The organism is Leucobacter viscericola, assembly GCF_011299575.1.
In the GTDB taxonomy this organism is placed as follows: Bacteria; Actinomycetota; Actinomycetes; order Actinomycetales; family Microbacteriaceae; genus Leucobacter; species Leucobacter viscericola.
In genome coordinates this window covers 2,011,465-2,069,135 of record NZ_CP049863.1, presented here as the reverse complement: position 1 = coordinate 2,069,135, position 57,671 = coordinate 2,011,465, and the positions used below count along the sequence as shown (strand labels likewise).

Below are 57,671 nucleotides of genomic sequence, written 5' to 3'. Positions count from 1 at the left end.
TACCAGATTGCGGTGCGAAACGGCGGGGGAGCCCCGGCGACGGGTGCGGTCATCACGGATGTACTCGCGCCCTCAACGACGTTCGTGTCAGTGGGAGGCCCGGGGTGCTCACTCGTGAGCCAGACGGGGGCGAACGTGGTGATCGCGATCGATGGTGAGATCGCGTCCGGCGCAACGGTGACGTGCACTCTGACCGTCACGATCGACAATCCATTGCCCGCTGGGGTCAGAGTGTTCACGAACTCGGCCGCGGTTGCCTACGACGGCGATGACGACGACCTGACGCCGGAGAACAACCGGGCTGAAGACACCGACAGCCTTGATCCTGCGGTCGGGCCAGCCATTGCGGTCACGAAGGACGATGGCATCGATGTGGTGAAGGCCGGCCAGGCTGTTACCTACGACGTTGTGGCGACCAACTCGGGGCCGATCGGCGCGAGCGGTGTCGTCGTTGAAGACACCCTGCCGCCAGATACTGCTTTTGTTGCCTGTCGTGCGGTGCCCAACGTCGATTGCAGCTTTGATCCGCAAACCGGCAAGGTGAGCGCGGTGTTCCCTGTGCTGGAGGGTGCCGGTGGTACGGGGACGCTTGAGATTGATCTTGTCGTCAACAAGCCAATCGATGCGGGCCTGGATGAAATCGTCAACACCGTGACCGTGAGCGACGACGGTGCGAATGGGCCAGATGACCCCGCCGACAACACGGCTACCGATACGGATCAGCTGAATGCAAGCCCCGACCTCGCAATCAGTAAGACCGTAAACGCGAGTGATGTCTCTCCCGGGCAAACCTTCGGGTATCGCCTGCGGGTTGCAAACATCGGAGACCAAAACGCTACCGGTGTCTCAGTTGCAGACACCGTGCCCGCGGGCCTGACTATTGACTGTGCTTCAGTGCAACCCGCGGCAAGCTCGTGTGATCCCGCCACTGGTGAGCTTCTCTGGGAGTCTCCCGCGATCCCCGACCCGTTGAACCGAGGAGACTTTCTTACGTTCGCCTACGAGGTGAAAGTGGATAACCCAACCGTTGCTGGCAGGCATGCGTTCGACAACACGGCCACGGTTGCCGATGATGGCGCCAACGGTGCGGATCCGACCCCTCAGAACAATTCATCGTCGGCTCACGTTGACCTTTTGGTTGGTCCGGGTGGCGCACAGCCCGACCTCTCGATCGTCAAGGACGACTCGGAGACCGACGTCTCGCCGGGGCAGCAACTTGACTACACGCTTACGGTGACCAACTCCGGAAATATCGGGGCGAGTGGCGTGGTGGTCTCTGACACCCTGCCAGAGGGGATGACGTTTGTCAGCTGTGACTCAGAACCCGCCGTAGCGTGCAGCGAGACTAACGGAGTGGTCACCGCGACGTTCCCGGAGCTCGCTGGTGGTGGGGGCGTCGCAACGGTCACGATTACCGTGACCGTTGACGCTGAGCAGGCCGCCGGCGTCGAAACGCTCACAAACGTTGCCAGTGTTGCCGATGACGGTGCGAACGGCCCTGATCCGACCCCGGGCAACAACACTGACGATGACGTGGACAATTTGATCGCTGCGCCTGATCTGTCCGTGGTCAAAGATGATGGCAACCAGGAGCGCCGCCCCGGTGACCAGTATGTGTACACTCTCACCGTAAAGAATGGCGGATCGCAGGGCGCAACCGGAGTGGTTGTCGCTGACCGTCTGCCCAAGGGACTCGAACTCGTTGATTGTTCACCGCAGTGCGCGACTGTCGGAAATCTGCTGACGTGGAAGGTCCCATCGCTCGATGCCGGGCAACAGCTTGGGCTGTTGGTTACGGTTCGGGTTGCGGCAGCGATTCCTGCCGGGGTTGAGTTTGTGCACAACACCGTGGGCGTCACTGACGACCACACGAACGGGAGCGATCCGACACCGGCCAATAACGTGGATAGCGACACCGACACCGTTGTTGCAGCCCCTGAGCTGCAGATAACAAAGACGGATGGCAAGCTGGCCGCTGTTCCCGGCGCGCGCAACACCTACGAGATCACCGTCACCAACATTGGTGATCAGGACGCGAGCGGTGTCTCTGTTGTTGATCAGCTGCCGGACACCCTGACATTCGTTGGGTGTTCAGAGGCGTGCGATAGCACCGCGTTGCCCGCGGTCAGTTGGGGCCTAGACGAATTGGCAGCGGGGGCGACACACACCTTCACCCTGGAAGCAGACGTTGTTGATCCACTTCCCGCCGGTGTTTCTCTCATTACCAATCCCGTGGTCGTTTCGCATGACAGCGCACGTGAGGGTGTTGATGACCCCGCAGACGACATCGACACCGATACAGATATTGTGAACGCGGCCCCTGGAGTGCACCTGACCAAGGACGACGGGCGCGCCCGTGTTGAGGGCGGTGACACCGTCACGTACGACCTGACAGCGGTCAATACCGGAGACCAGGACACGACCGAGGTTACGATCGTGGACACACTCCCCGCTGGTATGAATTTTGTGAGCTGCAGCACCGAGCCCGCGGTTTCTTGTGATGAGGCGGACGGAGTGGTGACGGCCGTGTTCCCCACCCTGAGGGGCAGGGGGCTAGAGCAGGCGCGGATGCAAATCACCGTGAATGTCGCGAACCCGGTGGCGCAGGGAGTAACGGAGTTCAAAAACGTAGCGACGGTTGACGACGCCGATGCGGGCACGGAGCCTAACGACACCGCCACCGATACCGACACCTACGGGGCAGACATCGCCGTGACGAAGGACGATGGTCTTTCCGAAGTGACACCCGGTCAGAAGGTTGACTACGTCGTCAAGGTGAGTAACCGAGGTCCCAGCGTTGTCGATCAAGTCGTTTTGGCCGACGAGGTCCCGGGAGAGCTCACCGATGTGAGCTTTGAACCGTCCTCTGGAACCTACAACCCGAAGACTGGCGTGTGGGACGGCATCAAGCTGGAGGTCGGCGATTCGATCGACATGCATGTGAAAGCGACCGTTGATCCTGCAGCCAGGGGGACACTCGCCAACACCGTGACGGTTGCTCTTCCAGACGGCTTCACAGACCCGTCGCCCGAAAACAACAGGGCAACAGATACTGACAAGTTGGCGCCGAAATCGGCCGTGACAATTGAGAAGTCCGGGCCGGCATTGGCCGCCCCCGATAGCCAGGTGGTCTACGACATCCGTGTTGCGAACGAGGGTCCGTCAGACGCAACGGGAGTTCGAGTAGAAGACACTGTGCCACCAGGGCTGGAGTGGGTCTCGAGCGCGGGCGACGGCTGGACCTGTACCAATGGAGACAACGTGATCTGCGAGTTCGGACCCTCCCTCGCACCCGACGACGCGACCACGCTATCCCTCACGTTTAAGGTTGAGGCGACGAGCGGAACCATCGTGAACGTTGCTGACGTGAGCACGGCCGAGGGCAGCTACGGCCGTGATGATGCCGTGACGAGTGTTGTGCCGCTTGCGATTACCGGTGCGACTGGATCGAAGCTGCTTCTGTTTGCGATCCTGTTGCTGTTGGGAGGCCTGGCGTTTACCCGATACTCGCGGAATCAGTACTCGAGGGGTGTGAGGCCTGCCCGGTAGGGCCGTGAACCGGCTTCGGTGCCACGGTGCCACCGCGAGCTCCGGGGTTGCGGATCCGACTCTCAAAATACGCAGCCAGGTGGCAATGCGCGCCGCCGACATGGCGCGTTTGCGTTGCGCGACATATGCTTCGTAGCAAGTCCAACCGTCCAGAAGAGGGACCCCAACAGCATCCTGATGCACGCTTGCGGGCCACCTTTCTGGGAGGATGGCCGTTGCCTAAGCATTGGTAGCGCGTTCTGCGTATGGAATAGCCCGTTCTCCCCCCCCCAATACAGACGGTCTAAAACCGCGCAGGGCAGGAGAGGGGCTGCCGGGAACCATTTCTGACGGCACCCCGCCCGGCGGCCCCCTCCATTTATCTCGCGGTCGAATCGGCCGCAGGCCCTCTCACGCTACGTCTATCTGCGGCGAGTAACATACTGTGAGTGGGAGAAATTCAAGAACTTTGTTCACTGTTTTACGCTTGGCAAGCCTCTTCGGCGGCTTGAAGTGAATGAGGTAAAGGGGAGCACGTATGGGGTCTGAAGAAGATCCGTTGCGCCGCAAGGTCCGAAGGCGCATTTTTGAGGATCGCGACATCAACCACCTGAGTTTCAATATCAACGACCCTGAAGAGGCTCAGCAGGTGGAGGTAGTCTCCAAGTACCTGTTGACGGCGAACGTTGAAATCGACTGGATGCACTCGGGTGAAGCCCCTCTGCGCGCGAAGGTCGCCCAGCTCAGCAACTTGACGTGCGGTCACATGCAGATCCCTCGTATCGGCCTGCGCTGGAACCGCGACGATGTGTCAATCGACCGTGCCGTGATTGCCGCGTTTCCCCGCGGTCGTGGCCGCGTGTACTTGGAGGGGGAAGACGCTGCTCTTGAGTGCGTCGCTTTTCTGATTTGGCCCGGCACCAAGCCGGTGCTGATTGAATCCAATATGGATGCGAGCGAGATCATCTACGTGAGTTTGCCCGCGAGATGGTTGGCAGGTTTGCCTGTTCCCTTGGAGCCCGTGACTGCGGCCGGTGATGGCGAGGCTGCCGCGCTTGCGCCGCTCTGCGCATTCCTTGCGAGCCTATGTCGGCTCTCGCCGCAGGGTGCCGGTGGTGTTGGGCACATTCGCCAGGCGGTTGAAGAGGTTGTGAAGGCGATGGCCCGCATTATTGTGGGGCCAGATTACGAGGATCACCCCACCCTCTTCCGTCGAGCGATGGAAGTGGTGTTCGAGGATCATTCAGTGCGTGATCTCAACGCTCAGAAGATTGCGGCCACACTCGACGTGTCCGTTCGGAAACTGCAGCGCGCGTTCGAAGAGGAGGGCACAACCTCCGTTGCCGAGATCCGCAAAACGCGGGCGCTCGCAGCACGCGCACTTCGGTCTGAGCAGCCCGCTATGGCATCGGAGGAGATTGCTCGTCAGGCCGGGTTCGGATCAGCCTCCTCAATGTTTCGGGCCGTTCGAGAACAGGCGGATCTGCTGGCCTCCGAGGAGCAGGTCGCGTTTTAGACGCGCGTGCCACCTCGCGGCTCAATGAGCAGCCCCGTGTCTTTGCGGGCCCATTGCTTGCCGGGTGAAACCGCATGATTCCTGCGGCCGATCCTAAAATAACTTCGAAATTCTGAATTTTCTCGTCACATCCTGCCGCCAAGGCCCTTCTTTACATTGAGGCGTCGTTTTTGCGCCAAAGGTATCCGTTGTGTGAGTGCGGAAAGAGGAAGTCATTCAGATGAGCGTTCGAAACAAGAGGCGGAGCTCCCAGGGCTCCGACGACAGTAGGAATCGGAGTGCTTGGAGGCGTCTGAGCGCGCTAACGGTCGTCGTCGCTATGGCTCTCACGGTCGGGCCAACCTCCGCGTCACTTGCTGTTGACGCAACACAGCCAGCCCCGACGCCAAATGCAACGAGTGACGCCGACCCGTCCGGTGATGGCACTGCCGATGACTCCGTCAGCGCGACGAAGCCAAGCGCCGATGCTGACGACTCCGGGGTGAAGTTGAATGCAGCTTCCGCGGGCCTGCCCACCCTCGCAATGCAGGTGCGTATTGCCTCCGATGGAACCCCTACTTGGGACGCAGATAGCAACGCCGGAAACGACTCGGGGCCGAACAACGGCATCGTTCGAGTGAATGACACTGTCACGTATGAGGTGGAGTATGTCGTCGCCGACAATGCTGCAGACAACCTCACCTGGTCCGTGACACTGCCAAAAGGCATGGAACTAACCGTCGTTCCCGGGTACTGCCAGGCGACAGGCTCGTCTCTGGTTCCGGCAGACGCGGGAAGTCCCGCGCTGCCACTGTCGGCGACCTCGATTGATGAGCTGAGCCAGCAGACGCTGACCTGCAACATGGGAAATCGTTCGGTTGCAACAGACAGGGTGCAGTTCACCGCGAAGGTGCTGAACCTCGCACACCAGGGTCAGGCTCTTCAAGTGGTTGCTGCGAACGTAGCGGCTGATGGAATTGATGAGCCGGTCCCCGCAACCTCGCCCCTGCCCTCAGTTAAGGCTTCCTCTCGGCTGAAGTGGGACATCTCGAAGAACAGCATCGTACTGGGCGAAAACAGCGGATACGCGTACGGTCCCATCAATACGCAGTGCCCCTGGGACGACACAATCACTTGTAAGCAAACGATCTACTCCGTGGAGTTGTCTGCGCCAGCTGGTGGCAAGGGCGCGATGCCCGCGGTGGGAGACATCACGTTCACTGACGATCTTTCGCCGAAGGCCATGTATCCAGGTCTCAGCGCCGCATCCCTGGCAGCAATCAATGCGGATCTCGATAAGTATGGCTCGCGCGTGACCTACAACTACAGCGGATACTCGCAGCCGGGAAGCAAGATTGGCGGCTCGCAAGACAGCGGCTTCGCGCGAACGGCAGTAAACTCCGTGCGAGATTCAGGTACGTTGACGGGCGCACAGGCCGGGCCGGGAAAACCGGTCGCTCTGACCATTTCTGGCGCCGACATGAGCCTGCGTAGTTATCCGACAGAGGCGCTTCGGCCTGTTGGTACTGCGATTCCGGGAAATGCCGCCTACGCCGTATCTCTCGGCCTCACTGTCTACACGCCAGTTGCTGTTATTCGTGATTTCGGCACAGTCAATGCGGCAAAAACCTCGTGGACGCTGCCAACGTACAACGCCTACACAAACCTCAGTATTCATGGCTTTGAGCCAGCAACCGACGTGCAGACCTCTGCAAGTCAGCCTGGCCCCGCCGCCTCGAAGTTGCCAGCCGGTGTCACCGGGCCTGTGAACTGGAATGATTACCGCACAACGACTCCGCTTGTCGAGCTCACGGGCAGCTTCAGAAAGCAGTTCTTGGGGCTGCCCGGTGCTCCCGGCAATATGAGCTCGGGGGAATTCTCGCCCACCAACTCCGTATTCGGAGAGGGCCCTCCGGGTGGTGCGACACTCCTGAGCGGCGGAATCACCGTCGCGCCGACCCAGGTCATCACATCACAGATGTTCTTTAAGGGATCGAAACCGGATGCCCCAACCAATGTGAGCGCTATCGGGTGCGACGCCTGGGACAACACAAAGCTCAACCTGCAGGCGACGAACAACCCAGGTGTGTCCGGGTCGGGGAGCGTGGGCATGATGCAGCGGATTCCGTCTGAGGGCCAAGCCGTTTGGGTATCGGGGTACGACAATGTTCCGGGTAGCCTCGTTGCGACCTCGAAGTCAGAGGTGCCAAACGTCACGTTCCAGTATTCGGCCGCACCCGCGGGTGCGACATCCGCCAAGGACTGTGGTGATGCGCAAGGCCCGTGGTACGACTCACCGCAGGCGGTGCCCGGCAACGATCCTGCCATGGCCGCAGAGGGCACCTACACAGGCGTCGCCCGTGTGCGCGCCTTTGTGAACTTGCCGGCGCCGGTTTCGAATAGTTCACTTCTCGGAGACGGCGTCTATCTTGCTGTTTCGATCGGACTCCGAGTGGCCGATAACGGCATGGCTACTGGAACGGTGGTCCCGAACTTCGGCGCGGTGAAGATGATGCTCGGTAAGGACCTGACACCTGCTCAGATGCTTGCCGACCCAACCGCCTGGAACGTCGCGGCCTACGACCCCGCCACACACAGCGGCAACGGCGGAGACCGTCTCATCGTCGCTCACGCACAGGCACGCATTGACAAGAAAGTGCGTAAGGGCGACTCCGGAGCATTCACCTCGACGCCTCCTCAGGTGACTGGTGGCGATATGGTGCAGTATCAACTTTCGCCATCGCTTACTTCTGGTGCGTCCACTCCGGGCATCCTGAAAGATGTGTGGGTCGAGGACTGTCTACCGGCCTCACAGGCATACAGCTCGGCAACGATGGTGCCTGCCGTTGTCTCGCAGGGGGTTACGCCGAGTGATGCCCAGCGTCCCGCGTGTGGTGCGGGCGAGACCTATATTCGCTGGGTGTTTCCGAAGCACGAGGTAAATACAGCAATTGACCCGATCGTCATGTCGGCGGAGGTTTCCCCGACGGCAACCGACGGCGTCTACACAAATACCGTTGTTGTGTGGGCGGAAGACGATGCTTCGACCCTGGCGCAGCGTACTGATCAGGCGCAGATTCAGATCTCGAACATCGCCGGCATCAAGCTCGAGAAGATCGCGTTGACCCCTGTTGTGCAGGTCAATCGACCGGGCCAGGCTACGAACGAGCTCAATAAGTGGGCGGTGCGGCTGACCAATACCCTCCCGGCTTCACAGCAGTCGGGTGTATCTTCACCCGACGTGATCGACGTGTTGCCGAAGCAGGGGTACGCCGGAACCTCCTACAACGGCACCTTCGAGTTCGTTTCTGCAGACGTTACGAAGGGCGGCCCACAAACCCGGATCCTGTACACGGCGGACGCGAACGTCTCAGCAAATCCGGCTGATGCGTCGAATGGTGCCGCGGGAGCAACCACCTGGTGTGATGCACCCGCAAACGGAACCGTAGTTTCGGGTGCGAACAGCTGTCCCGCAAGCGCAGCAGATGTCAAAGCCATCCGTGTTCAGCGCCCTGGTGACTACCTTTCGGGCGATGTGCTCGAGGCCCAGATTGTTATGGTCGGCGTGGGCAACCGCGCTGACGACACCTACGTGAACAGCGCCATGGCGTCCGTCACGGGCCTTGAAAACCCGGTCGGTCCAATTGTTCGCCCTGAGGTCGCGGTCTCGTCGAGGGTCGGCGACTACGTGTGGTGGGACTTCAACCGAAACGGAACACAGGATGACTTCAATGGTGCGCCTGAGCAGCCCGCATCAGGTGTGACGGTTCACCTCGCGGGAACCGATGACCTGGGCAATCAGGTCGCCGTCGACACTCAAACCGATTCCGATGGAACGTACTCCTTTGACGACCTACGCGCGTCGGATGCTGCGGGCTACGTGATCACGTTCACGAAACCGGACGGCAGCGAGTTCACGCTGAAGCACTCCGATGGCGTAGATCCTGCACTCGATTCAGACGCGGATACGCAATCGGGGATCTCGGATCCTGTTGTTCTCGACGCGAACGCTGAAGATCTCACGATCGACGCAGGCCTGCTCCCAGTGGGGGATCTGCAGATTCTGAAATCTCTTACGGGTGCGGGTGTCGACACGATGGCGACGAGTGACACCCTGAAGTTTGAGGTGCTCTGCACCTTCGAGGGTGAGCCAGTGAACCTGCATCCCGCGGGAATCGATCAGCCGAGCGCCGATACTCCGCTCGAGATTGACCTTCCTGTGAACGGCGCCAGCCAGCTGCTTTCGGAGAAGATCGGGCCTATACCCGCCTTCTCATCGTGCACGGTAACCGAGGTTGATGCGGGCCACGCGGATCATGCCGCAGCGCCCGTCAGCGTGACCATACCGTGGGATGCCCAGGCACAGAAGTCGGGAGGAGCAACCGCCTCTCTCACAAACTTCTACTCCGCCGCGAGCATCATGATTTCGAAGAAGCTTGACGGTGATCCTCTCGCGGTCAATGCTGCGAAAGACAAGGTGTTTGAGATCTTGGCGACCTGCCAAATCGAGGAGACAGGCCCAGACAACACGAAGATCAGGTCAACCCTTTACTCGGGCATGGTTCTGGTCAAGGGCGGGCAAACGAAGTTCCTCGTCGGAGCCGACAACAAGCCGCGAATGCTGCCGCTCGGTGCGCGTTGCTTCGGCGAAGAGGTTGATGATGGAGGTGCCGCCAAATCCAAGGTTGACTTTGGCACTTGGGATCATGCAGCAGAGGTGACCTCGGGTGAATCCGGGGCGCCACAGCAGCTCACGATTACGGCTGTGAACACCTTCAAGGACGCAAAGATCACGGTGTCGAAGAAGGTGCTCGGAAATGGGACGGGTGGAGCATATGACTTCACTCTCAACTGCACCCAAGCCGAGAAAGACAAAGATGGAAAGCCCTCGGAGGGCGGCTACACGCTCGCCGACGCGGATGCGAAGTTCAGTCTGAAGGCTGGCGAGAGCCGCACCATCACTGTTCCCGAGGGGGTGACCTGCCGGGCCACAGAGGTCAACGTGCCGAAGAACGCGAAGGTATCAGTGCTCGACAGTGACGGAAGCACTCACGGTGGTGCATCCGACGGCATCATCGCCAACGCAACGGGCAGCAAAAACACGGTCAAGGTAACGAACACCTTCCCGGACGGGATAGATTCGCCGTCTTCGCTTGTGGTCACCGGTGCTCAACTCGGTGGAATCGGGGTGTTCGCAGCGGCCCTGCTGCTCTCCGGTGCGCTCCTGTTTGTGCTCCGTCGTCGCCGGCAGAGTCAAACGCAATAATTAAGTAAGGCTGGAGGCGATGCGGTGTGAACCGCATCGCCTCTGCTCTTTCGCGATATCACCCACATTGGGTGTGGTCACCTCACCCCTTAGCGGAGCATGCTTCTGTTACGAGTGCAGCGCAAAACCGTGTTGCTCTGTCGCAGCGAACATGGCCCTGAGGAGAATCACATGCCCGGAGGAAAGCCCAACATTCTCGTCATCTGGGGAGATGACATCGGCATCAGCAACCTGAGTTGCTACAGCGACGGGCTCATGGGGTATCGCACCCCCAACATCGACCGCATCGCTGAAGAGGGGATGCGGTTCACCGACTCCTACGGTGAGCAGAGCTGCACGGCCGGCCGATCCTCATTCATTACGGGCCAGAGTGTGTTTCGCACCGGACTCAGCAAGGTCGGGATCGCCGGTGCGGACCTTGGCCTGCGTGCCGAGGACCCGACCATTGCAGAGCTGCTCAAAGAGCACGGCTACGCCACCGGGCAGTTTGGCAAGAACCACCTGGGCGACAAAAACGAGTTCCTACCCACGGTCCACGGTTTTGACGAGTTCTTTGGCAACCTCTACCACCTCAACGCGGAGGAAGAGCCGGAGGCCGCTAACTGGCCGTCAGAGGAAGAGTTCCCGGAGTTCAACAAGCGGGCAAGGCCACGCGGGGTGATCCACGCCTGGGCAACCGACACCTACGACGACACCGTAGACGGCCGGTACGGCCCCCGCGGCAAACAGCGCATCGAAGACACGGGCCCGCTGACCCGCAAGCGCATGGAGACCATCGACGAGGACTTCGCCGAGGCCGCTCAAGACTTCATTGGACGAGCCGTCGACGACGACACTCCCTTCTTCGTGTGGATGAACACGACCCACATGCACTTCCGCACCCACCCCAAGCCCGAGAGTATTGGGCAGGCGGGGCGGTGGCAGTCTGAGTATCACGACACGATGATCGACCACGACAAGGTCGTCGGATCCCTTCTTGATCAGCTCGACGAGTTGGGCATCGCCGAAGACACGATCGTCATTTACTCGACCGACAACGGGCCGCACATGAACACCTGGCCCGACGGTGGCATGACCCCGTTCCGCAGCGAGAAGAACACCAATTGGGAGGGTGCGTTCCGCATCCCCGAGATGATCCGCTGGCCAGGTCACATCGAGGCGGGGGTCGTGTCGAACGAGATCATTCAGCACCACGACTGGCTGCCCACCTTCCTCGCTGCCGCCGGTGACACCGAGACTGTCGAGGAGCTCAAAAAGGGCAAGACCATCGGGGATCGCACGTACAAGGTGCACATTGACGGCTACGACATGCTTCCCTACCTGACGGGCAAGGAAGAGAAGTCACCGCGCAAGGGCCTCGTCTACTTCTCAGATGACGGCGACGTACTCGCGCTGCGCTTCGACAACTGGAAAGTTGTCTTCATGGAGCAGCGGGTGCAGGGAACACTGCAGGTGTGGATGGAGCCCTTCATCCCGCTGCGCGTGCCGAAGCTCTTCAACCTGCGCACGGATCCCTACGAGCGGGCCGACACCACGTCGAACACGTACTTCGACTGGATCTTCGAAAACGACTACCTCATCTTCGCTGCCACCTCGCTGATCGCGCAGTTCCTGGCAACATTTGAGGAGTTCCCGCCGCGTCAGAAGGCCGCGACCTTCAGCATCGACCAAGCTGTAGAGAAACTTCAAGCTTTCCTTAACGGAGGTGATTAGCCTGAGCTCAAGCAGCCTTGCCGATCGAGCCGTCAGCAGCTTCGTTGCGCTGCCCGGTGGCGAGTTCACGATGGGATCCAACGACCACTACCCCGAGGAGGCACCGGCACACCGTGCCTCCGTGGCGGGGTTCAGGATCAGCGCAACCGCCGTCACCAATCGTGAATACGCTGCGTTCGTTCGTGCGACGGGATATAAAACCGTCGCCGAACGGCCGCTGGATCCGGCCGAGTTTCCCGACGCTCCACCCGAGAACCTCGAGGCGGGGTCGATGGTCTTCACCGGAACACCGGGGCCCGTCGACCTCCGCCACCTGAGCCAGTGGTGGGCGTGGATGCCCGGGGCCAACTGGAAGCGGCCGTTCGGTCGGGGATCCTCCATCGGGCAGCGGGCGGATCACCCTGTGGTTCACGTGGCCTACGAGGATGCCGAGGCCTACGCAGAGTGGGTCGGGGCGCGGTTGCCAACGGAGGCTGAGTGGGAGTTCGCGGCGCGCGGGGGGATCGACGGTGCGCCGTTCACCTGGGGCGATTCGCGAGAACCCGAGGGTGTGTCGCTGGCAAACTACTGGCACGGCGAGTTTCCGTGGCGGGCAAATCGAGGGTACGGATCCACCGCGCCGGTCGGATCCTTCCCCCCGAACGGCTACGGCCTGTTCGACATGGCCGGTAACGTCTGGGAGTGGACGGCCGACTGGTACAGCGGCTTCGAAGACGCGCACGGTTGCTGCGCCCCGGCCAACCCGACGGGTGGCACGCGCGAGGGCAGCATCAACGCTGCCGAGCAGTTCGCGGTGCCGCGCAAGGTTGTTAAGGGCGGCTCGTTCTTGTGCGCCGACAGCTATTGCATGAGGTACAGGCCTGCCGCGCGGCGGGCACAGATGGTCGACACCGGAATGAGCCACATCGGCTTTCGGGTCGCCACCGACTAGGTTCAACGACATAGGGGGTCGCGACGCATGGCACACAACACTCAGGTTCTCCCTTCGTGGCGAGACACCGCTACACGGCAGACGATCATCGACTTTGTGGAGGCGGTGAGCACAGGCCCAGACGCGCTACCGGCACCCGAGCGGATCGCCGTCTTCGACAATGACGGCACCCTGTGGACAGAAAAACCCATGCCAACCCAGCTCCACTTCATCGTGCAGCAGTGGGCTGAAGAACTCAAGACCAAGCCGGAGCTCGCGGAACACCAGCCGTACAGGGCGGTCGCGACGGGAGAGCTCGACTGGATCGGTGGCGCCGTCGACAAGCACTATGCGGGCGACGACAGTGATTTGCACACGCTCGTCGGCGCGATCATCAGCGTGACCGCGGGCATGAGCGTCAGGGAGTACGAAGAGATTGTCGCCACGTTCTACCGCGAGGCAAAGCACCTCACGCGCGGCAGTGCTTACTCCCAGGCCGTCTACACACCCATGGTGGAGCTTCTCGGCTACCTCGAGGCGAACGGCTTCACCAACTACATCGTGTCGGGCGGCGACCGCGACTTCATGCGGCCCATGACACAAGACTTCTACGGGATCCCACCCGAGCGGGTCATCGGGTCTGCCTACGGACTCGAGTACGACGCCGACACAAACGACGTGCGCTACGCCAACTCGTTCTCGTTTCTCGACGACGGCCCGGAAAAGCCAATCAGGATCTGGACGCGCATCGGCAGGCGCCCGATTCTCGCCTGCGGCAACTCAAACGGCGATCTGCCCATGCTGCGCTTCGTGCAGAAGCACCCGCGATCCCTGAGCCTCCTCGTGCACCACGACGACGACACTCGCGACGACCCGCCCTACGACAAGGGTGCGGAGAATGCGCTCGCCGCGGTGGGGGAGTCGGGGTTCACCCGCGTCAGCGTGAAGGATGATTGGGCGGGGATTTTTCCTCTGGACGCCGCCTGATCGGCGGACCTTGAGGCGCATTGCTGCCTGGTAATTGATCTACGCAGCCAGAACTCCAAAAAAACTTTTGTGTTCGGGAGAGAGATTTCGAGATTTCTCGCATCTCTAATAAACGCGGCGTTTAGTGCTGCGCCCCAGCATTGGTGAACAGCTGTCACCACTCTGGGTAACCCACCCAGTGCTTCCACCGGAATGTCTGGGTAGTTGCCACAACTACAGCGCTGCAAAACAGCGTTGTAGTCCGAATACGAAGCGAAGCGCACAAAAACATGGCGTTTTCGCTTTTTACAGGTCACGTAATCGTCAATCGTGGCTGCAAAAACAGGAGTTTTGAAATCGGTATGAAACCTTTGAAAGGTTGGAAGTTCGCTGCTGCCCTTACCGCGGCAGTTGCAGTGCTTTCGTCGCTTGTTGTTGTAACCCCGCCTGCGCTCGCAGCGGAGGAGGAGGCATCTCTGCAAATGGAGTTTGCCGCCACGGGTCAGGTAACGCGTACAGCTGGTACGCCGTTTACCACCCTCGCCACCTTCTCATGTGTCAGCCCGACCGGTGCCGCCTGCGCCGACGCGGTGATCACCATCCCGTGGCCCGCGGATCCTGACCCTTCACTAGGGGCATCCGGCATCGACACCTGGACGGCTGAGGCTGTTTCAAACATGCCGGGCCTGCTTGGTTCCACAGTGACCAAAGATGTGGCGAATCGTCAGTGGATCATTGATCTGAAGAAGCCGATTCCCGCCGACGGCAGCGTGGTGGGCATTCAGCTCTCGTTCACCGCACCCAATCTCACGACCCCAAATGACTTCAAGCTGCCAGTGAAGCCCACGGTGACCGGATCAAACTTCGAGACAGTGACGGACTCTGAAGACGTCACCTTAACCGTGACGGCGACCTCTGGTGCAACGATTTCGAAGAAGATGGTTGGCACTCCCATTGCGGGTGCGAATGTCACCTGGAACATTGCGTGGAATGACGGCAACCCTGCGTGGGACGGGCTGCTAGGTAAGATCCCTGGCACTCGCACCATCGTCGATGTGCTGCCCCCCGAGGTGGACTTTGTGTCAGTTACTCCTGCCGGAACCCCCTACAACTACGACGCGGCGACTCGCACTCTGACGTTTCTCACGACGGAAAAGCCCTACCCTGCCAGTTCACAAAACTACGGCGTGGTCGCCAAGGTGAAGGACGATACCCCAAACGGTGCCGTCATCACGAATGCGGCGACGCTCTCCTTCAAGGAGGTCGGCAACCCCAACGTTGTCACGACCACGAGCTCCACTCAGTCGGTGGTCACCCAAGAAGTCGACGGATCGACCATCTTCTCTAAGACCGTTAACAACAACCTCACCGGTTACACGGGGGGCGAGGTCGGCAACGCAGTCGCAACTACGGCCTCGACCAATAAAGAGGTGGAGTACGTTCTCGCTGTTAACCAGACGTCGTTCGACAGCGACTTCGAAATGATCGACCAGATTCCTTGCATGACGGGCGCGGTGAACCGCGTCGAGTCGGGTGCGGTAGATGCTGATTGCTCGGACGTGGGTTTCCATGTTTCGCGCATTCTTGTGGCCAGTGACCCCATTGCTGGTGGAAACGGCACCGACACAGGCAAGACTGTGACCCTTCACTACACCGATGGCACCTCACAGACGGTTCCGGTAATCAAGGGTGTCGCCATCGTTCCCAAAGCAGGAACCGATGTTAACAAGATCACGTACAGCGGGTCGCAGCCTGCAGGGTCTGCGAATTCAAAGCTCGTGGTCTATGGCCGGGTCGATGCTGCGCTGGAAACGCGCACGGAGATTCTGTCGATCAAGAACACGTCTTACAATCGAATCGCTGTCGCAGGTAAGCCGCTGCCGGCGGCCTACAGCCCGTTCGCGGTGGATGCAATGATCCTGCGGAACGTGGTTTCCGCGGCCATTACCGCGGCTCCCACCAAGGTGCTGAATACACCCAACCTTACGAGTGCGGGAATTTGGGTTTCGTACCTGACGGCGAAGCCAGAGATCGCCGACAAACGACACACCGTGGTTGTGTTGCCGGATGCTGCCTTTGACGTGACTGCCGGCGCGGCAATCTCGAACGATTGGCAAGGAACCGGTCGCAAGTACGTTGACTTCCCAGCGGGCAATGACACTGTGAAGAACCTCGCGGTGAAGAGGGCAGACGTGCCAGCGGGCGTTTACGCCTACGACGTCTATATCGGTTTTGCCGATGAGCAGTTCGAGAGCTGCATCACCACTCCGGATGGAGAACCGATGCCGGGCAATGACATCTTTGTCGATACCACGGGCATCATCGGCACGGTGGGTGTGCCGACAACCGTGTGCCACCAGACCGGGTACTTTGTTGTGCCCGGCAGCATTCCCGACTCAAGTACCGTGAAGACGGTTCGCGGCAATAACGATTCCGCGTGGGTGGCTTCACCAGGCACAAGCAACGTCTCCTCCGATGGCACGGGTGCTGCCGACTTTAAGGTGACGTGGGCGAACACAGGATCGGCAGCGTTGCAAGACGTTACGCTCTACGACGTGCTGCCCAAGGTTAGCGATACCTACACCGTTGGTGGCAGTGCCGCTCGTGGTTCAACCTTTACGCCGACCCTGCGGGAAGTAACCGCACCTCCGGGATGGACGGTCGCGTACTCGGTCGCGCAGAACCCGTGTCGGCCTGAGGTGCTGGCAAACAGCAAGAACCCCGGCTGTGATTCGACCTGGTCAACAACTGCACCATCCGACATGGCTGCGGTGACCGCATTGCGGTTCCAGAACTCAGCTTCGCTGGCAATCGGCACGGTCGCAGACTTCATCGTTTCGATGGACGCTGCAAACTTCGAGCCAACGCAGCAGGTGGCCTGGAACACCGTCGCGACCCGTGCGTACGTTGCGGGAGCAACCCCCGCTCCGATCGCCCCGTCTGAAACCCCGAAGGTGGGCTTTGGCCTCGTTGAAGGCCCGGGGATCCACCTTGAAAAAGAGGTGTGTGCGGCTGATACTTGCGCGGATGACGCAGCCGTCGGCACTGGTGGTTGGGCAAACACCGCGGCTGTCCCCTTCAACGCCGACGTGAAGTGGCGACTGACGGCGACCAACGTAGGGCTCGTTGACCTCACAAAGGTGAAGATCGACGATCCGCTCGTGGCGGCGTGCGATCTCGAGGTGGGCGATCTGGCAGTCAACGACCAGGTCCAGAAGATCTGCCGCTCGACCGGTGTGCAGGCTGACATGAAGAACACCGCGACCGCTACCGGCAACGGTGACGACAAGACCGCCACGGACAGCTCAAGTGCATCGGTGACGGTCGGGGCGAAAGCTGCTTCTGCAGTGGGGATCGTCTACGAGTCATGCGACCCCAGCGTGGGCGACTGCGACCCTAACGCCGTACTCGGCGAGGGCGGCTGGAGCGCCAGCACAACCGTGCCGTTTGGGGCAGAAGGACTCTGGCGTGCGACGGTTACCAACACCGGTGAAACGACGCTGACCAATGTGCGCGTTGAGAACGCGGACTACGAGGAGTGCGCGTTCACGCTGGCTGAGCTGGCTCCCGGGGCCGCATCTTCGAAGGTGTGCAAGGTCGAGGGTGTTGACGGGCTTCTGACCGGCACGACGAGCGTAAAAGCGACACCTCCCTACGGCGACGCCGATCTTGAGGCTGATAGCTCTGCCGAGATCTTGTCCTTGTCACCGAACGTCGCGATTGACGTGCAGAAAGAGGTCTGCTCAACCGGAGATGACTGTGATCCCGACGCTGCTTCACTGACTGGCGGATGGGTCAAGGAGGCTCAGCTTGAGCCCGGTGCCGAGCCGTTCTGGCGCGTGATCGTAACGAACACTAGCCAGGTGAAGCTGGCCGACGTGCAGCTCACTGACCCGATGCTGTCGGGTTGCTCTACCAGCTTTGCGGAGATCGAAGCCGGTGCCTCGGAGGCGGTTACCTGCAAGAGCGCCGCAGTGTTTGCATCCGCCAGCAGCGTGGCCACTGCCACAGGCACAAACCCGCGGGATCCCGGCACCGAGACCGTCACCGCAGAGAGCGAAGCGAAGGTGACCGTGCGCGACTTCACCTCAACGGTGTCGCTCGTAAAGGAAGCCTGCGTGGTGGCAGCCGATAGTGACTGCCTTGAGAGCGGCACCGGCTGGAAGGCGCACGCTACCGGTGAGTTCGGCAGCGAGATGTGGTGGCGGATCACCGTCACCAATACTGGCGACACCGATCTGACCGACGTCAAGGTTACGGACGCGCGCTTCCCCGCTGGCGACTTCACGGTTGAACGGCTGAAGGGTGGCGAGTCGAAAGCGATCGTCTTCTCGGCTGGCTCCTGGAAGGTCGTTGACGCGGCCTCAGCTGACGCGAAGAACACGGCAACCGTGACCGCCACCGGTGTGCAGGGTGACGAACTCACGGCTGAGAGCAGCGCAATCGGTACCGTTACGAAGAAGGCCGACGAGGTGTCGCCGGTGAAACCGACTACCCCGGAGAAACCGGCTAAGTCGACGAAGCCGACTAAGCCAGCAAACCAGGCAACGCAGGCCGCAACTGCAGAGAAGGCCCCAGCGGGCCTCGCGGTGACGGGTGCAGCCTCGCCGATGCTGCTGGCGTTTGGTGCACTGGGAATGCTGTTGCTCGCAGCGGCGCTCATCGCGCGCCGTCGCAGGGCGTAACACCCCAGAGATGAGGGGCGCTGTGCTGAGAAAATCTCAACACAGCGCCCCTCTGCTGCCCAAGCTAACTGCTAGATACCCACCGCCACACCGTGTCGCGACCGCGAAGGCCAGTGCTTTCCGCGTGATCGTTGCTGCGCAGCCACCGCGCCATATTCTTAGCGGTGTCGGGCAGTCGGGCGCCGGTCTGGCGGGTGACAGTGAGAATCTCGCTCGTTGTGAACTCGGGTCCGATGATGGCTCGGGTGAATGGCATGTCAGCCCAGAGGCGACGCGAAATCTCAGCCACTGCTGAGGCCACGATTGTGTCGTGGTCGAAGGGGAGGCCACCAGCAGCGGCGTCGAGGGGAGTCCAGGTTGCGGATCCTGCCAGCGACTCCACCGCGCAGATGTGACCGATAGAGATGGTGGCACCGCGAGGATCTCGGTTTGTCCCGTCGAACGCTCCGAACTGGGTCACGTGCCGGATCGATCCTGCTGGCAGCTCAAGCTTCGTCACAACCGCGCGCTCCGCGGCCTCCGAGAGTCCCTCACCCGTGAGTAAAAGCACTCCGGGCAGGGCGGCGCGACCTACGAAGGGCTCAAACTGCCGCTCGCAGGTCGCAAAGCTCAGAACGCCAGCATCGCGTCGAACCGCGACCACATCCACTGAAACCAGTGGCTGCTTCCACTCGGTCATCGGTTTCCCTTCATCGTCTCCCGCACCTCAGCGAACGTCTGCGTGCGAAGAAATGCGCCGTCACGCCACACCGGCTGCAATTCGCTGGCGGCCTCCTGCTCGGGCGTCGCCTGCTCAACAAGATACAACTCGCCCTCGTCGTTGCGAAAAACCGCGAGGCGGCCGCGGGCACTCTTTTTGGTGCCGTTGTCGGTGATCGGGTCCTTCTGCAGGTCGTAGCCGACCCCGTCAACGAGTGCCCAGGTGGCCTTTACCGCACTCATGAACGTGTCCCGAGTTTGGTACTGGTAGGTGAAGCTGCCGACGCCGAAGACAACGTTGGTTGAGGCGAAGCCCTTGGCGGCGAGGCGATCGATAATCTGATGGGCTCGATCCCGTGTAATCGAGTCGCCGTAGATGGCGCCGATGTGAGGATCCAGAACCCTGTAACCCGCCTCGTTGATTGTGCCGCCGAAGGTGTCCCACAGCAGCTCAACAACACCCTTTGCTGCGGGGGATTGGTCCGCGTGTGAATCGTCGCCCAGCTCGCCGCACAGAATGTCGACGGGGTCACCGGAATCGGGGCGGATCACCATCTTGCCGTCGCGTGCAAGGATGCGATCCTTGAACTCGGGCAAGAAATCAGTGAGCACCTCCCACAGGTTGAAGGTGTCGGAGACGACGGAAAAGATTCCGGCCGGGTACAGGTCGATCAGGCGAGAGAACAGCTCTTTCTCTCCGACCACAGCGGCCCCCGCGCACATGACACTGTGCTCGGTCGCTGGCACACTGCCCGCAACGTACTCGCCTCCGTAGAACTGCTCGATGTAGTCGAGTGACGGCAGTGAGTCGGTGCCGCTGAACGACAACAGGTGACCTGCGCCAGACGCCGCGGCGGTCTCCACACTCGACATTCCCCGGAACGAGAAGTCGTGCCCCTGCCAGTCGATTGCCGCGGGGTCGCCGCCGGTGCGCTCGCACCCCGCCTCGAGTACCCGACGAAATTCGCGCGCGATCGTCGCGGAGGTGGAAGGCTGCCACACCTCGGCCGAGACGATGGTCTCGACGTAGTTCGTGAGCCAGAAGAACTCGGGATCGGTGTTCTCGAAGGTGAAGCTTGGCACGCGGAGCGGAACTGCGGTGCCCTCCTGCACGGCGTTGAACTTCAGCGGCAGGTAGCCCTTCCGGTGGAGCGCCCTGATGTGATCGGTTCCGATCGAGTTTGGGCCGAGGATCTGGGTGAGACGCTCTTCATAGAGTGCGCACACCTCGTCTTCGTCCGCGGCAAAAAACGGTTCGAACCAGGTTTCCAACTTCGCGAGGAACACTTGCAGACCGAAGTGAACGACGTGGTCGACGCCTTCAATGCGGCTGCCCCGGTTGGTCCAGTTGGAGTAGACCACCTCGGGGGTGCCCGCGAGTCGGTACTGCTGCAGGTGACCCAGCTTGTAGACGTCGGTGAGCATGAGTGCGCGGATGGGGGCGAAACGGTCTGTCGTGTGCATGATGAGTTCTTTCGGGGGTTGGTGGTTACGCGCTGAGGTATGGGGCGAGCTCGATGATCTCGGCCGCGACTTCGGGGTTGGCCGCCCCGGGGTGTGAGTCGGTGGTGAAGACGGTGCCGTAGCTTTCGCGCAGCTGCGGTGCGCGGCCGCTGAAAATGCCGTGGCTGACCCAAAGATCCAGCTGATCCCGGTGCAGCCCCGTTGCCTTCGCGAGTCCCATGAACGTGCCGCCGCCGTCGCAGATGTCGTCGACCACGAGCACTCTTCCGAGCCGCGGCAAGTTCTCGGGGGCATGAAAGCCGGTGAGTTTGCCGGTGTCAAAGTCGCGGCTCTTCGTGGCTGTGAAGAGCGGGAGGCCCATGCGGTCGGCGACGAGCTGTGCGCGATGCACCGCTCCGGCATCGGGGGCGAGGATCGCCTCGTAGTTGCCGGATGGGATAACGCGCTCTGCGATGACTGCGGTGGACTCGACGATGCGCACGTTGTTGATCAGGCTCGGAGCCACGGGGGAGTGCGGATCGAATACCACCACTTCGTCAAGGTTGCACGTGTTGATGAGGTTGGCGTACACCTGCGCGCCGAAGGGGGTACCGCGGTCCGCGCGAGCGGCGGGGAGGTAGGGCAGGTGGGCAACGGCGCGGTGTCCGAGGCTGTGCACCCAGTCCGCCCACAGGCCCAAAACGACAAGATCGTTCGCGTCACAACCGGTTACCCTCGCAAAGGCGGGGGCTTCTGCAGTGGGAACCCGAAGGTGCCATTCGCCCCCAGGAAACCGGAACGGTTCCGCGGCGCTGTTGGTGTGGGTGACCGACTTGCTGCCACCCGGGGTGGTTGCTGCGAAGAGTGTGATGCTCATGTGGAAAGCGTAACACAGTTATTCCTCATTGTGAGGAATGAGGATTATTTTGGGTGTATTTCACCAGCACGGCCCTCAACTAAGCTCAACATAGAACGCCCAAGCACCCCCGGAGGCAGTCATGCCACGCAAGAAACTCACGACTCCGAATAACCCGTTGCTTCGTGCACTCATGTTGGTCGTAGCCATCGCCTGCGCAATCGCGAGTGGGATCACCGGACCGCTGTGGGGAGTTTCGCGGTGTGGTCCGCAGACTTATGGGCCACCGTGTTCGATCGAGATTGTCGCGTACCTTCCTCTCGGCATCGCCGCCTTTGCGCTTGCGGTTTGGGCGGGGCGAGGGTGGATGGTGTTTGCGGTACTTGGTGTGTTAATCGCGACAAACCTGATCACCATATTTATGGCAGGGTACGCGAACGAAGACTATGTGTTCGGATTCGGGATCTTCGCCGTGGCGCTCACCGCGATCATGGTGTGGGTGGCAATCGCGAGTCGTCGCCCCAAGAAACGCCAGGCACCCGCGACCGACGATGCGAGTCTCAGCCGGGCGGAATGAAGCAGGACCGGCCCAGGGCGTACGCTGTGGGCATGTCGAATACGATCACGGTCGGTCGAGGCACGCCGTTTGAGCAGTCTCTAACCCTGGCGAACGGGCTTACCTCGGTGTTCGTATCACTGCTAGGACTGAGCGGGACAGCGACTGCGGCCGACAACAAAGAACGGGTCTTGGTTTATTGGCTGCTCGAACAAGATCAGTCCGCGGTCGGGGTCGGCACGGTGGGATTTGAACTGGAGGACCTGCCGTTTGAAGAGAATGAGTTTGAAAGCCAGCGGGTTTTTCTACTCAGTGCGATTGACGGCGTGATCAAACGGATTGGGTGGGACCGTTTGAGTTACAAGCCCAACGAGGATCTCATTTTTCCTGCCATGCATAGATTTGCAGAACTGGTGCGTGCGCTGCGCATCACGGATCTTCACCGTGAAGAGATAGCCGAGTGGCACGAGGCCTGCCAAGCTGACGAGCCGATGTTTCGAGGGTTCCCGGTATGTGGAGGCCACGGTCTGTTGCTTACCCGGTTCGGTTGTCACGCGTGCAACAACAGCTGAGGCTAGAGGAGACTTTCCTTCCAGGCTCCCGACGCCACATCAGTGCACAAACGCCTTCAAGGCGATAAACACGAGCCCGAACGAAGCCGTTGCGAGCGTGCCGAGCACGCGGGCAGGGATCGAGCTCCCACGGCGCACGAACGCAATGTAGCCAAGAATCGCAAGGATAACGACTCCCACCCAGAGGGCGCACTCATTGGCGAATTCGTCGGGGATCACCCTGGTTGTGCCAAGGAGCAGCACGACCAGCGGCGGCAAAGAGGAGACCAGCATGCCGAGTGAACGCCGTGCCGAGTGCCGAAGTGCGAGGCGCACCCCGTAGACGTGCTCCTCGCCATCAGTCATGCGGTCTCCGACGCGGGCCACTGTTCCCGCGAAGACATGTGCCCCCCAGAACACCAGCACGGTCGCCGCGACGGTGATCAGCACTTTCGCCGATGACTCACCGTGTGCCGAGGAAACGGCCACGAGGCCACTCACCAGGATCGTGCCGTATACGGCGGTTTCTGTTCCGAATCCGGGCCGCAGTTTGCGGTGAATCTCGAGGAGACTCTTGTCGGTTGCGTTGAGTTCAGACACATTCATATCGTATGCGTACAAGCGAGAGACTTCATCACTATGAGCGGCCCTGTTTCTGGGTGCTTCCCCGGTGCTAAGATTGCCAAAAATGTACGTGTGATCTTTCATATAACCGATGGCTTCATCATCGGGATGGGGTAGAAAGACCACACTTGCAGCACTGGGGAGTACTGCTATGAAACAGCGTCGTCGACGGAATGATCAACCGACTTGGCGCGCGCGCCCGCATGCTCGGCTGTCGGGAAGGCGCTGGCTCGCCGCGGTGACAGCTGCGCTGCTGATGGGGATGACTCTCACAGCATCCCCAGCGCTGGCCGAGGAGCCTACGTCAGCACCGGTGCCAGCGCAGACCGCGCCAGGGGCGGCAGAGGCAACGCAGGCCGAACAAAACCCGACTCAATCTGAGCCGACCGACACTCCTGCCGATCCTGCTCCGACGGCCGCGCCCGAGCCTGAACCGACTCCCGAACCGGCGCCTACGCCGGACCCGACGCCCACACCGGAAACGAACCCCGAGGATCCGCAGAGCCCGCAGAATCCAGTAACCCCGACGCCCGAGCCAGAACCCGCGGCCCCTCAGGCCAAGGCAGACGATGACACCGGCGACATCGGCATCCTCTCTATCCTTGGTGCGGTCGTCACTGTCGAATCTGACGGCACCGCGACCTTTGACGCCAACAACAACCCCGGCAATGACCAGAGCGCCAACAACGGCATTGTGCGTACGAACGACGAGATCCAATACAAGTTTGAGTACAACACCGATGCGGCCGTAACGAACCCGGTGATTACCTCAACCTCTCCCGCGGGCACACGGTGGCTTGCGGTGCCCCCGAGCTGCGTCGGAACCGGCACAACACCGCATCCGTCCGGCATCTACGACTCGACAACGGGAGCCCTGGGCGGTGACCGACGCCTGCTGGTGTGCCAGCTGCCGTCAACCTCGGCGTCCGTGAGTGACTCGATCTTGCCAAGGCTGTGGGTCACCAACCAGCCGACGCAGGGCTCGCTCCTGCCGGTTACCTTTTCGGTTAACGATGCCAGCGCTGATCCGCCCATCACCGCGACCCCGGTCATCACTGTGGTGTCGGGGGCACCGACGTATGACCTCCGCAAGCTGGGGCGAGCGGCCACCGCAAACGTCAACGGCCCGAACGGGGAACCGGGCATTCTGAACACCTACCCGGTCGGCATCACGGTCGCGCACCCGACCCGCTTCGGGCCAACGCAGGGCATCAAGGGCATGTCGCAGCTGAGCAACTCTGTCACCTTCTTCGACGACCTGTCACAGTACAGCCGCAATGCCCGGCTCTACGACTGGGGTGGACCCGGTTGTGGCTACATCAACGCCGGTGACCTCGGCGGGGTCCCCGCGTCGCGCATCGGCATCACCGGAAGCTCAACCGCGGTCAACTCGGTGGTCAACAGCGGCACGATCGCCTGCTCCCCTAACGGCCAGGGGTTCAACGTTTCGTTTACCGGCATGAACACCACGGGCTCCTCGTTTCCCACAACGAGTTCGCAGGGTGTGGCTCTCGGCAGTAATTACCTCTACGTCGCCACCGGAATCCTGCGCATCTGGCTACCGCAGTCCGATGTGGCAAACGGTGCCGACGGCATCCCGGGTACCCCCGATGACAACAGTTTGGTACTCACCAACACCGTGAGTCAGTTTGATCCAGATGACGTCGCTGGCCAGTCAAACTATGGGACCGGCACGGAAGCGCTGACGACGTGCTTCGGGCGCCCAACGGATCGCTGCGACAACACCACATCCTTCACGCTGACGGCCGGAATGGGCATGTCAAAGCAGTACCGAGGGTACGTCGGGGGTGGCACACCACCCGGTGCGAGCGGCGTCTGGACGGGCGATTTGCGGGCGGGGCTTGGCTATAAGGTCACCAGCCGCGTCGCGATCACCCCGGCAGTGTTGCCCGCGCTGAACGCGAGAACCTGCGACATCTTTGACCGAAGTTCGCAGCGCCTCGTGAGCGGAACTGGATCAAACACGAGTCCAGCAAGTTTCGCCCAGGGTGCGAGCCCCGACCCGATCTTGCCGGGCGACTACGTTATCGAATACGGTGCGGCAACGAATCAACCGGGCACGTTTGCCGACATGCGAGCCGCGCGCTGTGACGACGGTGATGCGGTCTGGTCGACCAGCCCCACCAGCGCAACGCTGGGCGGCGGTCTCACCGCCAACGGCTTCCGAGACACGATCGACCGCGTGCGCATCACCTTCTCGCGAGACCTGCCGCCACAGACCGCGTATTACCTCTACACAAACCTCGAGGTGTACTCGACCTCGACGCTCGATCCTGCCCAGAACCCCGACGGAACGATCCTCTCGAACTTTGGCCAGTTCAAGTACGGGTCGACGCCCACCTGGAACGGGAGTAACACCTACAACCCGGTGACGCACACCGGGGCGCAGATGGGAGACCGGATCCAGTTTGTTCCGGGTGAGGTGAGGGTCTCCAAGAAAGTGCGCGAGGTCATTCCTGGTTCAGGATCGCAGGTGCTTGCTGGCCAAGACATCGCTTTTGTGCTGCAGCCGTCCGCTGCGGGCCTTGTTGGTTCGGCTCCGGGATCGATGCGAGACGTGACGGTCACCGATATTTTGCCGACCAACTCGCCCCGGCTGGTCATCAACCCGCTGAGTGTGACCGCACCGCCCGGTGCCGTGCTGCAGTTCTGCGAAACGTGTAACGGTAGCGACTGGTCAACAACGGCTCCGAATGCGCCGCACGGCCTGCGCTGGAATTTTGGTGACGTGGTGGCAGGATCGCCTATGCCTGAGCTGAGCTACCAGGTTCGCGTGCCCATCAACGCCACCAACGGCCAGAGCTACGTGAACACCGCCTCGATCAGTTCGCCCGACGATCCGTCGACCCTGGCACAGCGCTCGGCCACCGACTCAATCTCGGTCGTTGCTGCGGCGACCGTGCTCGCCACGAAGACCGCAGAACGTGCGGTCGAGCCCCTAAACACGGACCTACGCTGGTCGCTCTCGATTCGAAACGCAACCACCACCCCCGTCGACACACTCGACGTTGTTGACGTGCTGCCCGCCTCCGGAGATAACCGCACGCCGGCATCCTCGTTCCACGGGGATTTCTCCGCCATCTCCGTGCAAAACCTGCCGGCCGGCCTCACCGCCTATGTGACCGACGCGCTGCCAGACGACCTCGACACGCGTGACGGGGCTCTCGATGGGCAGGTCGACCCCGGTGCCGTGAGTGACGCCTGGTTTGTCGCGCCCGGCACGGCGGAGTGGTCGTGCACGCTCGCGCAACTGGGCACCCCCGGTTGCCCGACCGCGGCGACGGCAACAGCCCTTCGGTTTGTGAGTGCCGCGGGTTCCTCCTCGGTGATCGCGCCCAACGATACGATCTCCTGGGACTTGCTGCTGACACCAACCGGAAACGCCACCGGTGATCAGTACACCAACCGATTTGTCGCTCGTGTGAACCCCGAGGTGCTGCAGCTGCCGGTGAACTCACCCGACGTGCCCATTCGTGTGGTCGCGCCGTCAGTGTCGATCACAAAAGACGTGTGTGTCGCCCTGACCTGCGCGGTTGATGACGATAGCGCGTGGGCTCAGACGACCGAGCTACCCGAGGGTGGTGACGCCGTCTACCGCCTAACGGTGACAAATACGGGCGAAGAGGCTGGCGACGTGTCCGTCAGTGACGTGCTGCCGTCTTCGCTGAGCCTTGTCGCTGGCAGCGCCCAGGCGAGCCTCGGTGATGTGTCTGGCTTTGATCCCGACTGGGTGCTTGGCACGATGGATCCCGGCCAGACCGAGACCCTGACCTTCAGAGCAGCGACAGACGGTCTCGGCACCATCACGAACAACGCGACGGCCGAGATCACGGATCGCTTCGACCAGACCGCAACAGACAGTGACAACGCCGTTGTGACGGTCGTTGAGGTGCCCATCGGGCTGACAAAGACGCTGGTGAGCAGCACGGTTGGGGCCGACGGGCTCGGTGAGGTGACCTACCGCCTGGTGGTCAGCAACGACTCGCCCTACGACAGCAGCTATTCTCTCGAAGACGAGCTTCGGTTTGGCAAGGGCATCACGATTCTGGGCGTCACCGCGAGCAATGAGGATCCCGGCGACCTTGAACTCAATCCCGACTGGGACGGCGTCGACGACACCGCCCTCACCACCGACACCGACATTGCTTCGGGCAGCAGCCACACCTACGAGGTGGTAGCCAGCGTGCGGGTTGTTGGAGACCTTCCCGCCGAGCAACTGGAGTGCTCGACACAGAACACTCCCGGTGGGTTCTTGAACATCGCGTTCCTGGCCGGAACGCAGCCTGCCGTGAGCGACGCAGCCTGTGCTGCGGCCCCCGCCGGATCCATCAAGATCGAGAAGACCGGGCCGGCGCAGGTGCTGCCCGGTGGCACGATCGAGTGGAGCATCCTGGTGAGCAACCCGGGAGAGCTCGACGCGGGCGCGCTGACCGTGACGGACGACCTACCCGATGGTGTGACCTTCGTTTCAGCCTCTGATGACGGCGCGCTTGCCGGGGGCACGGTGACGTGGCAACTGAACGGAGTTGACGCCGGCGCCAGCAAAAAAGTGACCGTCACGGGCACCGTTGCTAAAAACAAGGACGGATCAACCATCACAAACTGCGCCACGAACGGCACCCCTGAGAACTGGGTGGAACCCGAGGTTGCTCCGGGCGACCGAGTTGCGGTGACGGGTTCTGCGGCTGCCGCCGTCGCCCCGAACTGCGCCGAAACCGCCGTGACCTCAGAGAAGCCGCCGATCCCGCCAACACCGCCGACCCCACCCACCCCACCGACGACCCCACCCGGCACAGGGGGAGGCACCCCGGGTGGCCTCGTCACGACGGGCGCAACGGGCGAGAACTGGGCCCGCCTGGGCGCCCTGCTCCTTCTGACGGGCGCTGCTGTACTTGCGCGACGGAGGTGGCGCGCGGTCTCGCGACGCTGACGCAGCGCCAGCTCCTCCTGGTGTGAACGCAAGTCAACATTATGGTCGCCCAAAATGTTGACTTGCGTTCACACCATAGGGGGCGTGCCCATTACGACAGCCGCAGCCAACTGGCGCGCCAACCCCACGAGGGCTATGCTCAATGGGCAATCCTTACGAGGGAGAAATCTTGGGCATCATTGAAGCCGTGGCCATGATCATTGGTCTTGGCTCTCTCGTATACCTGGCCTACGCTCTGCTGAAACCTGATCGCTTATGAGCAGCTGGGTTCTCGCAGTCGTATCGTTTCTCACCGTCGCGCTGATTCTTGGGGTGCTCTACCGCCCGCTCGGCGACTACATGGCGTGGGTGTTCACGTCCGACAAGCACTGGCGCATCGAGCGTGCAATCTACCGCTTGTCGGGTGTTGACCCCGAGCGACAGCAGTCGTGGCGTGGTTACCTCAAGTCCATTGTTGTTTTCTCGGTTGTTGGTTTTGGGCTGCTCTACCTGATCCTGCGCCTGCAGCCCTGGCTGCCGTACTCGCTCGGGCTGCCCCCGATGAGCCCGGATCTCGCGTTCAACACCGCCGTCTCCTTTGTTGGCAACACCAACTGGCAGTCGTACTCGCCCGAGCAGACTCTCGGCTACGTCGCTCAGATGGCCGGCCTCGCTGTGCAGAACTTCGTGTCGGCGGCGGTCAGCATGGCGGTTGCGGTCGCGCTGATTCGAGGCTTCGCTTCGCGCGGCGGACGCAGCGGGCTCGGCAATTTCTGGGTCGACATTGTGCGGGCGAACCTGAGAATCCTGCTGCCGATCTCAATCCTCGCTGCCGTGCTGTTGATCGCTGGCGGTGTGATCCAGAACTTCGCGGGGTTCACCGATGTGCAATCGGTCGCTGGCATGACGCAGACGATCCCGGGCGGCCCGGTCGCGTCTCAAGAGGCGATCAAGATGCTCGGCACCAACGGCGGTGGCTTCTTCAACGCCAACTCGGCGCACCCCTTCGAGAACCCCACCCCGTGGACCAACATCGTGCAGACACTTCTCCTGCTGCTGATCCCGTTCACCATGCCGCGCACCTTTGGCACGATGGTCGGCAACCAGCGCGCAGGGTATGCGCTGCTGCTCACGATGGCCGTGCTGTTTTTGCTCGTCTACGCACCGCTAACCGCGTTCGAGTTTGCGGGGTCAGGATCGGCGCCCCAGCTCGCGGGTGGCGCCATGGAGGGCAAGGAACAACGTTTCGGGATCGTGGGTTCCACGCTCTTTGCCACCGCGACCACCGGCACAACCGGCGGTGCCGTCAACTCGATGCACGGTTCGTACACGGCCTTTGGTGGCCTCATGCTGATGTTCGACATGATGCTCGGTGAGGTCGCCCCGGGTGGCGCAGGATCGGGCATCTACGCGCTCCTGATCCTCGTGGTGATTGCCGTGTTCTTGACCGCACTGTTGCTCGGCCGCTCACCCGTCTACCTCGGCAAGCGACTCGGCGTGCGCCAGCTCAAGATCGTGAGCATCGCGATTTTGGTCATGCCCGTGCTCGCGATTGGGGGCCTCGCGGTGAGTTTTGCGATCCCGTCGGTGCAGGCCGAGATCGTGGCCAGCACGGGTAATGCGGGGCCGCACGGACTCTCCGAGGTGCTCTACGCGTTCATCTCTGCCGCTATTAACAACGGATCGGCGTTCGCCGGGTTCAGCGCAAACACCCCGCTGCTCAACATCATGCTGGGCGTCGTCATTATGCTGGGGCGCTTCATCCCCATCGCGCTTGTGCTCGCCCTCGCCGGGTCGCTCGCGACGCAGGGTAAGGCGATCACGTCGGCCGAGCTGCCGCTGCACCGGCCGCAGTTTGTTGGTCTGCTGGTCAGCCTCATCATCTTTATTACGGTCCCCATGTTTGTGCCGATTCTGCTGGCCGGCCCGTTTGCGGAGGGGTTTGCACCGTGACCGCGCCCAAGAGCAATGCCGTTTTTACACCGAGCGCCACGAGCTCGGTGTTTGTTGACGCGCTCCGCAAGTTTGATCCGCGATACCTCTGGCACAATCCCGTGCTGCTGCTCACCGAGGTCGGCGCCGCGCTGACCACGGCCATCGCCATCGCCGAGCCGTTTGTCGGGGGAGCGATGCCCTCGGGCGGAACCGTCATGCCTCCCGGCTTCACCTGGGCGCTCGCGATCGGCTTCTGGGTGTGCCTGTTCACGGCAACTCTCGCGGAGTCGATCGCCGAGGGGCGCGGCCGCTCGCAGACCGAGTCGCTGCGGCAGGCCAGGCGGGTCACGACCGCGCACCGCGTGTGCGACTACGACCAGGCAAAGGATCGCGCCGCGCGAAAGGCGAAGATCGAAGACGTCGATTCGCACGAGCTCGTGGCGGGCGACGTGGTGATCGTCGAGGCGGGCGAGGTGATCCCCGCTGACGGTGAGGTGCTGTGGGGCGCTGCCGAGATTGACGAGTCGGAGTTCACCGGTCATCCCGGGGCGGTCATTCGTGAGTCCGACGGTGATCGAACCGCGGTCACGGGAGGTACGCGCGACCTGTCCGACCGGCTCGTGGTGAGGATCAGTGCCTCGTACGAGGCGAGCGCGTTCGAGCGCACGATCCGACTGGCCAGCAAATCGCGCCGCAAGAAGGCCCCCAACGAGGTCGCCTTTGCGGCGCTACTCGCCTCGTTCTCGCTGTCATTTGTGATTGTTGTGCTGACGCTCAACTCGGTTGTTTCTCCCGTCGCGGCGCCGGTGTCGATTCCGGTGCTGGTGGCGCTTGTGGTGTGCCTGATCCCGACCGAAATCGCGGCGCTCATGTCGGTGACCGGGATCGCGGGCATGTCGCAGTTGTTGCGCCGCGGAGTGCTCGTGACGTCGTCGAAGGCGCTCGAAACCGCGGGCGACATCACGACCGTGCTGCTCGACAAGACCGGAACCGTGACGCGCGGCAACCGAAGCGCCGTCGCCTTTCAGCCGGTGGCGGGAGCCGATCCCGAACTGCTGATGCGCATGGCCGCCCTGGCGTCCATTGCCGACCCGACCCCCGAGGGCGCTTCGACCGTGCGGCTTGCTGCCGAGCTCGGCGTCTCGCCGGAGGCCTCTGAGACCGAGGGCGGCAAACCCGTCATGTTCAGCGCGGTGACGCGGCTCTCGGGTGTGGATCTGCCGAACGGCATGAAGATCCGTAAGGGCGCGGCCTCGGCCGCCGTCGCCTGGCTGAAGCAGCAGGGAACGGCGCCGCAGCGGCAGAAGCTCATCGAGCTCCGTACCGCTACCCGCGCCATCGCGAGCAGCGGCGGTACCCCGCTTGTTGTGGTGATGAAGCCCGCGGGGGGCACAGGTCAGGTGCTCGGGCTGATCCATCTGCAGGACGTCGTCAAAGAGAGTGTGCCGAAGCGGATTGGTGAGCTGCGCGCCCTCGGGCTGCGCACGGTTATGGTGACGGGCGACCACGAGCTGACCGCAAAGGCGATCAGCGAAAAGGCCGGCATCGACGAGTACGTCGGCGACAGCACGCCGGAAGACAAACTCGCCCTGATCGTGCGCGAGCAAGAGAAGGGGCACCTCGTCGCGATGAGCGGCGACGGGATCAACGACGCCCCCGCGCTCGCCCAGGCCGACATCGGTATCGCCATGAATACGGCGACCTCGGCCGCGAAGAAGTCGGCCAACATGATCATCCTCGACGACGACCCCGCGCACCTCGTCGACATTGTTGAGGTCGGTCGACGGCAGATGGCGACCCGTGGCGCTCTGATGACCTTTAACCTCGCGAACGATGCCGTGCGCTACTTCACCCTCTTCCCGGCGCTGTTCGTGGGTGTGTTCCCGGGGCTCGCGGCGCTCAACATTCTGCAGCTGCACTCACCTGCGTCGGCGATCCTTTCCACGGTCATCTTCAGCAGTTTGGTGATGGGGATACTGATCCCGCTCGCTCTTATCGGTGTGCCCTATCGCACCACGGAGTTGCGGCCCGCGCTCACGCGAAACCTGCTGATCAACGGGCTCAGCGGCCTGCTCGTGCCGATCATCGGCATCAAGATCATCGACATGATTATCAGCCAGCTACCGGGATACTGAGGAGTTCATCATGCCGCGCCTCGCCATCCGCACCGCCAAGTCCTTCTGGACGGGCTTCCGCATCATGCTGATCCTCATCGTGATTCTCGGTATCGCTTACCCGCTTCTTGTGTTGGGGGTTGGTCAGCTCGCGTTTCCTGGGCAGGCAAACGGCTCGCTCGTGCGGGCAGCGGATGGCAGTGTTGCCGGATCCTCGCTGATCGGGCAGCGCTTCGAGACCGTTGACGGATCCCCGTTGCCCCAGTACTTTCAGCCGCGGCCCTCGGTCGCAGGCGGCGGCTACGACCCGATGGCGTCGGGCGGCTCAAACCTTGGGCCCGAGAGTCCGGAGCTGATAGCCCAGATATCGGATCGCCTGGCCGAGGTCGCTGCGTTTAACGGGGTCTCCGAGTCTGAAGTGCCAGTTGACGCGGTGACTGCGTCGGGATCGGGTCTCGATCCGCACATCAGTGTTGAATACGCGCGGCTGCAGGTGCCGCGGGTGGCGGAGGCTCGAGGGCTCTCGGTTGACGCGGTTTCTGCGGCAGTCTCGGCGGCCACGGTCGGTCGTGATCTCGGCATTCTGGGGGAGCCCCGAGTGAACGTGGTCGAGCTGAACCTTGCGCTTGATGGCTTGAAGTAGGGCCGCTGCGTCGCGCTGCGGTCGTGCCTCGTTCGAAGGTGCGCCCCGTGCGGGCGACCGTCGCGGGTGCCCGATCCCTCCGGCGCCCGAGCACGCAAAAATCGGGTGTAGCCATATTGCTAGTTGGATCATCCTCAACTAGCAATATGGCTACACCCGATTGGGGGGCGGGGGGTGGGGTGGCGGGGCGAGCGGGGCTCCCGAAGCGCCCGCAAGCGCCCAGACCCAGACCCGGGTTAGTGCACCCGATCCGGCAGCGTGATGAGGCCCGACTGGGTGAGGGTCTTGTGCTTCGTCTCCGGAGCCCAGAGCACCGACACCACCAGGCCGATCGCGAGAACACCTGCCAGGATCAGGATCGTCGGCGCGACACCGAGCGAAGCCATCAAGACCGGCAGCAGGAACGTGCTGACAACCGAGCCGAGGCGGCTGATCGCGGTCGCGAAGCCGATACCTGAGGAGCGCACCGGGGTCGGGAAGCTCTCGGCAGGGAACACCCCTACGAGGTTGCTGATCGCGGAGAGCGAGAAGGTGAAGACCGCGAAGATGACAACCGAAATGATCGTCGCCGTGGTCGGCACCAGCGCGAGCGCCGTCAGCGACACCGTGAGAATGATGAACCCGGAGATCAGGAACCCACGACGCGAGAACTTCGCGGTGGCCCAGATGCCTGCCAGCGCACCGGCGAGCAGGAACACGTTCAGGTAGATCTCGACGGCGTAGCCGCTGCCACTCTCGGCAAGATCCGACAGCCCCATGTTCGAGAGGATGCTCGGCAGGAACGTGTAGATCGCGAAGTAGGGCATCACGATGCAGGCGAAGAACACGCAGTTGAAGATCGTGCGGCGAATGTAGCGCTTGCTGAACAGGCCGCGAATGCCGGTCAGCTCACCCTTGACCACGGGCTCAGGCTCGAGCACCACGTGGGTGCCGAAGTGCTTGTCGAGGATCGCGCGAGCCTCTTTCTCGCGGCCCATACGCAGCAGCCAGCGCGGCGACTCGGGGGTGCCGAGGCGGGCAACGAGCACAATCACGGCGATGAAGCCGGGAGCGATCAGCATCCAGCGCCACGCATCTTCGATGCCTGACTGCATAAAGAAGATACCGATGAGCGTTGCGAGTACGTAACCGAAGGTCCAGATCACGGAGAACGAACCGAGAATCTCACCGCGGCGCTTCTGAGGCAGCACCTCGGCCAGCATCGCGTGGCCGACGGCATAGTCGCCGCCGATCCCGAGCCCGAGAATGATGCGGAGCGTCAGCAGTTGCCACGGTTCCTGCACCCAGAACTGGGCGAAGGTCGCCAGCGTGATCACGATGAAGCTGATCGCGAAGATCTTCTGGCGGCCCAGCTTGTCGGCGACCGATCCGAAGAGCAGCGCGCCCGCAAACAGGCCAAAGAGTGCGCCGGCGCCGAGCGCACCGGTCCACCAGGCGTTCAGATCCATGTCGCCGCGCTGGCCGATCAGCACGATGGCCATGCCGATAATGCCGACCGCGAAGCCGTCATTGAAGTGCGCGCCGAAGGTGAGCGCGGTGATGCGAATGTGGAACTTATTGAGCGGGAGGTCGTCGAAGTCGACGGTCTCCTGGGTAGTGGTTTGAGTTGCGGTCATCTTGTGTCCTTTGTCTTCGTTGACATGGTTATTGTGAGGCAAGCGGGTTGGAGATTCCCACGTAGACGGTCTCCAAGAACTCGTGGATGCCCTCGGCGCCGCCCTCGCGGCCGAGCCCCGACTGCTTTACTCCGCCGAAGGGAGCCGCCGGGTTCGACACGAGACCGGTGTTCATGCCGATCATGCCGCTCTCCAACTGCTCCGCGAGACGAAGTGTACGGTTCAGATCTTGCGTGTACGCGAAGCTGACGAGTCCGTACTCGCTGGCGTTGGCGAGCTCGATCGCCTCAGCCTCGTCCTTGAAGACGACGACAGGCGCAACGGGCCCAAAGATCTCCTCGTTCAGGATCTCCGCGCCGTGTGGCACAGCCGTGAGCACGGTCGGCGGGTAGAAGAATCCCTCGCCGGCGGGGATCTCGCCGCCGATCCTCACCTCAGCACCCTCGGCGACAGCCGAGGCCACGAGCGAGCTGACCTTGTTGCGGGTCGCCTCGTCGATGAGCGGTCCGATGGTGACACCGTCGGAAATGCCGGGACCCTGTACGTAACCCGCCATGCGATCTGCGAGCTTCGTGGTGAACTCGTCGGCAATGGACTCGTGCACGAGGAAGCGGTTCGCGGCAACACAGGCCTCGCCGCCGTTGCGCAGCTTGGCAACGAGTGCACCCTCAACGGCCGCGTCAACATCGGCGTCTTCGAAGACGATGAAGGGGGCGTTGCCGCCGAGCTCCATCGAGACCTTCAGCACCTGCTCGGCCGAGTCGCGAATGAGGCGCTTGCCCACCTCGGTCGACCCGGTGAACGAGAGCTTGCGCAGTCGCGGGTCGGTGGTGAGGGGTGAGACGACTGCACCCGCGGTGGCGGTGGGAATCACGTTAACGACACCGGCGGGCACACCCGCCTCCACGAGCAGTGCTGCAAAGTAGAGCGCCGTTAGCGGGGTCTGTGCTGCGGGCTTCAACACACTCGTGCAACCCGCTGCGAGGGCGGGCGCAATCTTGCGCGTAGCCATGGCGAGCGGGAAGTTCCAGGGGGTAATGAACAGGCTCGGGCCAACCGGGCGGTGCAGTACGAGCAGGCGGTTGCCGCCGTCTGGCGACACGGAGTAGCGACCGTCGATGCGCACGGCCTCTTCCGAGAACCAGCGCAAGAACTCGGCGCCGTAGTTGACCTCGCCGCGTGACTCGGCGAGGGGCTTGCCCATCTCGAGTGTGATGATGCGGGCGAGTTCTTCGCGGTGCTTGATGGTGAGTTCGAAGGCACGGCGCAGGATCTCGCCGCGCTCGCGCGGTGCAGTTGCGGCCCATGACTTCTGCGCTGCGACCGCAGCGTCGAGCGCGGCCTTGCCGTCTGCGACGGAGGCGCTCGCGACGTGGGTGAGCACCTCGCCCGTGGCGGGGTTCGTCACGGGGAGAGTTGCGCCGCCCTCGGCGTCACGCCACTCGCCACCGATGAAGAGGCCGGTCGGGGTTGATTCTGGGAGCGCGTTCACGCGGCACCTCCTGCGGTGGGGGCCAGGCGGAGGGGTTCGCCGAGCAGGTCTTCGTACAGTTTGAAGGGGGTCATTTCGCCGGCGCTATCGCCGTAGCTGCGGCGTGCGCGACGGAACACCTGCTCGACGAGCGCCGATACCTCGCTGGGCATGCCGACCGCGCGGGCGAGGTCGATGGAGAGGCCCAGGTCTTTGCAGGCGAGGGCGATAGCGAAGCCCTCATCGTAGTCGCCATCATTGAGGATCGAGAGCACGTCGTTCTCAAGGAAGTTGCTGTTGGCCGGGCTCGCGATTAGCGAGCGACGCAGAACGTCGAGATCAACGCCGGCGGCCTTGCCGATTGTAAGCACCTCTGCGGTGGCCACGAGGTGCGAGAACCACAGCTGGTTGATCATGAGCTTCACTGCGTAGCCGGCACCGTGGCCACCCACGTTGATAATGCGGTCAGGATCGCCCATCGCCTCGAGCACGGGGAGGTGTTCGGCGAAGAGTTCAGGATCGGCGCCAACAAAAATCTGCAGCATGCCGTTTGCCGCGCCGACCGACATGCCACTCACGGGGGCGTCGATGATGCGGATGCCGCGGGCTGTCGCTTCTGCGCGCACCCCGTCGGCGACCTCGGGCACGGAGGTCGACATGTCGATCCACGTCTTGCCCTCGGAGAGCCCGGCGAGCAGGCCGTTCTCGCCCTGCAGCAGTGCCGTGACGATGCGGGGGGTGGGGAGCATGGTGATGACAACGTCGGAGCGACGCGCGAGCTCGGCAGCGGAGTCAGCCCACTCGGCGCCGTTTGCGAGCAGCTCGGAGGCGGCCTCGCGGCGCAGGTCAGTGACAACAAGCTTGAAGCCGGCGGCCTGCAGGTTGCGGCTCATGCCTGAGCCCATGTGGCCGAGGCCGATGAAGCCGACGACGGTGTTTTCGGTGGTGCGGGTGGGGTTATCGATGGTTGCGGTGTTAGCGTGCGGCATCTGCGGCGACTTCCTGGCTCGGGGTGTAGAAGGGGTTGCTGGGGGAATTGCGGGCGGCGACCACGTCTTCAACGGAGGGTCCGTTCGCGGCGCCAAGTTCGAGTGCGCGGCGGGCGGCCTCGCGGTTGTTGCGGTAGATCGCGTCGAGATCGTCGGTGCCGGGGTTGACCCAGACCGCCGCGATGAGCGCGTGGGTCTCGGTGCACGACTTGGGAATGACACCCTCTGCGACGGCGTCAGCGACACCGGCGGCGATGCCGGCCTGTGCGGCACCCCAGGTCGCGGTGCTGTGGAAGTCGCTTGCGGCAGCGGCCTTCTGCACGAAGAGGGTCATTGGCTTGACCGGCAGTGACGGCTTCAGCACGGCAACGAACGGCACAAACCCCTCGCTGGGGCTGCCGAGCGCGGTTGCCCAAGCGGTGCCCGCGGGGCCGTCGCGGTGACCGAGCACCGTATTGACGTGAGCGGCATTGACGCCCTCACCGACGAAGCTCTCACCGAGCTGCACGTTATCCATCATTGGACCTCTTTCTTCGATGCGACGCGCATCTATCTGACGCCGCTGGCATCGATAAAGATAAGTATCTGTTCCATTAACTGCAACTCAAGTTGCGTATAACGGAACAGTAGTGAAAGGCTGGGTGCGCCGTTGACGTCACGCGGCCAAGTCACATGGGGGTAAACGATGAAACACGAGGCCGATCCTGCAGCCAATGAAGACAGCCGACTCAACACCACAGGCTTGGGCCGAGACATTCGCCTCTTGGAGTTACTCGCGAGCGACGCGGCAACCAGGCTCGGCGGCTACGGCGTCACCGAACTCGCCAAGCTGACGGGCCGCAGCAAGACCGTTGTTTCGCGCGCCCTGGCCACTCTTGCGACCACGGGGTTGGCGGCTCGGGATCCTGAAACCCAGCGCTACCGCGTCGGCCCGCGAGTGTTCGCGCTCGCCGCACGAAGCGCCGAGGCGCAGCTCGTGCAGAGTGGTCAGCCGGTGCTGCGTGGCCTCGTGAACGCGACCTACGAAACCGCGCACCTGTGTGTGCTCATGCACGGCAACGTGCTGACGCTCGCGAGCGAGCTGAGCCCGCACGAGCTGCGATCCGCCGGGTGGGAGGGCGTGACGACGGCCGCGTGGCGATCCTCATCGGGCTGTGTGCTGCTCAGCGACTGGGATGAGACCGCGCTGCGCTACTGGTACGACGAGCGAGGCCACGACGCAACGGTGATCGGCCAGGAGGTGTTTGGGCGCGAAACGAACCCGTTCTCGCTCTATGACGGACTGCCGCCGCACACTGGCAAGGTGCGCGATTTTGCCGGTCTGCAGGACGAGATCGCGCGCATTCGGGCGGTCGGTTTTTCCGTGCTCGACGAGGATCTGGAGGCCGGGGTGGTCGGCGTTTCGGCGCCGGTGATCGACCACACCGGCAGGGTCGTTGCGGCCCTCAACGTGAGCGGCCCGAAGAAGCGCATCGGAGACAAGCTCGATGCGCTGGGCGGCATCGTTCGCCAGGCGGGGGCGTCACTGTCGCGCACGCTCGGCGGTCCGGGAGCCTACCCGGCCCCGCGGCGCTAGCTACTTGTTGCGGTGGTGATCGAGCTCCAGGTCAATGAAGGCCGCGATCAACGCGCGGTAGGTGCGCTCGACGACCTCGGGGGAGGCCCCGGCCTCTTCGGCAAGATTGCGCACCTTCTCGATGACCTGCTCTACGCGTGCTGGCGCACGAACACCCTGCTCGTCTTTCTTCAGTGATCCCGCGGTGACCACCCAGCCCTGGCGCTCCGCGATCAGCTCGACGATGCGGCGGTCGAGCTGGTCAATCTGGGCGCGGACTTCTTCGATGGTGGGGGTCTGGGAGGTCATGGGTCGATGCTAGTGCAGAGACGGGGAAGGGTGTGGATTTAGAGGCCGGGAACTGACCACGGTCCAGTGCGGGATCCATCGTTAGAGACGTAGCGAGCCTTCACCGAAGGAGCGGGGCCAGAACTTGATCCCGAACCGGTTCTGCGGAGTGAGACATCGTCGTTGCCGAGAGACTCGCGGATCCTGTGCGAAAACTTCCCATCGAGGCTCTTCAAATCGATAGCCGATCCAACCTCCGAGACGACAGACACCTGGAAGGCCGCTGCGGTGCCGCTGACCTGCGCGCTGGGCGGCTGAAGTTCGAATTCAGATTCGTGGCTCTGTTGAGAGAACACAAGGGTTTTTGGATTGAACTGCACCGCCAGAAGCTTGTTGGTGCCGACGAGACCACCGTTCGTGGTCGTAACTGCCCAGGTTCCCTGTTGCGAAACAGTCGCCTCGTTTTTCACGCCGTTTAGTTTGACGTAGACGATGGCCCCGGGGTCACCTGTGCCAGAAACCGTCGGGGAGTACTTCCCGTTTTCGGTGTCGGCCACAATCACAATTGGAGCAGTTCCAGGGACGCCCTCAAACTTGAACTCCGTAGAGCGTGCGTCGGAGCGTTTATTGTTCAACTCTTGGTACGCCCAGGCGGTGTAAGCGCCACCGGGGGTGTTTGGAAGTGCAATTTCCCACGCTCCCACCTCACTCGCCTGAGTTGAAAAGACGCCGTGGGATGCCGTGTCGCTTGAAAGAACGACTGTGATCGTGGCGAAAGGGAGCGACTCCCCAGAAAGTGCTGGGACATTCGGATCTAGAACGCTGCCCGGCTTGAAGGAGAACTCAGGGGCGACCATCCCCGGCGCGGGGACTGACTCGGTTTCTTGTGGAGGAGTCACTTCGTCGGCTGGCGTGATCCAATGTGAGTCTTCGTTGGTGTAGACGGTTTTCTGAGGCCCCGCTTCTCCCTGCGAAACGAGATCGAGGTCGCTGGAGAGGTCGTCTGAAATTGCGGTGCTGCTGTCTTGTTGCGGCGCTGATTGTGTGTGTGACGGGGGAGTCAGCACCGGTGCGATAGAAATCGCGGTTGCGGCTGCGGCTGCCGTGAGTCCGATAACCCCTGAAGCGATGATCCCTTTTGTGCTTGTGATGAGCGCTAACGTTCCCGAACCATTCACGCTCGAAGCCGCTGCCCCTGTGGCTCCGTGAATGAGTCCCGCAGCGAGTGAAGCGCTTGTGCCCATCCCGATAAGGAGGGGATCGCTGAGCTGCGTAATCGAGAAGCAACCGCTTCTGCTTCCGCGTAGACCTTGCTGCAGCTTTCGCAGTACTCGAGATGCGCTAGCACGCTGGTATGTTGCCGAGTGGGCAAAGATCCTCGCACTAATGCTGGAAACGCTGCAATCGCATCTTTGCATTCCGGGTCGTCAACTCTGTTTTTCAGGTGCGCCTTAATCCAGGCTTCTCGCAGGCCTTCGCGGGCTCGCGTTGCAAGGGCAGATACGGAGTTCGGCTTGAGGTTCAGCTGCTGCGCAACCTCACGGGGTTTGAGCCCATTGACTTCTAATAACCACAGAATCTCTTGCCATCTGGGGCGGAGGGATCGGAACGCCCGAATAACCAATTGGTTGTCATCGAGATCGTCCAGGTCATCTTGCCCGTCGGAGGAGGTGGCCTGATCAAGCAGTTCACTCAGATCATCGACCGTCGTCTCCTTGAGTGAGCGGGCCCAGCGTCCCGCGACATTTCGCACGACGGTAGTGAGGTAAGGGCGAAAAGCGCCGGTCGGACCGTGACCATTCGTAATTGCTTCAAGGATGTTCGCGTACGCCTCGGCAAGCAAATCTTCGGGGTCAAACGCGGTCGTGGCTTGACGAGCAACTCCGAGGCCGACCTGAGCATGGCGTTGCCATAACTCGGCGTAGGCCGCCTCGTTTCCCAGACGGGTTTCTTCAATGAGCTCCGCGTCACTCTCGTGCGTGAGTTCATTTAGGTTCGCCGATTGTGTGTTTTCTATACGACTGGACAAAGCCCGGTCATCCCCCTTCGAGCAAGATAATGCCCTTCACTACTGAGAGACCGCAGAGCGCGTTTCGTGACGCCGTCGAAAAATATCGCTGGTCACAGAAGGAGGGCAGAAACAGATGCGCACTGCACTTGGCGCGTCTGCCAATTCCATCCTACGTCGGTAATTATTGGGGCGGCCTGAAAGTTCTCTGGCCATTCAGGATGGCCTCAAGAGCGATGTGTAAGGATTGTTTTAAGCCAGCGCCCCTCGGAGGGCGAAGCGCACTCGCGGAGAACTTTCTTGTTCTCGCGTCATGATTTGGTGCCTCTGGTCTCTCTCCCTGCGAGGCCCCTTCAAAGCTCTACTCTTTGGGGTCCATTAGCAGGCCACCCTCGCACGTCGGCTTCTTCGAGTTGCTTTCGTCTGCGCAGATATCCGCGCAGAAGACTCGACGAGAATTCGCGCCTGGACCGCCCTCGACTACGAAAGAACATTGATGATAACCACTCAATTGAAACGGCTGGGCCGGTCACTGACCGAATCCCAGCAGCGGGATCAACGCCCAAGCCGCAGGCGGCGAACCCTTTCGCTTGCGCTTGTTGGACTATTGGCGGCTGGTGGGGCCTACATGGAAGCGCCATCGGCCCAGGCTGCAAATGTGCAGTTCCCTGTGGAACTAGATTTTTCGTCGGGGGCCGCGAACGATGTATTTGCTTCTGATGACTTCTGGGTGTTCGGCTCACCGAAATACACAGGAAACAGTGCGAGCAAGTCAGGCGCAAATGGTGTTGGCTGGCTTCAACTTACGAGCAGTTCGACTTACCAATCGAGCGCCTTGATCAGCAAGGGATCAATGCCCGTCGCCGAGGGTGCGACCGTCGAGTTTGATTTTCGAGCTTTTGCGAACGGCTCAGCAGAGCGAGCTGACGGCTTCAGCTTCTTTCTTCTCGATGCAGATGAGCCTGGTTTCGAGCACTCTCGCATAGGTACGGTCGGTGGAGGACTCGGTTATACCTCCGGGTGCGACACGAACTCGAAAGGCGTTCCAGGTATCGAAAGGGGATATCTCGGGGTCGGGTTTGACGTGTACGGTGGCTTCTCCACGACTGGTAGCGGTCAGAGAAACGAGGCCCCGGGCGTTACAAGGTCAAGCGCGCCCGACTCCGTCGTTCTTCGTGGATCTGGCGACGGCGGCGCGGGCGGAAATGGCGCTAGCGTGTGCGGCAAGGAATACCTCTATGCCACGGGCAAGAAGTTGAGCAGTGGCAGTCTGTCTCAGGGGAGCGTGAGCGATCAGAACGCAAAGTTCCGCCGCGCCCGCATTGCCGTTATTCCGCAAGAAAGTACAGGTCCACGAATTGTGGTATCTGTGAGTGGACTCACATCTGTTGGACAACAGCCGACGACATGGCAAAACGACCTTCTCGACTACCAGGTCATCCCGGGTAATGGCGTGTTTAATGATCTCCCGGAGAATTTGCGTTTTGGTTTTGCCGCCTCAACCGGCGGCAAAACCATGACGACACAAATTGGCAATGTCAACTTGAGTACGTCAACGGATGCGTCGATTGTCGCGTCCCCGATCTCGGCGAAGGGTGTTGAAGGAAGCGCATCGCGTGGGGATAACGTGTCGTACACTCTGACGGCGACCAACAACGGACCTGGCAGTATTAACGGCACCAGCACACCTGGAACGAGCCGGATCTACCAGGATCTCTCGCAGCTTGGGCTTGAGAGTGCAGCGTGGACCTGTGAGGGTGTCAACGGTGGTGTTTGTGAGGGGACCCCGGTGCAAAACGGAACGATCCTCAGCCAGGATTGGTCGGGGCCCGTTGGCGCCAGCGTGGTGTTGAGTGTCGCCGCAACAGTTGTTGAAAGTGCATCGATCGGTGCTAAATCAGGCATCGCCATCATTCCCACCAATTTTGAGACAAACACGATTGATCCGGGTTCATCGGCCGCAACCACAACTGGAAGTGTGACCGATGCGAATGTGAATAACAACTCAGCTGCTCTGAGTCTCACGGTTCTCGCGAACGCCAGCGCCAGCAAGTCGACCTTTGGCGTCAGCACCGGCAATCGTGCCGCGAACGGCGAGGCCACTCACACCCTCACCGCAACGGTGAGGGACACGGAGAATGTGCTCAGGGCGGGTGAGACCGTCACCTTTGAGGCGCCAGTAGGTGTCACACTGTCTGAGCCCACGGCCGTGTCGGGTGCGAACGGTGTCGCGTCGGTCACCGCGACCTCAACGGTTGCTGCGAGCTACGCGGTTTCCGCCAAGTTGGGTGCGAATCAGATCGGCACAAACCAGAACATCACCTTCGTGGCAGACGCACCCTCCGTCGGCGAAGGCAGCACCTCCAGCTTTGGTGTCACGACCGGCTCTCTGCCTGCCGACGGTGAGGCAACCCACACCGTTACGGCAACGATCCTCGATGCACACAATAATCCTGTTAAGGATCAGGTTGTAACGTTCACTTCTCCCGCGGGAACGCAGCTGAACAGCGCAACGGCAACCACGAACGCGGCTGGCGTGGCAACCACCACCATCACGGCAACGGTTGCTGGTGTGCACCAGGTGACAGCATCTGTGCTCGGAACTCCGCTGACGGGCACTGAGACGACCGCGACGTTTGAGGCCGGATCGAACTCAATCGGGGCCGACGGCACGTCTGAGGTTGTGGTGACCACCGACGAGCGGATCGCCAACGGAGAGGACACGCAGACAGTCACGGCGACGATCCGCGATGCGAACAACAACCCCAAGTCGGGTGTCACCGTTGACTTCGCTGCTGAGAACGATGACGCCGACGTAAAGACGGCGTCCGCCGTCACCAACGCAGCCGGTGTGGCAGAGACCACCGTGACCTCTTCAGTTGCCGGTGCTTACGACATTGCGGCCACGGTCGGTGGAGTTGCCATCAAGGGCAGCCCGGTGAGCGCGGTATTTGTGGCTGGAGCGCCTACCTTTGGTGCGGACGGATCCTCAACCTTCGCGGTTACCAGTGGTGACGTGGAAGCGAACGGCGCTGCTTCGCACCGCGCGACCGCAACGGTTCTTGATGCGCAGGGCAACCCTGTTGAGGGTGTGACCGTTGACTTCGCGGTAGCCAATGGTGCCGAGCTGAGTGAGGCCTCCATTGTGACCAACGAGCAGGGGATCGCCGAGACCTTGGTCACGAGCAGTGCTGCGGGAACGTACGCTGTTTCGGCCAAGGTTGGTACAGACTCAATCAAGGGCAGCCCTGCCGACGTGACCTTCATCGCGGGAGCCCCGTCGTCGAACACGTCGACTTGGGCGGTCACCCCCAACGGCCCCGTTGCGGCCGATGGTTCGGAGGCTTACACCGCGACCGTGACGGTCAAGGACGTTAAGAATAACCCTGTGAAGGACGCAACCGTCGGGTTTGTTGTTCCCGCTGGACTCACCCAGGTGCCGGGATCGCTGACCACAAATGCCTCAGGCCAGGTGACCGCCGACTTCACGGCGACCGTTGCTGACGACTATACGCTCGTTGCGCAGTTGGGTGCCGAACAGATCGGCAGCTCGAAGGTGCTCACGTTTGTAGCGGGCGAGGCCTCGGCAAACTCTTCCACTATCGCTGTAACACCCGAGTATGTTGAAGCCAATGGCAGCCACGAGGCCGTTGTTACGGTTGCGATCTTCGATGCCCAGGGCAACGCAGTTGTGGACGCGGGCGACATTGTCAGCATTCACAGCAGCCACGGCGATGACGTGCCGGTAACCAAACTGGCCGACGGCACCTACCAGGCCAAGTTCACCTCGACCAACGCGGGCGTAGCCACGTTCACGTTCTCCGTTGATGGTGACGAGTCGGAGGAGACCGCATCGGCGACCTTCGTGGCGACACCGAACGCACCCGTGATGAACCGGACCAATGGCATTGCAGTGACCGGCACAGCCAATCCTGGCCACACCGTGCAGATCCGCAACGCAGCAAACGTTGTGGTTGGCACGGCTGTCGCAGATGCGGTGACGGGTAAGTTCTCGATCACTCCGACCGTGGCTCTGGCCGACGAGGAACAGATCACGGCGACCGCGACCGATGAGCACGGCTTCACCTCGTTTGCGACTCCCGTGACGATCGACAAGAAGGCTCCGGCTACCCCCGAGGTGGGTGCGTCGAACGGTAAGAAGATTACCGGTGGCCCGATTGCCGAGGGTGATGAAGTGACCGTGGTTGATGGTGACGGGAACCCCATCGAGGGTGAAGTCACCATCAACGAGGACGGCACGTTCACGTTTGTGCCAAAGACTCCGTTTGAAGAGGGTGACGTCGTCAAGGTCATCGTGACGAGCCCTGCAGGCAACAGTACGGACCCGGTTGACGTCTTCATCAAGACGACACCCCCGACCGTGCCCGTCGTTGATCCGTCTAATGGCAAGAACCTCACCGGCGGCCCGATCGCCGAGGGTGACGAAGTGCTCGTTCTCGACAAGAACGGTGACAAGGTTCCCGGCAAGGTTGTGGTTGACGGTGACGGCAAGTTCACGTTCACCCCGGATACGCCCTTTACTGAAGAGGACGAGATCACGGTGGTTGTGAAGGACCCGGCTGGCAACACCTCCGAGTCTGATGGTGTCTTCATCAAGACCACGCCTCCGACGGTGCCGGTGGTTGATCCGTCGAACGGTAAGAACGTTACTGGTGGCCCGGTTGCCGAGGGTGACGAGGTGCTCGTTCTCGACAAGAACGGTGACAAGGTTCCCGGTGTCGTGACGGTTGATCCTGACGGTAAATTCACGTTTACCCCGGACACCCCGTTCATCGAGGAAGACGAGATCACTGTTGTGATTAAGGATCCGGCGGGTAACACGTCGGAGCCGGAGGATGTGTTCGTGAAGACGACGCCTCCGACGGTGCCGGTGGTTGATCCGTCGAACGGTAAGAACGTTACGGGTGGTCCGATTGCTGAGGGTGACGAAGTGCTCGTTCTGGATAAGAACGGTGACAAGGTTCCCGGCAAGGTTGTGGTTGACGATGACGGCAAGTTCACGTTTACCCCTGATACCCCGTTCACCGAGGAAGACGAGATCACTGTTGTGATTAAGGATCCGGCGGGTAACACGTCGAAGCCCGAAGGTGTGTTCGTGAAAACGACGCCTCCGACGGTGCCGGTTGTTGATCCGTCGAACGGTAAGAACGTTACTGGTGGTCCGGTCGCTGAGGGTGACGAGGTGCTCGTTCTCGACAAGAACGGTGACAAGGTTCCCGGTGTTGTGACGGTTGATCCTGACGGTAAGTTCACCTTCACGCCTGATACGCCGTTTACTGAGGATGACGAGATCACGGTGGTTGTGATGGACCCCGCGGGCAACACGTCGAAGCCCGAGGACGTCTTCATCAAGACGACGCCTCCGACTGTGCCGGTTGTTGATCCGTCGAACGGTAAGAACATCACCGGTGGTCCGATTGCCGAGGGTGACGAAGTGCTCGTCCTCGACAAAAACGGCGACAAGGTTCCCGGAGTGGTGACCGTTGATCCCGACGGTAAATTCACCTTTACCCCGGACACCCCGTTCACCGAGGAAGACGAGATCACTGTTGTGGTCAAGGACCCCGCGGGCAACACGTCGAAGCCCGAAGATGTCTTTATCAAGACGACGCCTCCGACGGCTCCGGTTGTCGATCCGTCGAACGGTAAGAACATCACCGGTGGTCCGATCGCTGAGGGTGACGAGGTGCTCGTGCTCGACAAGAACGGAAACAAAGTTCCCGGGAAGGTTGAGATCGATGAGAACGGCAAGTTCACCTTCGTTCCCAAGACGCCGCTCACCGAGGATCAGCAGATCGCAGTTGTGGTCAAAGATCCAGCTGGTAACACTTCCGAGCCCCAGAGCGTCTTCATCAAGTCGACTCCGCCGGTCGCACCCGTCGTAGATCCAACGAACGGAACAATTGTCACCGGTGGTGTGATCGCCAAGGGCCACGTTGTGACGATCGTTGACTCTAAGGGCGCCACCATTCCAGGGGTGCTCGGTGTCGATGAGCAGGGTCACTTCACCTTCACTCCTGAGACTCCCTTGACCGAGGGCATGGGCGCGAGGGTAGTTGTGACTGACGAGGTTGGAAACAGCGTCGAAGTTCCCGTCAAGATCGACACTGTGAAGCCGCAAGCTCCCGTGGTGGATCCGAGCGACGGAAACACCGTGACCGGATGCGCTGAGCCGGGATCGACGGTCACGATCCGCGACGCCCACGGTAACGTCATCGGGACCGCTATTGCGGGTGATGACTGCCGCTTTGAGGTTGAACTTTCACCGAAGCAAGACAAGAGCAGCGAAATCTCCATTGACGTGACCAGCCCGTCTGGCAACGTCTCGGAGACCGTGAAGGTGAAGGTCGGCCTGACCTCACTGATGCTCGAGGGTGGCCGACTCAAGGCTGGGGAGACTCAGATCGCTCGCGGTTTCGGCTACCAGCCCGGTGAGACGGTGACGGGTGTGCTGCACTCGGACCCGATTGATCTGGGAACGCAGGTTGCGAACAAGAAGGGTGAAGTTGTCTTCGAGTTCACCATCCCGGCCGACCTTGAGCTCGGTGACCACACGGTTACTGTAGAGAGCAAGTTCAGCGGCAAACTGTCGCAGACCTTCGAGGTGTACGAGCAGGCTTCCGTATGGGTTGAGCTGGCGAAGACCGGTGGCGATCTTGGCCTGCCGCTCGGCCTGGGCGCCGTGCTCATGCTGATCGGTGCGGGCGCAATGATCGTGAAGCGTCGCCGCGGCGAAACTGCGGAGCAAGGTCTCTAAGCAGAGCACTCAGTGGCCCCGCCACCCACCCGAATGGGTGGGTGGCGGGGCCACTTTGTATTTGTAGTCCCGGACCTACACTTGAACCATTATTGCCATTACCGGAAGCACCGGGTTCGTTGGTGGCATGAGATCGCAGACCTATCAGCGGGTACACGTCGAGGGAAACGGGAACCCTCCGGTACCCCATCACCCCACATAAGACAAGGGGATAGTTACCCGGGGAGCATCGACTTACCGTGGGTGGGTCCAATGCTTCAATAGGGAGGTCTTCGTCGTGCCCGATAATCCAACGCGCGTGCTCATCTTGAATACAACGCTGAAAGCTTCGCCCGAGCGATCGAGCACAGAGGCGCTCGCGACTGAACTCGGTAGAGAATTTCCGGCGCAGCAGTGCGAGGTGACGACCGTGCGCGTGGTCGATCTCAACCTGCCACCAGGTATTTCAGTGGACCTCGGTGAGGGCGACGACTGGCCGGGACTGCGTCAGCAGATTCTTGACTCCGACATTGTTGTGTTCGCCACCCCGACCTGGCTCGGACACATGACGAGCGTGATGCGCCGGGTACTTGAGCGGCTCAACGCAGACATCGCCACGCTTGATGCCGACGGCAGACCGATTTTCGCAGGTTTGGTCGCGGCCGCTCTTGTCGTTGGTAACGAAGACGGGGCGCACAAGATCGTTGCTGACCTGCTGCAGGGGGCCAACGATCTCGCCTTCAGTGTGCCGGCCAACGGCTGCACCTACTGGAACGGACGCGCTATGGAAAAGATTGACTTCCAAGACCTCGAGACCACGCCCAAAGCTGTCCGCGACGCGAACAAGGCGCTCGCGAGCAACGCTCTGCACCTCTCGCGTCTGCTGCGAGAACATCCGTATCCCGTCTCGTAAACAATGAACCCGCGGGGCTACGCTAGTCCCAACCGCCAACAGTGAGGGATCCAGCTATGAGCCGCCCACCACGTTCCACACCACTGCAGCACGTCGCCCGCATAGTGCTGGGTCTGTTCATGCTATTCGCTGGGATCGCGCACCTCACGTTTGCGCGCAGCGACTTCCAGGCGCAGGTGCCCGACTGGGTACCTGCCGACAAGGACTTTGTTGTGATTGCGTCGGGCATCGTCGAGATCACACTCGGCGGGGCTACGCTCGCTCTCGGCCGCTACCGCGTGCAGGTGGGGTGGATCCTCGCCGCGTTTTTTATCGCCGTGTTCCCCGGAAACATCTCGCAGTTCATCACGAAGACTGACGCCTTTGGGCTCGACAGCGATGCCGCGCGCGGCATCCGGCTCGTCTTCCAGCCGCTGCTCGTGCTCTGGGCACTGTGGTCGTGCGGAGCGTTCAGCTCGATCCGCAATCGAAAAGCTAAGTCTCTATAGCCCGAAACTCCACGGCATCGAGCGCGAGCAGCACGCACCCCAACGATGAGGCCTGCCTTTCGACGGTGGAAGCGAGTACCTGCACCTGCTGATCCAGTGGAGCGATGACGTGGCGTCGCAGTGAGAAGCGCACCTCATCCAGCAGCAAATCGCCGGCTTCAGATAGTTCGCCCCCGACCACGACGATCGATAGCCCCAGCAGATTGACAATGACTGAAACAACTTTGCCGAGGTGGCGTCCGGCATCCTCTATGAGTCTTCGTGCGCTGCTGTCTCCCTCGATCGCCGAAGTCACGAGGGAGGCCACATTGACGGCATCCCCAACCTGCGCGTACTGCCGCAAGAGGGATGATCCTCCGACATAGGCTTCAAGGCAGCCGCGGTTTCCACAGCGACAGAGTGGCCCGTATTCATCAATCGTAAAGTGGCCCAGCTCGCCAGCAATGCCTAAGTTACCGCGGTAGACCTGCCCGCCGAGAACGAACCCACCACCGACCCCGGTCCCCAGCTTGATGTAGAGCAGGTCGTTGTGGCCTCGTCCTGCGCCAAAGGTCGATTCGGCCAATGCGCCAAGGTTGGCATCATTGTCCACGAGAGTGGGGCAGTGGAAGACGGCCTCCGCCTCGCGGCTTATGTCGGCCCCAACCCAGCCGGTAGGGCTCAGGCCAGAGTCGAGTGTCCCGTCAATTCCGATGGGCGCCGGAACGGCCATTCCAACCGCGCGCAATTCCTCGCGCGTGCGTCCGGCGCTGATCAGCGTCTCGTCGACCAGGGCATTGGCGAGTTCCAGCGCCTTGCGATAGCCGGTATCGGGAGAGAGCGCGATGGATCGGGATCGCGAAATGTTACCCCCGAGATCAGCCACTGAAACCTCAAGGTGAGAATGGCCGACGTCGACCCCTGCAACGATGCCCGCCTCTTTGGAGATCGTCACCCGGCTGCCCCGTCGACCCATCCCTTCTTCGGAGTGAAGGAACCCACGTGCGACCAGTTCGCGGACAATCCCGGAGACGGTCGGCGGTGCCAGCTGCGTGCGACTCGCAATTTCCGCCTGACTCAGGGCCCCGTCCGCCCTGATGGCGCGAACCACTCGCTCCTGGTTGGCTGCCCGAAGCTCCGTGGTCGTGGCGGGATGGGAGATCATGCACTAACTGTGGTCGAAGTCCGGCTTGTCGTCAAGTGTTGAACTTTAAATCAATGAAATTACGATATTTGACCACTTTGAATTCATGTGTTGACCTGTACTTCACGATGTAGTTGAATGAGCACACTCCACGACGTCGTGGACCTGAGTATTTTCTCGGAGGACAAAGTGAATAAGTTCAAACGTGCCGCCGCTGTGACGGCTACCATGATTCTCGCCCTGAGCGGCCTTGCGGCCTGCTCGTCGAATAGCGGCGACACCAATGCTGGATCGGGTGATTCGGCAGACAGTCCCACGATCGCCCTACTGCTGCCCGAGACCAAAACGACCCGATACGAGAGCTTCGACAAGCCTCTCTTCGAGGCCAAGGTCAAGGAACTGTGTGACAAGTGTAAGGTCAATTACCTAAACGCCGACCAAGATGCTTCGAAGCAGCAGCAACAGGCTGAGTCCGCGCTCACGGACGGCGCGTCTGTGTTGGTGCTTGATCCTGTCGACGGCAAGGCCGCCACCTCTATCGTCAAGTCGGCACAAAGTTCGAAGGTGCCCGTTATCGCCTACGACCGTTTCATTGAGGGCGCCGATTACTACATCTCCTTCAACAATGAACGGGTTGGCGAGATGCAGGGTGAGGCCCTCGTCAAAGCAACCGGTGACAAGGGCGACATTCTGATGCTGAACGGTTCGCCAACCGACCCGAACGCTGCTCAGTTCAAGAAGGGTGCCCACTCGGTTCTCGACAAGAGCGGTCTGAAGATCGTCTCTGAGTACGACAACCCCGACTGGAGCCCAGACAACGCGCAGAAGTTCACCAGCTCGCAGTTCAACAAGATTGATCCGAAGTCTCTCGCCGGCGTTTACGCAGCGAACGACGGACAGGCTGGCGGAGTCTTCGCCGCGTTCCGCGCTGAGGGAGACGACAGTGTTCCTCCGATCACGGGTCAAGACGCGGAGCTGGCAGGGATCCAGCGCATTGTGGCCGGTCAGCAGTACATGACGGTGTACAAGCCGATCAAGACCGAGGCTGACAAGGCCGCGGAGTTGGCCGTGGACCTTGCCACCGGCAAGAAGCCCACAGGAACCACGGATTTCGAGGGTGTGCCCTCTTACATCCTTGATCCGATTGCGGTCACAAAGGACAACGTGAAAGACACCGTCGTCGCAGACGGTTTCTACGAGGTCTCTGACATCTGCACGGCAGAGTACGCCGACGCCTGCAAGGCAGACGGACTCTCCTGACCGACACGGAGCGGGGCGGCTGTCGGCCGCTCCGCTCCGCTCAATCCAGCCCGCCCAAGGAACTTTCCATGACCCAACCTGTACTCTCTCTGCGCGGCATCGGTAAACGATTTGGTGCCGTTCAGGCCCTTACTGAGATCAATTTCGACGTTGATCCGGGCGAAGTGGTAGCCCTCGTCGGCGACAACGGCGCAGGCAAGTCCACCCTCGTCAAGATCATCTCGGGCGTATACGGACCCGACGCCGGCACCATTGAGGTGGACGGTCAGCTAGTAGAGATCTCGGGACCAAGAGCCGCCCAGTCGCTCGGCATCGCCACGGTCTTTCAAGATCTCGCACTCGCCGACAATCTCGATGTTGTCGCCAACCTCTTTCTCGGCCAGGAGAAGACCCGGACCGGGGTCCTTGACGAAGAGGCAATGGAGGCGCGCAGCTGGGAGCTGCTGCATCAGCTGTCTGCGAAGATCCCCTCGGTTAGGATCGCGGTCGCCTCGCTCTCGGGCGGACAGCGCCAAACCGTCGCAATCGCACGCAGTCTGGTTGGCTCTCCCAAGGTCGTACTGCTTGACGAACCGACCGCGGCGCTTGGCGTCGCTCAAACTGCCGAGGTGCTCAACCTCATCGAGCGTCTCCGGGAGTCTGGCCTCGGCGTCGTCGTGATCTCGCACAACATGGCTGATGTTCAGGCCGTCGCCGATCGCATTTACGTACTGAGGCTGGGGCGAAACGCCGCGCAGTTTGATATTGATGAGGCCACAACCGAGCAGCTCGTCGTAGCGATCACCGGCGCCTCCGACAACGTGGTCGCCGCGCGCCAGGCACGGGATGCCAGCGTTGCCGCGTCAAAACGGAAGACAGAGGAATCCTGATGAGTTTCGCCGACCGCACCGATGAACGACTCATCGACGACTCTTCTCCCCGAGCTCTCTTTGGCAATCTGGTTCGCCGTCTGCGATCCGGTGACCTCGGCATGATCCCCGTTGTTGTGGGGCTGATCGTCATTTGGATCGTCTTCTACGCGATGAATAACCGCTTTCTGTCATCCCGCAACCTCGTCCAGCTGAGCCTTGATTCCGCCACCATCGGCATGATCTCAATCGGCATTGTGCTCGTGCTGCTGCTCGGCGAGATCGACCTCTCCGTTGGCTCGGTGTCGGGGCTATCGGGTGCCGTGCTTGCAGTGCTGCTCGTCTATGTGGGGTTGCCGCTTTCAGTTGCCATCCTTGCCGCGCTGTGCACCGGACTTGTCATCGGCATGCTTTACGGGGTGCTCTGTACGAGATTCGGGGTGCCAAGCTTCGTGATTACCCTGGCTGGTCTGCTCGCCTTCCTTGGCCTGCAACTGTTGACGCTGGGTAAAAACGGCACGATCAACCTGCCGGGCGATTCACCGCTCATCGCCTTCGCGAACTTCACGTTCCTTCCACCCTGGGCTTCCTACGCACTGGCGATAGTAATCGGTGCTCTCTACTTCTTGGCGAGACTGCGCAGCATCAAACGACGCGCCGCCGCGAACCTGTCGGCGCCGAGTGTGCGCTCGGCCGTCATCAGGGCGGTCGTGCTGATCGCGGCTGTGGCGCTCGTCGCCTGGTATCTCAACCTTGATCGCGGCATCGGTGCCATGCCGCTGCTGTGGGTGGCCGTCATCATCGGAATGGACTTCTTGCTGCGCCGCACGACCTGGGGGCGGCACGTGTACGCCGTCGGCGGGAATCAAGAGGCGGCTCGTCGCGCGGGCATCAACGTCGACCGCATCTACATCTCGGTCTTCGCGATGTGCTCGGTGTTTGCCGCGCTCGGTGGTGTGCTTGCGGCTGCTCGCCTGCAGTCGGTCAGCCAGACCAGCGGTGGTACGGACACAAACCTGATGGCGATCGCCGCGGCGGTGATCGGTGGCACGAGCCTCTTCGGCGGGCGCGGTTCCGTGTACTCGGCACTGTTCGGCATGCTTGTTCTGCAGTCGATCACGAGTGGCCTCAACCTCATTGGGGTCGATGCATACGTCCGCTACATGGTGACGGGCGGGGTGCTGGTGCTCGCGGTGACGATCGACTCGCTCTCTCGGAAGGCGCGTAAGAGCAGCGGTAGTGGTTGATAGCGGCGACCGCCACGACACCTCTAAACACAAACGTTGGTGGTAGCCCAATGGCTGCCACCAACGTTTGTGTTCTAGGTAAGAGTTTCTGACGACATTCACTCCTTGTTTCGGGGATGAGAGTAGTTCCAGAGAACGCGACCAAGCCCGATGGCGACAGCTGCGGAGTTGGTCCATAGGACAATCGGGAGAACACGCTCGGTGGATTCAGCTCCCCAGGGGGAGGCAACTGCGGCCCAGATTAAGGTGCCGGTGCCAATCGTGACGAGTAACGCTACAAGCGCGATTAGCAGCCATCCGGTCCTCGTTACTGTGCGGTGCACCAGGGAACCCCGCTTTCTCTAACGCTACGTTGCGTTAGGTTTCGAACGATACTCTCCGAGCGCAGAGGCTAGAACGCAGATCTGCATGAAACGATCAGCAAGCGGGTGTACCAAGCATCCTTTGACAGCGAAGAGGCTGTAAGAGGCTCACCGGCGCCCACCTCATCATCACCAGGGGCTCGGCCGGTAGTCCTTCAAGAAGTGGCCGTAGAGATCCTCGCCTGCCTCGCCGCGCACGATCGGGTCGTATACCCGGGCGGCCCCATCGACCAGGTCGAGTGGCGCGTGGAAGCCCTCCTCGGCCAAGCGCACCTTCGTGAAATGGGGCCGCTCGTCGGTAATCCAACCGGTGTCGACCGCGGTCATCAGGATCCCGTCCGTCTCAAACATCTCCTGCGCGCTGGTGCGCGTGAGCATGTTGAGCGCGGCCTTCGCCATGTTCGTGTGTGGGTGTCCGGGTCCCTTGTACCGCCGCCCGAACTGCCCCTCCATCGCCGAAACGTTCACGATGTAGGTGCGGCGCGCGGGTGACGCGACCATGGCGGCGCGCAGGCGGCTGATCAGCAAAAACGGCGCGGTTGTGTTGCAGAGCTGCACCTCGAGCATTTCGAGTGGATCCACCTCTTGCACGTGCTGCACCCAGCTGTTGCTGTGGTTCATGTCGGGCACGAGCCCGCCCGCATCGATCGCGGTACCGTCAGCGTGTTTGGTGAGCGACGAGGATCCGGGGGTCATCGCCAGGGCGCTGAGTTCACGCGCGGAGAGGTTCTGAGCGAGGCCCTCGGCCAGGCCTTCCGCGATCGTGCCGGTGAGGGCACCGAGTCTGCCGGGTGCGCCAACGGGCCCAGCGGCACCAGGGGCTGCAACAGCGTCCGCGATCCCCACCCCACTCACTGACGCCTCCAGCGACTGCGGGTGCAACTGCACCGCGGACCCCAGCACCTCGATCTCGGGCAAGGGACCGTCGGGCAGCGGCTGCAACTCCGAGTCCGCGAGTAGCGAGTAAGAGCCCGGCGAGCGGCGCACGGTCTGCGCGGCGTTGTTAATCAGGATGTCGAGCGGACCCTGCGCCGCGACAGAGTCGGCAAGCGAGAGCACCTGCGCGGGATCCCGCAGGTCAATGCCGACGATGCGAAGCCGACCGAGCCAGTCTGCGGAATCGGGCAGGGACGCGAACCGGCGCGCGGCATCGCGCGGAAAGCGCGTGGTGATGGTGGTGTGCGCCCCGTCACGCAGCAGCCGGAGTGCGATGTGCATGCCGATCTTGGCGCGACCACCCGTGAGCAGCGCGCGCTTGCCGGTGAGGTCGGCGCTGGCGTTCCGCTTGCCGTGGCTGAACTTCGCGCACTCGGGGCAGAGCTGATGGTAAAACGCGTCGACGCGCGTGTAGGGCTGTTTGCAGATGTAGCAGTTGCGGGGCTTGATCAGCTCGCCCGCGATCGGGGCATCCGTGGAGGTGGCGAGGGGGATCCCGCGCGTCTCATCGTCGATGCGATCTGGTGCGCCGGTTGCAGTCGCCGCGATGACGGCACGGTCGGCGTCGGCCACGGCCTCGCGATTGCGGCGGCGGCGGCCCTGTTTGACCGCCTTGAACATCGAGGAGGTCGCCTCGCGCACAGCCAGAAAGTCGGGGTGATCTGTGGGCAACTCGTGCGCTGAGGCGATCACGCGCAGCGCGGTGGCGAGTTCGGCGGGGTCGATGCTGCCTACCGGGGTTTCGCTCATTGGGCCAATTCTACGCGGTCGAAAGTGTGAAGATGGAGCTATGAGCGAAGCGCACATCACCGTCGAAATCACTCGCCTGCAATCGGCGGATCTGACAGAGGACTTCTTCGCGCAGGCGGCGACACTCTTGCAAACGCTCGTCAAGAACGGCGCAGCAATCGGATGGGTGGAGCCGCCGCCCGCAGAAGAGGTGGAAGACCTGCTTCGTGGGGTCGTCGCAGCCTCGAAGCAGAGCAACGCGTGCCTGGTTGCAGCTTGGGATCGAGGCCGCTTACTCGGGCTCAGCTACTGGATCCGTTACGAGCGGCCGACACACAACCCACACGTCGACATTGAAAAGGTCGCTGTTGATCCCGCTGCTCAGGGGCGCAGGATCGGCCGGCGCATCATGCTGGAGTTGCTGCAGGCGGCTCGCGATGCGCGCGTTGAAGTGGTGACCCTAGACCTGCGCGGGGACAATGTGCGCGCGATGGCGCTTTACGAATCGCTGGGCTTCACCCGCTACGGCCTGCTGCCTCGCTTCGTTGCGTTTGGCGAGGACCGCTACGACAAACTCTTCTATGCGCTCGATCTGCGCGACGAAACAGCCTGAGGCTTTAGGGCGCTGGCCACCGCTGAGATGTATGCACAATAGCTAGAACCCAGATCTTGTCCTTGGTGGTTTCGTAAACCAAACGGTATTGCTTGACAGGAAAGAGCTCCCTGGTTCCGGGGATCATTCCGGGGCGAGCCAGCTGAGGGTGTGTAGCGTGCTCCTGGGCTCCACAGCACCTTCACTGACCGGCCGCGCGACGGCGGGCGAACTCCGTCTCAACGTCGTCATTCGCTATGCCATGACCTGCCCGGAGAGAAGCACGAGCGGCTCCCACTTTCCCCGCCAGGAAGGCCTGATATTCACGCTCGTCTCGCTGGCGGGTGATGTACTCGCGCATGAGTTCTCGCGCGACCTGCGAAGCGGGGCGATGCTCTGCCTGCGCCGCGGCAATGAACTCGTCGCGCAGATCCTGCTCTAGCTTCATCGTGAATACCGCACTTTTGCTCATGATGCCTCCAACGTTCAGAAGTATACAAAGTATGACCAACGTTAGTACTTTTTTAGAGTTCGGGCACCGGCCCCCAACCACATCCCCCATTTGGGTGATATTCAATTCAGCCGTGTGCTCGATGAACGGCCGCGAGGATCCTGATTGAGTTATCTGCATGACCCGCCAAACCCCAGCAGCGAGAATTGACGCATGAGCCTCGTCAACGCACCGCTGAAGCACTCCGACCTCGCGGCACCGGCCGCGCAGCAGGCGGCGGTGCGGGCAATGGAAATCGGGCAGCACGCTATCGCCGTGGTCTTGACGACGGTCGGGGTAGTTCGAGCCGCGGCCGATGGGGTGCCGGTTGCGGCGGCGGTCATCTCTGGCATCGCGATTCTCGCCTGGCACACCGCAGGCGCGCTTCTGCCGTCAAAGACTGACTCGCGAAGGGTGATCACCTGGTGGCTCATCGGCTTCGCCGCGATTTGGATCGCCGCCGTTGCCGTCTCCGCGGAGTTCGTGTGGCTGGCATTTTTGCTCTGGCTGCTCGCGGGGCACCTGCTGAGCGTCAGGTGGGGACTCGTATTTTCGGCGGTTGTGCTTGCCGTGGTGATTGTTGCCCCGATCCTGCACCACGGCAGCACAAGCTACGCGAACATATTCGGTCCGCTCGTCGGCGGGGTGTTTGCCTACGGCATATCGCGCGGGTACCTGCAACTACTGCGCGATGCCGAAGAGCGTGAGCGCCTTGTGGCCTCACTCACCCACGCCCAACAAGAGATGGCGGAGTTGCAAGACGAGCTTGCGCGGGCGCAGCGAGAGTCGGGAGCGACCATCGAGCGAACGAGAATCTCGCGAGACATTCACGACACCGTTGCCCAGGGCCTCTCGTCGATCCGGCTTCTCGCGCACGCCGGGGGAGACCGCAGCGATGACCCCGCGGCTGCGCGCACACTCGCGCAGCTTGAGGCCCTGGCGGGTGAGTGCCTTACTGATGTGCGCAGGATCGTCGCCGAACTCGCCCCCGCTGAGCTCGAGAATGACGCGCTCGCCGCCGCGCTGCAGCGCATGCTCGATCGGGCGCACGCAGATACCGGCCTCGCGGTTGAGCTGCACGTTGA

The 57,671-nt window shown here is 61.8% G+C and carries 36 protein-coding genes and 1 pseudogene (2 of these 37 only partly in view); 22 read left to right on the top strand and 15 right to left on the bottom strand.

The genetic code is table 11. From position 1 onward, the window contains the following. From G7068_RS09105 to G7068_RS09075, 7 genes are all read left to right on the top strand, one after another. A protein-coding gene (locus G7068_RS09105; RefSeq protein WP_166291339.1) for an isopeptide-forming domain-containing fimbrial protein crosses the window boundary here: on the top strand, positions 1–3,549 show its end. It extends 4,626 nt beyond the left edge of the window; 3,549 of the gene's 8,175 nt are visible here — the last part of the coding sequence; its start codon lies beyond the left edge, outside the window; it ends in the stop codon at positions 3,547–3,549. 517 nt (positions 3,550–4,066) lie between these two features. Continuing rightward, positions 4,067–5,044 carry a helix-turn-helix domain-containing protein gene (locus G7068_RS09100; protein WP_166291337.1) on the top strand — a complete coding sequence of 326 codons (978 nt, stop codon included), beginning with the start codon at positions 4,067–4,069 and terminating at the stop codon, positions 5,042–5,044. A 319-nt stretch (positions 5,045–5,363) separates the two neighbouring features. Beyond that, a complete protein-coding gene (locus tag G7068_RS09095; protein WP_166291335.1) occupies positions 5,364–10,289 on the top strand; it encodes an SdrD B-like domain-containing protein in 4,926 nt (1,641 codons plus the stop codon). Positions 10,290–10,460: 171 nt separating this feature from the next. Further along, the gene (locus tag G7068_RS09090) at positions 10,461–12,002 is read left to right on the top strand and encodes an arylsulfatase (RefSeq protein WP_166291333.1); all 1,542 of its coding nucleotides are present in this window, start codon (positions 10,461–10,463) and stop codon (positions 12,000–12,002) included. Positions 12,003–12,072: 70 nt separating this feature from the next. Beyond that, on the top strand, positions 12,073–12,933 hold the full coding sequence (locus tag G7068_RS09085) for a formylglycine-generating enzyme family protein (RefSeq protein WP_166293090.1): 861 nt from the start codon (positions 12,073–12,075) through the stop codon (positions 12,931–12,933). A 27-nt stretch (positions 12,934–12,960) separates the two neighbouring features. After that, positions 12,961–13,899 (top strand): HAD family hydrolase, encoded by a 939-nt coding sequence (locus G7068_RS09080; protein WP_166291331.1) that lies wholly within the window; start codon positions 12,961–12,963, stop codon positions 13,897–13,899. 341 nt (positions 13,900–14,240) lie between these two features. Continuing rightward, the gene (locus G7068_RS09075) at positions 14,241–18,563 is read left to right on the top strand and encodes a DUF7617 domain-containing protein (RefSeq protein ID WP_166291329.1); all 4,323 of its coding nucleotides are present in this window, start codon (positions 14,241–14,243) and stop codon (positions 18,561–18,563) included. A 64-nt stretch (positions 18,564–18,627) separates the two neighbouring features. Here the strand turns inward: G7068_RS09075 and G7068_RS09070 are convergent, their stop codons facing one another. The 3 genes from G7068_RS09070 to G7068_RS09060 are packed head-to-tail and all read right to left on the bottom strand — an operon-like array spanning position 18,628 to position 21,582. After that, the gene (locus tag G7068_RS09070) at positions 18,628–19,242 is read right to left on the bottom strand and encodes an NUDIX hydrolase (RefSeq protein ID WP_166291327.1); all 615 of its coding nucleotides are present in this window, start codon (positions 19,240–19,242) and stop codon (positions 18,628–18,630) included. After that, positions 19,239–20,726 carry a nicotinate phosphoribosyltransferase gene (locus G7068_RS09065; RefSeq protein WP_166291325.1) on the bottom strand — a complete coding sequence of 496 codons (1,488 nt, stop codon included), beginning with the start codon at positions 20,724–20,726 and terminating at the stop codon, positions 19,239–19,241. Before G7068_RS09065 ends, G7068_RS09070 begins: the two co-directional genes overlap by 4 nt. Before the next feature lie 25 nt (positions 20,727–20,751). After that, positions 20,752–21,582: a phosphoribosyltransferase family protein gene (locus tag G7068_RS09060; protein WP_166291322.1), complete on the bottom strand. Its 831-nt coding sequence runs from the start codon at positions 21,580–21,582 to the stop codon at positions 20,752–20,754. Positions 21,583–21,703: 121 nt separating this feature from the next. Between G7068_RS09060 and G7068_RS09055 the strand changes: the two genes are divergently transcribed. Further along, positions 21,704–22,138, top strand: a complete 435-nt coding sequence (locus G7068_RS09055; protein WP_166291320.1) for a hypothetical protein — start codon at positions 21,704–21,706, stop codon at positions 22,136–22,138. A gap of 32 nt (positions 22,139–22,170) precedes the next feature. Further along, positions 22,171–22,689, top strand: a complete 519-nt coding sequence (locus tag G7068_RS09050; protein WP_166291317.1) for a hypothetical protein — start codon at positions 22,171–22,173, stop codon at positions 22,687–22,689. Between the two features lie 39 nt (positions 22,690–22,728). On the opposite strand, the gene G7068_RS09045 is transcribed toward G7068_RS09050, so the two are convergent. Then, positions 22,729–23,268, bottom strand: coding sequence for a hypothetical protein (locus G7068_RS09045; RefSeq protein ID WP_244304414.1), 540 nt, complete (start codon positions 23,266–23,268; stop codon positions 22,729–22,731). 286 nt (positions 23,269–23,554) lie between these two features. Between G7068_RS09045 and G7068_RS16605 the strand changes: the two genes are divergently transcribed. The 4 genes from G7068_RS16605 to kdpC all read left to right on the top strand — a co-directional run bounded on the left by G7068_RS16605 (position 23,555) and on the right by kdpC (position 32,914). After that, positions 23,555–28,243: a DUF11 domain-containing protein gene (locus G7068_RS16605; RefSeq protein ID WP_166291314.1), complete on the top strand. Its 4,689-nt coding sequence runs from the start codon at positions 23,555–23,557 to the stop codon at positions 28,241–28,243. Positions 28,244–28,498: 255 nt separating this feature from the next. Then, on the top strand, positions 28,499–30,175 hold the full coding sequence (gene kdpA / locus G7068_RS09035; RefSeq protein WP_166291311.1) for a potassium-transporting ATPase subunit KdpA: 1,677 nt from the start codon (positions 28,499–28,501) through the stop codon (positions 30,173–30,175). After that, positions 30,172–32,292 carry a potassium-transporting ATPase subunit KdpB gene (gene kdpB / locus G7068_RS09030; RefSeq protein WP_166291307.1) on the top strand — a complete coding sequence of 707 codons (2,121 nt, stop codon included), beginning with the start codon at positions 30,172–30,174 and terminating at the stop codon, positions 32,290–32,292. The genes kdpA and kdpB overlap by 4 nt, the downstream gene beginning before the upstream one ends. Before the next feature lie 10 nt (positions 32,293–32,302). After that, a complete protein-coding gene (gene kdpC / locus G7068_RS09025; protein ID WP_166291305.1) occupies positions 32,303–32,914 on the top strand; it encodes a potassium-transporting ATPase subunit KdpC in 612 nt (203 codons plus the stop codon). A gap of 236 nt (positions 32,915–33,150) precedes the next feature. Here kdpC and G7068_RS09020 read toward each other — a convergent pair whose 3' ends face one another. From G7068_RS09020 to fae, 4 genes are read right to left on the bottom strand one after another with little or no spacing between them, the layout of a single operon-like run. After that, positions 33,151–34,530 (bottom strand): MFS transporter, encoded by a 1,380-nt coding sequence (locus G7068_RS09020; protein WP_166291303.1) that lies wholly within the window; start codon positions 34,528–34,530, stop codon positions 33,151–33,153. 28 nt (positions 34,531–34,558) lie between these two features. Beyond that, the gene (locus tag G7068_RS09015; RefSeq protein ID WP_166291301.1) at positions 34,559–36,022 is read right to left on the bottom strand and encodes an NAD-dependent succinate-semialdehyde dehydrogenase; all 1,464 of its coding nucleotides are present in this window, start codon (positions 36,020–36,022) and stop codon (positions 34,559–34,561) included. Further along, positions 36,019–36,990: an NAD(P)-dependent oxidoreductase gene (locus G7068_RS09010; RefSeq protein ID WP_166291298.1), complete on the bottom strand. Its 972-nt coding sequence runs from the start codon at positions 36,988–36,990 to the stop codon at positions 36,019–36,021. The genes G7068_RS09015 and G7068_RS09010 overlap by 4 nt, the downstream gene beginning before the upstream one ends. After that, positions 36,977–37,510, bottom strand: coding sequence for a formaldehyde-activating enzyme (gene fae / locus G7068_RS09005; protein WP_166291296.1), 534 nt, complete (start codon positions 37,508–37,510; stop codon positions 36,977–36,979). Before fae ends, G7068_RS09010 begins: the two co-directional genes overlap by 14 nt. A gap of 165 nt (positions 37,511–37,675) precedes the next feature. On the opposite strand from fae, the gene G7068_RS09000 reads away from it, so the two are divergent. After that, the gene (locus G7068_RS09000; protein ID WP_166291294.1) at positions 37,676–38,566 is read left to right on the top strand and encodes an IclR family transcriptional regulator; all 891 of its coding nucleotides are present in this window, start codon (positions 37,676–37,678) and stop codon (positions 38,564–38,566) included. Here G7068_RS09000 and G7068_RS08995 read toward each other — a convergent pair whose 3' ends face one another. Genes G7068_RS08995 through G7068_RS08985 form a run of 3 tightly spaced genes read right to left on the bottom strand, consistent with a single transcriptional unit; the run spans position 38,567 to position 40,862 of the window. Further along, entirely contained in the window at positions 38,567–38,854 is a 288-nt protein-coding gene (locus tag G7068_RS08995; protein ID WP_166291292.1) for a chorismate mutase, read from the bottom strand. A gap of 38 nt (positions 38,855–38,892) precedes the next feature. Continuing rightward, a complete protein-coding gene (locus tag G7068_RS08990) occupies positions 38,893–40,011 on the bottom strand; it encodes a hypothetical protein (protein WP_166291290.1) in 1,119 nt (372 codons plus the stop codon). Then, a complete protein-coding gene (locus G7068_RS08985) occupies positions 40,008–40,862 on the bottom strand; it encodes a sigma-70 family RNA polymerase sigma factor (RefSeq protein WP_166291288.1) in 855 nt (284 codons plus the stop codon). Before G7068_RS08985 ends, G7068_RS08990 begins: the two co-directional genes overlap by 4 nt. Positions 40,863–41,337: 475 nt before the next feature. On the opposite strand from G7068_RS08985, the gene G7068_RS08980 reads away from it, so the two are divergent. The 3 genes from G7068_RS08980 (at position 41,338) to G7068_RS08970 (ending at position 48,999) form a co-directional block, all read left to right on the top strand. Next, positions 41,338–47,619: an Ig-like domain-containing protein gene (locus G7068_RS08980; RefSeq protein WP_166291286.1), complete on the top strand. Its 6,282-nt coding sequence runs from the start codon at positions 41,338–41,340 to the stop codon at positions 47,617–47,619. Positions 47,620–47,896: 277 nt separating this feature from the next. Further along, positions 47,897–48,511, top strand: coding sequence for a flavodoxin family protein (locus G7068_RS08975; RefSeq protein WP_166291283.1), 615 nt, complete (start codon positions 47,897–47,899; stop codon positions 48,509–48,511). A gap of 56 nt (positions 48,512–48,567) precedes the next feature. Continuing rightward, entirely contained in the window at positions 48,568–48,999 is a 432-nt protein-coding gene (locus G7068_RS08970; protein WP_166291281.1) for a DoxX family protein, read from the top strand. Here G7068_RS08970 and G7068_RS08965 read toward each other — a convergent pair. Then, positions 48,986–50,143, bottom strand: coding sequence for an ROK family transcriptional regulator (locus G7068_RS08965; RefSeq protein WP_166291279.1), 1,158 nt, complete (start codon positions 50,141–50,143; stop codon positions 48,986–48,988). The two genes, G7068_RS08970 and G7068_RS08965, sit on opposite strands and share 14 nt — an antisense overlap. A 168-nt stretch (positions 50,144–50,311) precedes the next feature. Here G7068_RS08965 and G7068_RS08960 point away from each other — a divergent pair, with 168 nt between their 5' ends. The 3 genes from G7068_RS08960 to G7068_RS08950 all read left to right on the top strand — a co-directional run bounded on the left by G7068_RS08960 (position 50,312) and on the right by G7068_RS08950 (position 53,477). Continuing rightward, the gene (locus tag G7068_RS08960; protein ID WP_244304412.1) at positions 50,312–51,382 is read left to right on the top strand and encodes a sugar ABC transporter substrate-binding protein; all 1,071 of its coding nucleotides are present in this window, start codon (positions 50,312–50,314) and stop codon (positions 51,380–51,382) included. Positions 51,383–51,450: 68 nt separating this feature from the next. Next, on the top strand, positions 51,451–52,251 hold the full coding sequence (locus tag G7068_RS08955; RefSeq protein ID WP_166291277.1) for an ATP-binding cassette domain-containing protein: 801 nt from the start codon (positions 51,451–51,453) through the stop codon (positions 52,249–52,251). Further along, positions 52,251–53,477, top strand: coding sequence for a sugar ABC transporter permease (locus G7068_RS08950; RefSeq protein WP_166291275.1), 1,227 nt, complete (start codon positions 52,251–52,253; stop codon positions 53,475–53,477). Before G7068_RS08955 ends, G7068_RS08950 begins: the two co-directional genes overlap by 1 nt. 491 nt (positions 53,478–53,968) lie before the next feature. Here G7068_RS08950 and G7068_RS08945 read toward each other — a convergent pair whose 3' ends face one another. Further along, complete coding sequence (locus G7068_RS08945; protein ID WP_166291273.1) at positions 53,969–55,525, bottom strand: SDR family NAD(P)-dependent oxidoreductase; 1,557 nt, start codon at positions 55,523–55,525, stop codon at positions 53,969–53,971. A gap of 40 nt (positions 55,526–55,565) precedes the next feature. On the opposite strand from G7068_RS08945, the gene G7068_RS08940 reads away from it, so the two are divergent. After that, the gene (locus G7068_RS08940) at positions 55,566–56,117 is read left to right on the top strand and encodes a GNAT family N-acetyltransferase (protein WP_166291271.1); all 552 of its coding nucleotides are present in this window, start codon (positions 55,566–55,568) and stop codon (positions 56,115–56,117) included. A gap of 4 nt (positions 56,118–56,121) precedes the next feature. On the opposite strand, the pseudogene G7068_RS16650 reads toward G7068_RS08940, so the two are convergent. Together G7068_RS16650 and G7068_RS08930 are read right to left on the bottom strand one after the other, a co-directional pair. Further along, positions 56,122–56,268 (bottom strand): annotated as a pseudogene (locus tag G7068_RS16650) (type II toxin-antitoxin system RelE/ParE family toxin); the annotation flags it as partial. 30 nt (positions 56,269–56,298) lie between these two features. Then, on the bottom strand, positions 56,299–56,568 hold the full coding sequence (locus tag G7068_RS08930) for an antitoxin of toxin-antitoxin stability system (RefSeq protein WP_166291266.1): 270 nt from the start codon (positions 56,566–56,568) through the stop codon (positions 56,299–56,301). 192 nt (positions 56,569–56,760) lie between these two features. Between G7068_RS08930 and G7068_RS08925 the strand changes: the two genes are divergently transcribed. Next, a protein-coding gene (locus G7068_RS08925) for a sensor histidine kinase (RefSeq protein WP_244304410.1) crosses the window boundary here: on the top strand, positions 56,761–57,671 show its 5' portion. 397 nt of this gene lie beyond the right edge of the window; 911 of the gene's 1,308 nt are visible here — the first part of the coding sequence; its start codon is at positions 56,761–56,763; its stop codon lies beyond the right edge, outside the window.

Coding starts and splice junctions, on each gene's coding strand:
- G7068_RS08940 (WP_166291271.1), top strand. CDS start 55,566: ATGAGCGAAGCGCACATCACCGTCGAAATCACTCGCCTGCAATCGGCG.
- G7068_RS09020 (WP_166291303.1), bottom strand. CDS start 34,530: ATGACCGCAACTCAAACCACTACCCAGGAGACCGTCGACTTCGACGAC.
- G7068_RS08980 (WP_166291286.1), top strand. CDS start 41,338: ATGATAACCACTCAATTGAAACGGCTGGGCCGGTCACTGACCGAATCC.
- G7068_RS08995 (WP_166291292.1), bottom strand. CDS start 38,854: ATGACCTCCCAGACCCCCACCATCGAAGAAGTCCGCGCCCAGATTGAC.
- G7068_RS09065 (WP_166291325.1), bottom strand. CDS start 20,726: ATGCACACGACAGACCGTTTCGCCCCCATCCGCGCACTCATGCTCACC.
- G7068_RS09095 (WP_166291335.1), top strand. CDS start 5,364: ATGGCTCTCACGGTCGGGCCAACCTCCGCGTCACTTGCTGTTGACGCA.
- G7068_RS09070 (WP_166291327.1), bottom strand. CDS start 19,242: ATGACCGAGTGGAAGCAGCCACTGGTTTCAGTGGATGTGGTCGCGGTT.
- kdpA (WP_166291311.1), top strand. CDS start 28,499: ATGAGCAGCTGGGTTCTCGCAGTCGTATCGTTTCTCACCGTCGCGCTG.
- G7068_RS08930 (WP_166291266.1), bottom strand. CDS start 56,568: ATGAGCAAAAGTGCGGTATTCACGATGAAGCTAGAGCAGGATCTGCGC.
- G7068_RS09010 (WP_166291298.1), bottom strand. CDS start 36,990: ATGCCGCACGCTAACACCGCAACCATCGATAACCCCACCCGCACCACC.
- G7068_RS09055 (WP_166291320.1), top strand. CDS start 21,704: ATGCCACGCAAGAAACTCACGACTCCGAATAACCCGTTGCTTCGTGCA.
- G7068_RS08945 (WP_166291273.1), bottom strand. CDS start 55,525: ATGAGCGAAACCCCGGTAGGCAGCATCGACCCCGCCGAACTCGCCACC.
- G7068_RS09050 (WP_166291317.1), top strand. CDS start 22,171: ATGTCGAATACGATCACGGTCGGTCGAGGCACGCCGTTTGAGCAGTCT.
- G7068_RS09075 (WP_166291329.1), top strand. CDS start 14,241: ATGAAACCTTTGAAAGGTTGGAAGTTCGCTGCTGCCCTTACCGCGGCA.
- G7068_RS09100 (WP_166291337.1), top strand. CDS start 4,067: ATGGGGTCTGAAGAAGATCCGTTGCGCCGCAAGGTCCGAAGGCGCATT.
- G7068_RS09000 (WP_166291294.1), top strand. CDS start 37,676: ATGAAACACGAGGCCGATCCTGCAGCCAATGAAGACAGCCGACTCAAC.
- kdpC (WP_166291305.1), top strand. CDS start 32,303: ATGCCGCGCCTCGCCATCCGCACCGCCAAGTCCTTCTGGACGGGCTTC.
- G7068_RS09090 (WP_166291333.1), top strand. CDS start 10,461: ATGCCCGGAGGAAAGCCCAACATTCTCGTCATCTGGGGAGATGACATC.
- G7068_RS09085 (WP_166293090.1), top strand. CDS start 12,073: ATGGGATCCAACGACCACTACCCCGAGGAGGCACCGGCACACCGTGCC.
- G7068_RS08950 (WP_166291275.1), top strand. CDS start 52,251: ATGAGTTTCGCCGACCGCACCGATGAACGACTCATCGACGACTCTTCT.
- G7068_RS09060 (WP_166291322.1), bottom strand. CDS start 21,582: ATGAGCATCACACTCTTCGCAGCAACCACCCCGGGTGGCAGCAAGTCG.
- G7068_RS08955 (WP_166291277.1), top strand. CDS start 51,451: ATGACCCAACCTGTACTCTCTCTGCGCGGCATCGGTAAACGATTTGGT.
- G7068_RS16605 (WP_166291314.1), top strand. CDS start 23,555: ATGACTCTCACAGCATCCCCAGCGCTGGCCGAGGAGCCTACGTCAGCA.
- G7068_RS08965 (WP_166291279.1), bottom strand. CDS start 50,143: ATGATCTCCCATCCCGCCACGACCACGGAGCTTCGGGCAGCCAACCAG.
- fae (WP_166291296.1), bottom strand. CDS start 37,510: ATGATGGATAACGTGCAGCTCGGTGAGAGCTTCGTCGGTGAGGGCGTC.
- G7068_RS09080 (WP_166291331.1), top strand. CDS start 12,961: ATGGCACACAACACTCAGGTTCTCCCTTCGTGGCGAGACACCGCTACA.
- G7068_RS08970 (WP_166291281.1), top strand. CDS start 48,568: ATGAGCCGCCCACCACGTTCCACACCACTGCAGCACGTCGCCCGCATA.